Origin of the sequence: Pseudomonas sp. GLN_2, assembly GCF_043106005.1 — a bacterium.
Classification (GTDB): Bacteria; Pseudomonadota; Gammaproteobacteria; order Pseudomonadales; family Pseudomonadaceae; genus Aquipseudomonas; species Aquipseudomonas alloputida.
Genome location: NZ_JBICMC010000102.1, coordinates 1 through 55,690, shown reverse-complemented (window position 1 = coordinate 55,690; position 55,690 = coordinate 1). Strand labels below are relative to the sequence as shown.

Sequence of the window (55,690 nt, the reverse complement as noted above, 5' to 3'; positions counted from 1 at the left end):
CTCGGCCCAACGGCGGGCACGTTCCAGCAATTGATGGGGGTCGTGCGGCGAGTGTTGCACCGAGAGGATGAGTTGCCCCAAGGCATGTTCGCCGATGGTTTCCACGCCGCCCTGCAGCAGACGCACACGCCCGCCCAGGTCGTTGAACAGGGCAGACAGCTCTGGCTCGCCAAGCACCGTCAGTTTCAGCACTACGGCGCTGTTGCCGCCCGCCGGGTGGGCCTGGAGGCTGGCTTGCAGTGCGGCGGGTAGCTTGGCCTGCAAAGGGGCGAGCAGGGTGCGGGTAACCTCGTGACGAGGTGAACCAAACACCCGCCAGGCCTCGCCCTGCTCGACCACTGCGCCGCGTTCCAGCACCACAACCCGGTGGCAGATGTCGCGAATCACCGCCATTTCGTGGGTGATCAGCACGATGGTCAGCCCCAGGCGCTGGTTGATATCGCGCAGCAGCTCCAGGATCGAGGCGGTGGTTTCCGGGTCCAGCGCCGAGGTGGCCTCGTCGCACAGCAGGATCTCGGGGGTGTGCACCAGTGCCCGGGCAATGCCCACGCGCTGTTTCTGCCCGCCGGACAGTTGCGCCGGGTACACGTGATGTTTTTCCTGCAGGCCGACCAGTTCCAGCAACTCGCGCACCTTGCGCTGGCGTTCGGCTTTTGCCACGCCGGCGACTTTCAACGGCAACTCGACGTTCTGCCACACGGTCTTGGCCGACATCAGGTTGAAGTGCTGGAAGATCATGCCGATGCGCCGGCGCAGGGCCACAAGCTGGTCCTCATCGAAAGGCGCGATATCCACCTGGTCGATCAATACGCGGCCCTGGCTGGGTTGCTCCAGGCGGTTGATGGTGCGCAGCAGTGATGACTTACCGGCGCCGCTGCGGCCGATGATGCCGAAGATCTCGCCATGGCGGATGTTCAAGTCGATGCCTTGCAAGGCCGGTTGCGCCTGGCCCGGGTAGGTCTTGCCCAGGCCGATGAAGCGCACGTGGGCTTCATTGACCTCGGGGCGCAGGGCCTGTTCCCTGGCCAATGGCGGCAGTGCTTGGGGTGTAGGCGCCCTGAGCGCGCTGGCCTGGCTCATGTCAGCCTTCCCAGCCGGCTTGGTAGAGCTTGCCGTGAGCTTTGTTCAACGCAGCGCGCACCACTGGCGAATGCTGGTAGATGTCGACGAACTTGGCTAGGCGTGGGTCGTCCTTGCTTTGCGGGCGAATGACGAACTGGATCACGTATTCCTTGTTTTCCAGCCCATCGAACAGCAACGCCGAGGTGGCATCGAAGGTGTTGGCCAGGCGGATGTAGGCCGGGTAACCCTGCACCAGGTCGGCGTCGTCGTAGGCGCGTACCAGTTGCACCGCCTCGACCTGAAGGATCTTCAGCTTTTTCGGGTTGGCGAGGATGTCATCCTCGGTGGCCTTGTAGCCCACGCCGGGCTTCAGGGTGATCAACCCGGCCTTGGCCAGCAGCAGTAGGCCACGGCCGCTGTTGATCGGGTCGTTGGCGATGGCCACGCTGGCGCCTTCAGGCAGCTCGGCAAAGCTTTTGTACTTTTTCGAGTACAGGCCAACGTTGTTGATGATGCCCGGGGCGTAAGGCACAAGGTTGAAGCCTGCAGCAGCCTTGGCGTTTTCCAGGAACGGGATGTGCTGGAAGTAGTTCACGTCGATGTCGCCGCTGTTGAGGCTGACATTGGGCGCAATCCAGTCGCTGAACTCGATCAGCTTCACTTCCAGGCCTCGCTTGTGGGCTTCTTCCACCGCGGCTTCCAGCGGAATGGCAAAGGCCGAGGTGGTGCCGATCTTCAACGGCTCGGCAGCAAGGGCACCGGCGCACAGGCCGAGGGTGATGGCAATGGCCGCGACGGGCCGGAACAGTTTCTCAAGCATGGTGCAGGGCTCCAGTCGGGGTAGGGGTAAAGCGGTAAGCCGAGCCAGGGTGGTCGGCGGGTAAGTGCGGGTGGTCGGTATGGAACAGTTTTTCGCGCAGGGTGCCTTCGGTGTAGGCCGTCTTGTAGCGGCCACGCAGCTGAAGTTGCGGGATGACCAGCTCGACGAAGTCCTCGAAGCTTTCCGGGGTGACGGTGCGGGTCAGGTTGAAACCGTCCAGGCCGCTTTCATCGATCCACGCGATCAACTGCTCGGCCACCTGTTCAGGCGCGCCGACCAGGGTTACGTAGCGGCCGCCCAGGGCGTGTTGCTGCAACAGGCGCCGGCGGGTCCAGGCGTTGTCTTGCAACTGGCGTGTGGCTGACTGGATGGCGTTGCCCTGGCTGAAGGCAATGGGTTGGTCCAGTTCATAGGCGGCGAAGTCGATGCCAGTGGACGCGGCGAAGTGCGCGACGCCCGCTTCGGCGCTGGCGTGGCGCAGGTACTCGGCATGTTTGGCCTGGGCCAGTTGCTCGGTGGCCGCGACGATCACCGTGATGCCCATGAACACTTTGACTGCCTGCGGGTCGCGGCCGGCGGCCTGGGCGGCCGCGCGAACCTTGTCGACCTGGGCGCGGGTGGCTGCCTTGTCTTGGCCACTGATGAACACGCATTCGGCATGGTTGCCGGCGAAGGCCAAGCCACGCGCAGAGCTGCCAGCCTGGAACAGCACCGGGGTGCGCTGCGGTGAGGGCTCGCACAGGTGGTAGCCTTCGACCTTGTAGAACTCGCCCTGGTGCTGAACCTTGCGCACCTTGTCGGGCGTGGCATAGACGCGATGCTCGCGGTCGGCGACCACTGCGTCATCGGCCCAGCTGCCTTCCAGCAGCTTGTACAACACCTGCAGGTATTCATCGGCCTGGTCGTAGCGGCGATCATGCGCCGGTTGCTGCGCCAGGCCCATGGCCCGGGCAGCGCTGTCGAGGTAGCCGGTGACAATGTTCCAGCCCACCCGGCCATTGCTCAGGTGGTCGAGTGTGGAAAGTCGCCGGGCGAACAGGTACGGCGCCTCGTAGGTGAGGTTGGCGGTAAGGCCAAAACCCAGGTGACGAGTGACTGCAGCCATGGCGGAGACCAGCAGCAGCGGGTCGTTGACAGGCAGCTGGATCGACTCCTTGAGGGTGACGTCCAGTGACTGGCCGTAGATGTCGTAGGTGCCGACGATGTCGGCAATGAAAAGCCCGTCGAACAGGCCGCGCTCCAGCAGGCGTGCCAGGTTGGTCCAATAGTCCAGGGTCTTGTACTGGGTTGAAGTGTCCCGTGGGTGGGTCCACAGACCGTGGTTGATGTGCCCGATGCAGTTCATGTTGAAGGCATTGAGCAGAATCTGCTTGGCCATCAGATGGTCCCCCGGCGTGGCGGGTTGGCATCGTTGAGGTAGTAGTTGCCGATGGCGTGGTACTTCCAGCGCACCGGGTCGTGCAGGGTGTGCACGCGAGCGTTGCGCCAGTGGCGGTCGAGGTTGTGTTCGGCCAATGTTGCCTGGCTGCCGCCCAGTTCGAACAGGGTGGTACCGGCGGTGAGGGAAATTTCGGTGCTGATGGCGCGTGCTTCGGCCACGGCAATGGAGGCGGCGGCCACGTTGTCGGCAGTGCTGTCGTCGCGGGCGCGGTCGAGGTATTCGCCTGCGCGCTCCAGCAGGGCTTCGGCCGCATGCAAGCGGACCGCCAGATGGCCGAAGCTTTTCAGTGTCAGCGGGTCATCCGTGGCCTTGTCCAGGCCGGAGTCGACCCACGGACGGCTGCGGGTGCGCACGAAGTGCAGGGCGTCTTCATAGGCGGCGCGGGCAATACCGGTGTCGATGGCGGCATGGAGGATCTGCGCCAGCGGGCCGACCGGGGTAGGGCGCTCGAAGGCGCTTTGGAACGGCACCACGTCGGCTGCGCTGACGTACACGTTATCGAACACCACCGAACCGCTGCCGGTGGTGCGCTGGCCGAAGCCGCTCCAGTCGTCGATCACCTGCAGCCCCTGGCTGTCGGCCGGGACGAAGGCCAATTGTTGTATACCTTGTTCATCCACGACCGAGGTTGGAATGCGCTGGGCATAGATGGCGCCTGTGGAATAGAACTTGCGCCCGTTGATGCGGAAACCGTCGCCGTCACGGCTCAGGCGGGTGGTGCGCTCGTGGGCGGTCTTGGTGCCCAGCTCAGCCAGGGCATTGCCGAAACGGCGGCCGGCCAGCACCTCGGCGTACAGGCGCTGTTGCTGTTCGGGGCTGCCGTTTACCCGCAGCACTTCCAGACCGTAGAAATGATTCTGCGGAATCTGCCCGAGCGAACCGTCGGCCTGCGCGATACGGGCGATGACCTTGGCCAGGGTGACGTTGGATACGCCGGCACCGCCGAAGGCTTTGGGCACGCTGATGGCCCACAGGCCGGAGCGGGTGAACAGCTCGAGTTCGGCCAGCGGCAGGCGGCGCTCGCGGTCGCGCAAGGCGCTGTCGCGGCGCAGTTGCTGGGCGATGTCTTCGGCGACGGCCAGGGCTTGGGCGTCGCTGGTGATGATAGCGATTGTCATGGAGTTCTCCGGGGGCCGCTTTGTGGCCCTTCGCGGGCTTACCCGCTCCCACAGTGAAGTGATGCCCGTTCAGGCGGTGGCAATCCTGTGGGCGCGGGCAAGCCCGCGAAGAGCTGCGTAGCAGCCCCAAAGGCAGCAAATCAGATCCAGGAATGCCGTGCAGGCAGGGTGCCGTTAAGGTGGTAAGCGCCCACCGCGTGGTACTTCCAGCGCACCGGGTCGTGCAGGGTGTGCACCCGAGCATTTCGCCAGTGGCGGTCGAGGTTGAACTCGGCAAGGGTGGCGCGGCTGCCGGCCAGCTCGAACAGCTTTTCGCTGGCCTGCAGGGCAATTTCGGTAGTCAGCACCTTGGCCTCGGCCACCGCAATCGAGGCACGTGCCGCGCTGGCTGCGTCGATAGGCGCAGCGTTGACCTCGTCGAGTACCCGAGCAGCTTTGCGCAACAGCGCTTCGGCGGCGTGCAGTTCGAGTTTCAGGCGGCCGATGTCGGCAATTACATAAGGGTCGTCACTGGCACGGTCGACGTTGGCTTCAATCCACGGCCGGGACTTTTCGCGCACGAAGGTGATCGCATCATCGATAGCTGCTTCGGCGATGCCAGCATCGATCGCCGCCTGGATCAGCTGCGAAGCGGCGCCCTGAATGTTGGGGATATCGCGCTGGCGCCAGTTGTCGATTACCAGTTCCGCGTCCACCGGCACTTGGTCCAGCAGCACGGTACCGCTGGCGGTGGTGCGCTGGCCGAACCCGGACCAGTCATCGACAATGCGCAACCCCGGGCTGCCCCGGCGCACGAATGCCAGGCGCTGGCGGCCTTCGTCGTCGAGGGCTTTTACCGCCACCCAATGGGCGAACAAGGCACCGGTGGAGTAGAACTTCTCGCCACTTATGCGGAAGCTGTCGCCGGCGCGCGTGATTCGGGCGTTGAGGGTGAGGGTATCCCTGGTGCCACGTTCAGGCCCGGCATTGCCGATGCGCCAGCCGTCGAGCACGCTGCGGAAGATCAGCGCTTGCTGCGCCTCGCTGGCCGTCAGGCGCAGCAGTTGCAGCATGCCGAACTGGTTCTGCGGGATTTGCCCCAGGGCGGGGTCGGCGGCGCTGATCAGGCGGAACACTTCGGCGACGGTTGCGAACGATACGTCGGGGCCACCGTAGGCCTTGGGTACGCTGATGCTGCCCAGACCGCTGCGGGTAAACAGTTCGATTTCGGCCCAGGGCAGTTTGCGTTGCTGGTCGCGCCGGGCAGCTTGCTCACGGGCGACCTCGGCCAGCTCGCGGGCCGCTTGCAGGGCTTCGGCGTCGTTGCGCAGTACCTTGGCCGGCAGCAGCGGGGGCGAGCTGTCCAGATCGCTATGGAATTGGGTGTTGGCTTGGCTGGGCATCAGTGCCGCTCCTTGGCTGCACTCAATGCCCTGGCGTTACGCACTGGGGTGATTGTGATCCTGACCATTCCTGACCTCACAAAATAGTTATGTCGCTACAGCTGATCGCGACAGATGTGTGCTGGTCCGGTGGTCCGGTTTATATACCCTAATGATTTATAAAAATTTTATGAACTAACTTTTTGGAATATTTATAGAAGGGGGGATTTGTTACGGGCGTGCCGGCCTCTTCGCGGGTAAACCCGCTCCTACAGATGCCTCAAGATCTGTGCATTCACTGTAGGAGCGGGTTTACCCGCGAAAGGGCCGGAACAGGTTTACTCGGAGGCCGCAGTCCCGAGGAACTTGCGCAAGAACTGCCGGGTACGTTCTTCCTTCGGCGCCGCGAACAGGGCCTTGGCTTCGCCCTGCTCCACGATCACGCCCTTGTCGAAGAAGATCACCCGGTTCGCCACGTCCCGGGCAAAGCTCATCTCGTGGGTGACGATGATCATGGTGCGCTTTTCCTCGGCCAGGCCGCGGATGGTCGCCAACACTTCACCGACCAGCTCCGGGTCCAGCGCCGAGGTCGGTTCGTCGAACAGGATTACCTCCGGTTCCATGGCCAGGGCACGGGCGATGGCCACGCGTTGCTGCTGGCCGCCGGACAGGCGCCGTGGGTAGGCGTCTTCCTTGCCCGCCAGGCCGACTTTGGCCAGCAGGCGCCGGCCGAGCTCGATGGCCTGTTCGCGAGGCGTCTTCTTGACGATCACCGGCCCCTCGATCACGTTCTCCAGGGCAGTGCGATGGGGGAACAGGTTGAAGTTCTGGAACACGAACCCGGCCTGCTGGCGCAAACGGCGAATCGCACCCTGCTGCCCGCCCAAAGGGCGGTTGGCATCGATGCTGATGGCGCCGATCTGGATCTGCCCGGCATCGGGGGTTTCCAGCAGGTTAAGGCAGCGCAGGAAGGTGGTTTTGCCCGAGCCACTGGGGCCGATGATGGCCACCACTTCACCGGGCTGCACGGTCAGGTCGATACCGTTGAGCACGGTCTGGCCCTTGAACCGCTTGGTCAGGCCTTTGACTTCAATCATGCTCAATGCTCCTGGTCATGCTGGTTGACCCGCGCTTCCATGCGGTTCTGGAAGTGCGCAAGGATGCTGCACAGCACCCAGTAGATGACCGCGACCGCCACGTACATGGTGAACACTTCGAACGTGCGCGCAGTAATCAGCTGGGCTTGGCGGAACAGCTCGGGCACCTGGATGGTTGCCGCCAGGGCAGTGTCCTTTACCAGCGAGATGAAGCTGTTGCCCAGCGGTGGCAGCGCGGTGCGCAAGGCCTGTGGCAGGATCGCCCGGCGCATGGCTTGCACGCGGGTCATGCCGATGCTGGCGGCTGCTTCCCACTGGCCCCGGTCGATCGAGGAAATGGCTGCGCGCAGGATCTCGCAGATGTAGGCCGCCATGTTCAGCGACAGGCCGATCAGCGAAGCGGGGATTGGGTCGAGCTCGATGCCGATTTGCGGCATGCCGAAATAGATCACGAACAGCTGCACCAGCAGCGGCGTGCCGCGGAAGAACGACACGTAGACCCGCGCCAGCCAGTTCAGCGGCAGAATCTTCGACAGCCGCATCAGCGCCAGGGCAAAGCCCAGCACCAGACCGAAGAACATGCCGCCGACACTGAGCAGCACCGTATAACCCGCGCCCTTCAGCAGGAAGGGCGCGGAGTCGACAACGAGTTGCAGGCTTTCAGCGATCATTTGGTGACATCGGCACCGAAGTACTTCTCAGACAGCTTGGCCAGCGTGCCGTCAGCTTTTAGCTTGTCGATGGCCTTGTTGATGGCTGCCAACAGTTCCGGCTCACCTTTGCGCAGGGCCACGCCGCTTTCCAGGCGCGAGAAGGCATCGCCAGCAAGTTGGGTGTCCTTGGCTTTTTGCGCGTATTCCAGCGCCGCCAGGCGGTCGATCAGGATGGCGTCGATGCGGCCGTTGCGCAGGTCAGCGAACTTGCTTGGGTCGTCTTCATAGGTGCGCACATCGGCTTGCGGCACGTCCTTTTTCACCCACTGTTCGTAGTTGGTGCCAAGGCCTACGCCGACCTTTTTGCCGGCCAGATCTTGTGCGCCCTTGATGTTCAGCTGCTCGGCTTTTTTCTTCAGGACCAGTGCCTGGATGCCGGAGACAGTGTAGGGCTCGGAGAAGTCGTACTTTTTCTTGCGCTCTTCGGAAATGGTCACCTGATTGACCACTACATCCAGGCGTTTGGATTCCAGCGCGGCGAGGATGCCGTCCCACTTGGTCGGCTGGACCTTGGCCTTGACCCCCAACTCCTTGGCCAGCAGCTCGGACAGCTCCACTTCGAAGCCGGTCAGTTTGCCGTTTTCGTCCTGGAAGCTGAATGGTGGGTAAGTGCCCTCGAGGCCGACGTTGATGACGCCTTTTTCCTGGATGGTCTTCAATTGCTCGCCGGCGAAAGCCTGGCTGAGCAGGCCGGCACCCAACAGGAGGGCCAGGCTGGCGTTGAGTAGCGGTTTGGCGAATTTCGACATGTCAGAGCCCCGCGCTTGTTGTCTAGGTAGTGAGGTGGCGACTATAGGGTTGGCTGATTAGGCCGGGAAATACTAAAAAATAACTTTAATATTCCTTTTTTGATTTGCGCCAGGTGCTGGCTGCTTTTGAGGGTAGGCGACGATACCCACTCCGTCATCGCGGCTTATGCCTGACTTAGTGCAGGATGGAATAAAGCGTTGTTTTTTCCAAGCCTCGGATTTGCCGTAAAGTGGATTGCAGCAGGCAGGTTCGGCCTTTTCGCGGGCCTGGCAACAAAATCAGATGGCCTATACGGCAGGAGAACACCGTGAGCGAACAACCTTCATCCGCGCATTGGCAGTTGCAGAGCATTGTCACTGGCCTGCGCGGGGCCCGTGAGCAATGGCGCACCCGTAATGGCCGCAGTATTGGCGAGCAGGGCGGGCGCGAGCTGCCGTCGCGTGAAGCGATGCGACAGATTCTGGAGCAACTGTGCGGCGCGCTGTTCCCCATGCGCCTGGGGCCAGTCGACCTGCGCGAAGAAAGTGAAGACTTCTACGTCGGCCATACCCTGGATGCCGCGCTGACCGCCTTGCTGGCCCAGGCTCGTCTTGAACTTCGCTACGCGGCACGGCAAAGCAAGGCCGAGCTGGCGGGCGTCGACGCCCGTGCGCTGAGCCTGATCCAAGGCTTTGCAGCTGCGCTACCGGAACTGCGCGTTCTGCTCGACACCGATGTGCTGGCCGCCTACCACGGCGACCCGGCAGCGCGCAGCGTCGATGAAGTGCTGCTGTGCTACCCGGGCATCCTGGCGATCATCCACCACCGGCTGGCGCATCACCTGTATAAGGCAGGGCTGCCGCTGCTGGCGCGGATCAGTTCGGAGCTGGCGCATTCGGCCACCGGTATCGACATTCACCCGGGGGCGCAGATCGGCCCGAGCTTCTTCATCGATCATGGTACGGGTGTGGTCATTGGTGAAACCGCGATCATCGGCGAGCGCGTGCGCATCTACCAGGCGGTGACCCTGGGCGCCAAGCGTTTCCCCAGCGATGAGTCGGGTACGCTGCATAAAGGCCTGCCACGCCACCCGATCGTCGAGGACGATGTGGTGATCTATGCCGGCGCCACGGTGCTGGGGCGTATTACCATCGGTAAGGGTTCGACCATTGGCGGTAATGTGTGGCTAACTCGCAGTGTGCCGGCTGAAAGCAACATTACTCAGGCCAACCTGCAGCTGGATTGCCAGGACAAGAACTGATCCCGCAGTGCAGTTGCCTGTGCTGGCCTCTTCGCGGGCAAGCCCGCGCCTACACCGAACGTACCAAATGTAGGTGCGGGTCCACCCGCAAAGAGGCCGGAACAGGACGACACCAATCAGCGCCCCAATTCGCATTGAAATCCGATCCATGTTTAACTTGAACGCTTGTTCAATGAAAAACGCTGGTCCGCTGCCGGTGTTCAACAGGAGGATTCCTTTGCTGAACCCGTTCATTCCGAACCTCACGTCATTCGACGAGGTGCACGCCCTATGAGTGCACCAAACCCTTCCCTTGCCAATGGCAAGATCCGCATGAACCCCCCGGTGTTCTACTTTGCGGCGAGTTTCATCCTCATCTTTGGCCTGGTAGTCATCTCCAACCCGCAAGCCGCAGGTGACTGGTTGCTGGCGGCGCAGAACTGGGCGGCCAACACGGTCGGCTGGTACTACATGCTGGCGATGACGCTGTACCTGGTCTTCGTGGTGGTCACCGCCTTGTCTGGCTATGGCAAGATCAAACTCGGTGCCGACCACGACGAACCCGAGTTCAGCTACCTGTCGTGGGCAGGCATGCTGTTCGCCGCCGGCATCAGCATCACGCTGTTCTTCTTCTGTGTCTCCGAACCGCTGACCCACATGCTGCAACCGCCCCAAGGCGAAGCCGGCACGGTCGAGGCCGGGCGCCAGGCGATGCAGATCCTGTTCCTGCACTGGGGCCTGCATGGCTGGGGGGTGTTCGCCTTCGTCGGCATGGCATTGGCCTATTTCGCCTACCGGCATAACCTGCCGCTGGCCCTGCGTTCGGCGCTGTACCCGCTGATTGGCAAGCGCATCAACGGCCCGATCGGTTATGCGGTGGATGGCTTCGGCATCATCGCCACGGTGTTCGGCCTGGGCGCCGACATGGGCTTTGGGGTGCTGCATCTGAACGCCGGTCTGGACTACCTGTTCGGCATCAGCCACAGCCAGTGGGTGCAGGTGATCCTCATCACCCTGATGATGGGCGCGGCTGTGGCCGTAGCCGTGGCCGGGGTGGAGAAGGGGGTGCGGGTGATGAGCGACATCAACCTGTTCCTGGCCTGTGCGCTGCTGCTGTTCGTGCTGTTCGCCGGGCCTACCCAGCACCTGTTCAACACGCTCATCCAGAACCTGGGCGACTACCTGGGTGCGTTGCCGCGCAAGAGCTTCGACGTGTATGCCTATGGTGAAAACCGCGGCTGGCTGGGCGGCTGGACCGTGTTCTACTGGGCCTGGTGGATTGCCTGGGCGCCGTTCGTGGGCCTGTTCATCGCCCGCATCTCCCGTGGCCGTACCATCCGCGAGTTCGTCTTTGGCGTGCTGCTGATTCCGCTGGGCTTCACCCTGGCGTGGATGTCGATCTTCGGCAACAGCGCCTTGGACCAGGTGATCAACCACGGCATGACCGCACTGGGCCAGTCGGCGCTGGATAACCCGTCGATGAGCCTGTACCTGCTGCTGGAAACCTACCCCTGGAGCAAGGCAGTCATCGCCACCACGGTGTTCATCAGCTTCGTGTTCTTCGTCACCTCGGCCGACTCGGGCACCGTGGTGCTGTCGACCTTGTCGGCCAAGGGCGGTGACGCTGATGAAGATGGGCCGAACTGGCTGCGTATCTTTTGGGGGGCGATGACTGCACTGATCACCAGTGCGCTGTTGTTCGCTGGCAGCATTGATTCGCTGAAGTCGGCAGTGGTGCTGACGTCGCTGCCGTTCTCGCTCATTCTGCTGTGCATGATGTGGGGGCTGCACAAGGCGTTCTACCTGGAGTCGCAGCGGCAGATCGCGCAGATGCACTCGCTGGCCCCCTTCGCCCAGTCACGTCGCGGCCGTGGCGGCTGGCGCCAGCGCCTGAGCCAGGCGGTGCACTTCCCGTCACGTGATGAGGTGTACCGTTTCATGGATGATGTGGTGCGCCCGGCGATTGCCGATGTGCGTGAAGTGTTCGAGCAGAAAGGCCTGGTGCTGATTACCCAGGACGACCCTAGCCATGACAACGTCAGCCTGAAGATTGGCCATGGCGAGGAACAGCCGTTCATTTATCAAGTGCAGATGCGTGGCTATTTCACACCATCGTTCGCCTTGGGGGGGCTGGGTACGCAGGAGTTGAAGAACCGCCGCTATTACCGGGCGGAGGTGCACCTGAGCGAAGGCAGCCAGAACTATGACCTGGTGGGCTACAGCAAGGAGCAGATCATCAACGACATCCTCGACCAGTACGAGCGGCACATGCAGTACCTGCACCTGGTCCGCTGACCAAGCTCTCCTGTCCTGGCCTCTTCGCGGGCTTGCCCACAGGCACGGCACCGGTTTCGAACCCTGTGTCGTACCTGCGGGAGGGGGCAGGGCGGGCAACCGCTAGAAGGGTGCATCCCCAAGGATGGTTGCCCGGTGCATCACCCGCCGGTTCGGCCGGTAATCATCCACCGCAAAATGCTGGGTTACGCGGTTGTCCCAGAACGCCACGTCATGCTCCTGCCAACGCCAGCGAATGCTGAACTCCGGTCGCGTCGCATGGGCGAACAGCAGCCTCAGCAGCGCATCGCTTTCCAGTTCGCTCAGTTCATTGATGCGTGTAGTGAACCCTTCATTGACGAACAACGCCTTGCGCCCGCTCACTGGATGCGTGCGCACCACCGGGTGCGACAGCGGCGGGTTGTTGCGCCGGGTAGCCTCCCAGCGCGCCAGGTCTTGCGGCGTGGTGCCAAAGCGCTCCAGCGGGAACGACTTGGTGAAGTCGTGGGTCGCGGTCAGCCCGCCCAGCATTTCACGCAGCGGCGCCGACAAGGCCTCGAAGGCCGCAATGCCGCTGGCCCAAAGGGTATCGCCACCGTAAGCAGGCAATTGCTTGGCGCTGAGTACCGCGCCCAGTGCCGGGGTCGGCAAAAAGGTCACGTCGGTGTGCCACACGGCGTTGTCGCGCACATCGGTAACCGCCGTGTCGAGCACCAGCACCTGCGGGGTGTCCGGCACGTTGGGGTAAATCGGGTGGATGTGCAGGTCGCCGAAGCGTGCGGCAAAGCGCGCCTGCTGTTCCGGGTTGATCGGCTGGTCGCGGAGGAACAGCACCTGGTGCTGGAGCAGTGCCTGTTCGATGGCATCGCGCTCTTCTGCGCTGATATCGCGGCTGATGTCCACGCCGCTGATCTGGGCGCCGAGTGCTGGGCTTAGGGGAGTGATGGTCAGGCTCATGTCGGTCTCTTCAATCGGGCGCCAGTGTGCTGGCGTGGACAATGGAATTCAGTGAATCTGCCCATGCCAGGGCACCAGCTTGCGTTGCAGGGCACGCAGGCTCATTTCCAGAGCGAAGGCGATCAGGGCGATCAGCAGGATGCCCAGCACCACCACGTCGGTGACCAGAAACTGCGCCGCCGATTGCACCATGAAGCCCAGGCCGCTGGTGGCGGCGATCAGTTCGGCAGCCACCAGGGTCGACCAGCCGACCCCCAGGCCAATGCGGATGCCGGTAAGGATGTCAGGCAATGCACTGGGCAAAATGACGTGGCGGATCAGTTGGGCCTTGGTTGCGCCCAGCGACTGCGCCGCGCGCAGCTTGGCCGGATCTACCGTGCGCACACCGGTGGCTGTGGCAATGGCGATGGGGGCGAAGATTGCCAGGTAGATCAGCAGCACTTTCGACAACTCGCCGATACCGCACCAGATGACGATCAGCGGCAGGTAGGCCAGCGGCGGGATGGGCCGGTAGAACTCGATCAGCGGGTCGAAAATGCCGCGGGCCACGCGGTTGTAGCCGATAGCGATGCCGACGGGTATTGCGGTCAGGGTCGCAGCCACCAGCGCCAGGCCGATGCGGCCCAGGCTTGCGCCCAGGTGCTGCCACAGGCTGGCATCCATGTAGCCTTGGGTCAGCAAGGTCCATGCCTTGGCCAGGATGTCGCCGGGCGAGGGCAGGAACAGGGGCTCTACCCAACCGGCAGCCGTCACCAGCCACCAGACCAGTAGCAGGCTGGCCAGGGTCAGGGTGCTGATCCAGCGGGTGGACAGTGGGCGGCGTAGCGTGGCGGCTGGCCGGGTTTGGGCGTTGTGTTTGCCGGCGACCGGCAGGTCCAGGCTGCTCATGCGCGCTCCTGCAGGCTTTGGCGTTGGGAAAACACCCGCGCCAGCACATGCTCGCGGGTTTCGATGAAGGCTGGATCGGACTTGATGGCCCGGGCCGATTCGCCAGCGGCATAGCGCTGGCCGAAGTTCAGCTGCAGGCGTTCCACTACGCGTCCCGGGTTGGGCGCCAGCAGTACCAGTTCGCTGGCGAGGAACACCGCTTCTTCGATGTCGTGGGTAATCAGGAACACCGGCTTGGCGGTGCGTTGCCAAACTTGCAATAGCAGCTCTTGCATCTGCTCACGGGTGAAGGCATCGAGGGCACCGAACGGTTCATCCATCAGCAGTACCCGAGGGTCGGCCGCCAGCGCCCGGGCAAGGCCCACGCGCTGCTTCTGGCCACCGGACAATTGCCAGATACGCCGTTCGCCGAAGCCATCGAGGTCGACCAGGGTGAGCATCTCGCGGGCCTTGGCCTCACGCTGGGCGCGGGATACGCCGGCCAGTTCGAGGCCGAAGGCGACATTGCCCAGCACGTTCTGCCATGGCAGCAGGGCATCGTCCTGGAACACCACGCCGCGTTCTGCACCGGGGCCCTGCACCGGCACACCATCGAGGGTGATGTGACCGCCACTGGGGGCGACGAAGCCGGCGATCAGGTTGAGCAGTGAGGTCTTGCCGCTGCCGGAAGGCCCCAGGGCCACCAGCAGTTGGCGTGGTCCCAGGCTCAGGTTGATGTCGGCCAGCACCGGGGTGCTGGCGCCTGGGTACTGTGCGCTGATGCGCTCCAGCTCGAGCAAGGCCATGACGGGCTCCGGATCAGTTTGGAAGGAACTTGGCGCTGACGTACGGCGAGTAGTCCGGCAGCACTGCTTCGACTTTGCCTTGCTGCTTGAGGAAGTTGGCGGTGTCCGTCAGCGCCTGGGTGGTCGGCGCGCCCAGGGCGTTGGCCTGGTCAGCGGCCAGGGGGTAGACGTTGCCCTCCAGCAGCACCGGGATGTCGCCGGCCTTGGCACCGGACAGCTTCACCAGCTTGTCTACGTTGCCCTTGTCGGCCAGCCAGGCTTTCGGGTCCTTGCGGTAGTCGGCGTAGGCATCGAGGGTGACTTTGGCAAAGGCCTTGACCACATCAGGGTGTTTCTCGGCGAAGTCCTTGCGCACGATCCAGGCATCGAAGGTAGGCGCGCCTTTCTGGGCCAGTTCGCCGGAGGTGATCAGGACCTTGCCGTTTTCCTTGGCCACGCCCAGGGCCGGGTCCCACACGTAGGTCGCATCGATGTCGCCGCGCTTCCAGGCGGCAATGATGGCCGGCGGCGCCAGGTTGAGAATCTGTACCTTGGAAGGATCGATATTCCAGCTTTTCAGTGCGGCAAGCAGGCTGTAATGCCCGGTGGACACGAACGGGACGGCGACCTTCTTGCCGATCAGGTCTTGCGGCGACTTGATGCTGTCACGGGCCACCAACGCTTCACCCGCGCCAATCTGGGTAGCGATGAGGAAGGTTTCAACCGGCAGCTTGCGGGTGGCGGCAGCGGCCAGCGGGCTGGAGCCCAGGTAGCCGATCTGCACGTCGCCGCTGGCCACGGCAGTGATCACGTCTGCGCCGTTATCAAATTTGCGCCAGTCGATGCTGGCCTTGCTGGCTTTTTCGTAGTCGCCATCGACCTGTGCCACTTTGGCCGGGTCGACAGTGGTCTGGTAGGCCACTGTCAGGTCGGCTGCCTGGGCCAACCAGCTGGTGCTGGCGAGGGTCAGGGCGGCGAACAGGCGCAGCGGAGCGTGCGGGATCATGGTTGAACCTCTCGTCAGGCAAGTCGGGTTGGATGACGAGAAGGCTAAATGATCTAAGAAAATTAAAATAAATAACTTTTTTGCATTAGCTTAGGAGCCAAACGCTTTAAAGCCAGGCGTTTCGCAGGCGAACAAGGGGTGAGTGCGCCATGACCCAAATCAGAGAGGCGTGCGAGGCGTTTAGTCCCGATAGAACGATTTGGCATTAGGTTATGAGCAAACGTTTGCAAATAACCAAAAGTTATTAAATGGGTCGCAGCTACAACGAATGGCAGTAAAGGTTCCTAATATATTCCTTAAAAGTCTTACAAATTCATAAAACAGTCATTTTGGATTTATAGGATTGTCATTATCCTGTAGCGCAGGTGGCGTCTTAGACCAAAGTCGCGAAATGTTTAGAAACGATTGACTTAACGGTCACGCTTTGGGACTAAATCGCCCATCCCGGTGAGCGGGGCATCAGACCCCTCCGCCAGAGATACACAAAAATTAGAACGTAGAGGAGCAAAACATGTACAAGTCCAGCCTGGCTCTGGCCGTGGCACTGGGGGTTCTCGCCCAACAAGCAGGCGCTGCCGGTTTCGTTGAGGACAGCAAACTGTCGCTCAGCTCGCGCACCATGTACTTCAACAACGACAACCGTGAAGATCACGCAAGACCTGGTGCGGAGCGCCCGGACCAGCGTGAGTCGGGCCAGGGCTTCAAGCTCGACTACATCTCGGGCTTTACCCAAGGCACCGTAGGCTTTGGTGTTGATGCCCAAGCGCTGTGGGGTATTCACCTGGATGGCGGCGAGGGTTACCACAAGTCCGGCTTCTTCCCGGATGACGGCAAAGGTTCTGCAGCCCAGTGGGCTCGTTTCGGTGCCAATGCCAAGGCGCGCTTCTCCAAGACCGAAGCGCATTTCGGTAGCGCGCTCGCACCGAACCTGCCGATCCTGGTTTCCAACGATGGTCGTCTGCTGCCACAAACCTTCGAGGGTGGCACCATCCAGTCGAAGGAAATCGACAACCTGACCATCAACGCGGGTCAGCTGACCCACGCCATGGGCCGTGCTTCGAGCAACCGTACCGGTCTGTCTGTCGCCGGTTCCAATGCCGAGAGCAACAAGTTCCGCTACGGTGGCCTGGACTACAAGCTCACTCCAGACCTGACCCTGCAGTACTACTACTCGAACCTGGAAGACTTCTACAAGCAGCACTTCCTGGGCGCGACCCACGTGTTCAAGATCGCTGACGACCAGTCGTTCAAGACCGACCTGCGCTACTTCGACAGCAGCAGCGACGGCAAGAATGGCAACGACAGCGCTTACAACTTCAACAACAACGGTGGCTACGCCAAAAACACCGGCGAGATCGACAACAAGACCTGGTCCGCCATGTTCACCTATACCTTGGGTGGCCACGCGCTGATGCTCGGTCACCAGCAAGTGGGTGACGACGGTGGCTTCGTATGGTTGAACCAGGGCAGCCTGAGCAACGACAGCGGCACCTCGGAAGGTGCTGGCGGCTCCAGCTTCTACCTGTTCACCGACAGCATGATCAACCAGTTCGCCCGTGCTGGTGAAAACACCACCTTCGGTCAGTACTCCTATGACTTCGCGGCGCTGGGTGTGCCAGGCCTGAAGGCGTCGGTTGCTTACCTGCGTGGTGACGATATCCGCAACAAGTCGGGCAGCGGTACCTACAATGAATGGGAACGCGATGCGCGCATCGACTACACCCTCCAGGAAGGTGCCCTCAAAGGCTTGGGCTTCAGCCTGCGCCAAGGCGTGTACCGTGGTGCCGGCGAGAGCAGTGCCGACCAGGATCAGGCTCGCTTCATCGTGAACTACACTTACAGCTTCCTGTAAGTCGTAGCCACAAAGAAAGCCTCGCCTAGTGCGAGGCTTTTTTGTGCCTGCTAATTCGTATGCGTTATGGTTATAAATAAATCGTTATTTATTCTTTTTATTTTTAACTGAATGCAGGCACATTGAGCCCATACGGTACAGAACCCAGCCCAGGAGCCGCAGCCCATGAGCCTCAAACTCGGCGATATCGCCCCCGATTTCGAACAGGATTCCAGCGAAGGCAAGATCCGCTTCCACGAGTGGCTGGGCAACAGCTGGGGGGTGTTGTTCTCCCACCCGGCCGACTTCACCCCGGTGTGCACCACCGAGTTGGGCCTGACCGCCAAGCTGAAGGACGAATTTGCCAAGCGCGGGGTCAAGGCCATCGCCCTGTCGGTGGACCCGGTCGACTCGCATCACAAGTGGATCGATGACATCAACGAAACACAGAATACCGTGGTCAACTTCCCGATCATTGCTGACGCTGACCGCAAAGTGTCCGACCTTTACGACCTGATCCACCCGAACGCCAGCGACACCCTGACCGTGCGCTCGCTGTTCATCATCGACCCGAATAAAAAGGTGCGCCTGACCATTACCTACCCGGCCAGTACCGGGCGCAACTTCAACGAAATTCTGCGGGTGATCGACTCGCTGCAGCTGACCGACAACCACAAGGTCGCCACACCGGGTAACTGGCAGGACGGTGACGAAGTGGTGATCGTGCCTTCGCTCAAAGACGAGGAGGAGATCAAGCAGCGCTTCCCCAAAGGTTACCGGGCGGTCAAACCCTATCTGCGCCTGACCCCTCAACCCAATCGTTAATGGATTCCTCGTTGCATTGCTCTTAGCCAAGCAGGGATTTTCGGGCCGTTTCGACGGCCCTTTTTTATGCCTGTAAAAACTGTGGGAGCGGGCGCGCCCGCGAGGAGGGCTTTATGGGAAAAGACAATAATGGAATAAACAAATGAAAAAATATGATTTCTAGATATATGTGGCAGCTGTTAATGTCACCTCCAACAGAACACAAGGAAGCGCAGCAATGCTGGTCGTCTCAATCGGTGGTAGCCCAAGTCTCCGTTCACGCTCCGGCGTGCTGCTCGAGCGTTCGCGCCAGTGGCTGCAGGATCGCGGCGTTGAAGTGGTGACATTCCAAGTGCGTGACTTTCCCGCCGAAGACCTGCTGCATGCCCGCTTCGACAGCCCGCATGTGCAACACTTTCAACAGCTGGTGGCCCAGGCCGATGGCCTGATCGTCTCCACCCCGGTGTACAAGGCTTCGTTTTCCGGTGCCCTGAAAACCTTGCTTGACCTGCTGCCCGAGCGCGCCCTGGCCCACAAGATCGTGTTGCCCATCGCCACTGGCGGCAGCATCGCCCACATGCTGGCGGTGGATTACGCATTGAAGCCGGTGCTGTCGGCACTCAAGGCACAAGAGACCCTGCAAGGGATCTTTGCCGACGACAGCCAGGTGGCTTACGCAGAAGGCACAAAGCCCGCACAGTTGGTACAGGCGCTGGAAGAACGCCTGCACGACTCGCTGGAAACCTTCCACGTCGCCCTGGCCCGTCGGCCGCGCCCCGTGGCCCCTGGCGTACTGAACGAACGTCTGATCAGCGCTCGCTGGAGCATCTGAACGGCGTTACCCGCTTCACCACCTTACTCGCCCGTTAACGAGGCAAGCAGGTGCAACCCGAACCCCATTCGCACAGGAGAGCGCCATGCGCACAGTCTTCTTGCGTCGTGGTCTGGTCGCCCTGTTTGCGGCGGCTGTGTCCTTCGGCGCCATTACCCAAGCCCAGGCCGAGAGCCTGCGTATCGGTTACCAGAAATACGGCACCTTGGTGCTGCTCAAGGCCAAGGGCACGCTGGAGAAGCGCCTGGCCGAGCAGGGAGTACAGGTGCAATGGACCGAATTCCCCGGCGGCCCGCAGCTGCTTGAAGGGCTGAACGTCGGTTCCATCGATTTCGGCGTAACCGGCGAGACCCCGCCTGTGTTCGCTCAGGCCGCTGGCGCCGACCTGCTCTACGTGGCCTACGAGCCGCCAGCGCCGCACAGCGAAGCGATCCTGGTGCCCAAAGGCTCGCCGATCCAGTCGGTGAAGGACCTCAAGGGTAAAAAGGTCGTCCTCAACAAAGGCTCCAACGTGCACTACCTGCTGGTCCGCGCCCTGGAAGACGCCGGCCTCAAGTACAGCGACATCCAGCCTGTCTACCTGCCGCCGGCCGACGCCCGCGCCGCCTTCGAGCGCGGCAGCGTGGATGCCTGGGTGATCTGGGACCCTTACCAGGCCGCCGCCGAGCAGCAGCTGCAAGCGCGCGCCCTGCGTGACGGCAAGGGCCTGGTCGACAACCACCAGTTCTACCTCGCCACCCGCAACTATGCGACACAGCACCCTGCGGTGATCAACACCGTGATCGAGGAAGTGCGCGCCGTGGGTGAATGGTCCCAGGCCAACCCGCAAGAGGTGACCGACCAGGTTGCCCCGCTGCTCGGCCTGCCTGCCGACATCACCCTGACCTCTGTCAAACGCCAAGGCTACGGCGCTGCGCCGCTGACCCCGGACGTGGTGGCCGCGCAGCAGAAGATCGCCGACACGTTCCAGGCGCTGAAGCTTATTCCCAAGCCGCTGAGCATCAAGGACGTGATCTGGACACCCCCTGCCAAAGTCGCTAGCGCGCCTTGATTGACTGCCAGTGCCGGGGCGCCGCTCCGGCTAGAGCCACCCTTGAGGAGACGACTCCAATGAGCCTTAACATTTTCTGGTTCCTCCCAACCCACGGTGACGGCAAGTACCTGGGCACTTCCGAAGGCGCACGTGCGGTCGACCACGGTTACCTGCAGCAGATCGCGCAGGCCGCCGACCGCCTTGGTTTTGGTGGGGTACTGATCCCGACCGGGCGCTCCTGCGAGGACTCCTGGCTGGTGGCCGCGTCGCTGATCCCCGTGACCCAGCGCCTGAAGTTCCTTGTAGCCCTGCGTCCGGGCATCATTTCACCGACCGTGGCAGCACGCCAGGCGGCCACCCTCGATCGCTTGTCCAATGGCCGTGCGCTATTCAACCTGGTGACCGGTGGTGATCCGGACGAGCTGGCGGGTGACGGCCTGCACCTGAACCATCAGGAGCGTTACGAAGCCTCGGTCGAGTTCACCCGTATCTGGCGCAAGGTGCTGGAAGGCGAAAACGTCGATTACGACGGTAAGCACATCCAGGTAAAGGGCGCCAAGCTGCTCTACCCGCCGATTCAGCAACCACGCCCACCGCTGTATTTCGGCGGCTCGTCCGAGGCCGCCCAGGACCTGGCGGCCGAACAGGTCGAGCTGTACCTGACCTGGGGCGAGCCACCGGCAGCCGTTGCCGAGAAGATCGCACAGGTGCGCGAAAAAGCGGCTGCTCAAGGGCGCGAAGTACGCTTCGGTATCCGCCTGCACGTGATCGTGCGGGAAACCAACGAAGAGGCTTGGGCCGCCGCCGAGCGCCTGATCTCGCACCTGGACGATGACACCATCTCCCGCGCCCAGGCCTCACTGGCGCGATTCGACTCGGTGGGCCAGCAACGCATGGCCGCGCTGCACGGCGGCAACCGCGACAACCTGGAAGTCAGCCCCAACCTGTGGGCAGGTGTTGGCCTGGTACGGGGCGGCGCGGGTACCGCGCTGGTGGGCGACGGCCCTACCGTGGCAGCACGGGTCAAGGAATATGCCGACTTGGGTATCGATACCTTCATCTTCTCGGGTTATCCACACCTGGAAGAGTCTTACCGCGTGGCGGAGCTGCTGTTCCCGCACCTGGATGTGCAGCGCCCAGAGCAGCCGAAAACCGGTGGTTATGTAAGCCCGTTCGGCGAAATGGTGGCCAACGACATCCTGCCCAAATCTGTGTCGCAGAGCTGAGGGCCTGGCCATGAGTCGTGCAACTTCTTCCAACCTGACCCAGCGCCTGGCGCCGTGGGCGCTGCCGGTGCTGCTGTTGGCCATATGGCAACTGGCCGTCAGCGCTGGCTGGCTGTCGACGCGTATCCTGCCGGCACCTAGCGCAGTGGTAAGCGCGGGCGTCGAGCTGGTGCGCAGCGGCGAAATCTGGACCCACCTGGCCATCAGCGGCTGGCGTGCAGGCCTGGGCTTTGTCATCGGCGGCAGCATCGGCCTGGTACTGGGCTTCATCACCGGCTTATCGAATTGGGGGGAACGCCTGCTCGACAGCTCGGTACAGATGATCCGCAACGTGCCGCACCTCGCGCTCATACCGCTGGTGATTCTGTGGTTCGGTATCGACGAATCGGCAAAGATCTTTCTGGTCGCGCTGGGCACGTTGTTCCCGATCTACCTGAACACCTACCACGGCATTCGCAACGTTGACCCAGCGTTGGTGGAAATGGCGCGCAGTTACGGCTTGTCCGGCTTCGGCCTGTTCCGCCAGGTGATCCTGCCGGGGGCGCTGCCTTCGATCCTGGTGGGCGTGCGTTTCGCCTTGGGCTTCATGTGGCTGACGCTGATTGTTGCCGAAACCATTTCGGCCAACGCCGGCATTGGTTACCTGGCAATGAATGCTCGCGAATTTCTTCAGACCGACGTGGTAGTGCTGGCCATCGTCCTGTATGCCGTACTCGGCAAGCTTGCCGACCTTGCGGCCCGAGGCCTGGAGCGTGTGTGGCTGCGCTGGCACCCGGCCTATCAAGTTGCCAGGAAGGAGGGCGCATGACCGTGCTCAAGGAACAGCCACCACGCCTGCTGCGTGGCACCCCGCTGGCCTCCAAGGGCCTGCGCAAGACTTTTGGCCAACGCGAAGTTCTGAAGGGTATCGACCTGCACATTCCGGCCGGCCAGTTCGTGGCCATTGTCGGCCGCAGCGGCTGCGGCAAGAGCACTTTGCTGCGGCTGCTGGCCGGGCTGGACCAGCCCACCGCCGGGCAACTGCTGGCGGGTGCCGCGCCGCTGGAAGAGGCCCGTGAAGAAACCCGCCTGATGTTCCAGGACGCGCGGCTGCTGCCGTGGAAGAAGGTGATCGACAACGTTGGCCTTGGGCTGTCTGGTGACTGGCGACAGCGTGCGCTGGAGGCCTTGGATGCGGTTGGCCTGGCCGACCGCGCCAACGAATGGCCGGCGGCGCTCTCGGGAGGCCAGAAGCAGCGCGTGGCTTTGGCCCGAGCCTTGATTCACCAGCCCCGCCTGCTGCTGCTGGACGAGCCACTGGGGGCGCTGGATGCATTGACCCGCATCGAGATGCAGCAACTGATCGAACGCCTGTGGCGTCAGCACGGCTTCACTGTGCTGCTGGTGACCCACGACGTCAGCGAGGCGGTTGCCGTGGCTGACCGGGTGATCCTGATTGAGGACGGCGAGGTCGGGCTCGACCTCACTGTTGACCTAGCACGGCCCCGGGCGCGTGGTTCGCACCGTCTGGCCGCGCTGGAAAGCGAAGTGCTCAACCGTGTTCTGTCCACCCCGGGCACTGCGCCCGAGCCGGATCCTGTAGCCCCTCTGCCCACGCAACTGCGCTGGGCGCACTGAATCCCAAAAGCAAAAAGGAAGAAAACCATGACTATCAAAGCCATCAATGTTCGCAACCAGTTCAAAGGTACTGTGAAAGAAATCCTCGAAGGCCCGGTACTGTCGGAAATAGACGTGCAGACGGCTTCGGGTATCGTCACTTCGGTGATTACCACCCGTTCCGTGCGTGAGCTGGAGTTGCAGGTGGGCAGTGAAGTGATTGCCTTTGTGAAGTCGACTGAAGTGTCTATCGCCAAGCTGTGATGCGGCGGGTCGATATTGGGGCTGCTTTGCAGCCCTTCGCGGGCAAGCCCGCTCCCACAGATACTTCGCAAGCTCCAGGGTGCGCGCGGGCTCTGTGGGAGCGGGCTTGCCCGCGAAGGGCCGCCAAGCGGCCCCAGATTTCTCAGCGGGAACGCTTGGCCAGAAACGGCGGCAGGTACAACCCTAGATACGCCTCGAATACACGCTTGCCTTCCTCGGCCATGCGCGGGGTGATCGCCTCGTGCAACTGCACCGACCGCGCATACACCCGGTCGCTCAATTCCATGGCCAAGGCAAACACGTCCACATCCAGTGGCATCACCGGCAGGTGAAAATGCTGGTCGAACAACGTGTGCATCAAGTCGCCCAGTTCCATGTCGTGCTGCCGGTCGGCCTGCACCACCTCGCTCAGGCCATGCTGCGCCAGGATCAACTGCCGCGCCGCTGCATCCTCGTGATAGATATCAAGCATGCGTTGTTCGATCAGCCGTGACAGTTCGTGCCAGGTGCTGAACGCGCTGCTGTCGATCGGAGCGCTCAGGGCTTCGCGAAACGCCCGGTGCACATCTGCAGTAAGTGCCTCCAGCAAGGCCGGCACGCTGGCGAAGAAGTGATACACCGACGAAGGCGGAATCTGCGCCCGCTCGGCCACGCTGTAGATAGAAAGTGCTGCCACCCCTTGCTCGGCCAACAGCTCACGCGCAGCCGCCAGGATCGCTTCGATCCTGGCCTGGCTGCTGGCGCGCGGTTTGCGCGGGGTGGTGGTGCGGTTCATCAGCTGCTGATTGCCAGGATGCTGGCCTGGTAGGCGCCGACGAACAGGTCGAAATCACCGACTTCGTCTCGCTCCAGCTCGGACTGCCTGGCGAGCGACTCGCGGGCCAGCGTCTCGAATGCTTGCTGCTTTTCGTTGCTCAGCGGTTGCTCGCGGAAAGTCTCGGCGTGCACACGGCTCTGGCGCAGCGAGAACTGGACGAAACTCTCGTCATGCTCGGTCATGCGTGCCAGCACCTGGGCCGACGGGGTCAGCGAGGTGTCGTCGACCTTGGCCTGCTGCGCATCCAGGGCCTTGGCGTGCTCATCAGAGCCTTGCGCCTGGTCGAGCAGATTGGCCAATTGGCGGATACGCCCGATCAGCTCGCTGGCCCAGTCTTTCAGGCTGATCGGCTGGCCATTGCGGTGCAACTCCAGGCCCGGACGACGGCCTTCCTTGACCACGGTCAGGAAGTTGCTGGTGCACTGGCCGCACTCACCGTTGTCCAGTTGCGGGCTGTCTTCCAAGGCGCAGAACAGCAGGAATGCGTCGAGGAAGCGCGCCTCGGTCAGGTCGATACCGACCGGCAGGAACGGGTTGATGTCCAGGCAACGCACTTCCACATACTGCACGCCCCGCGAGGTCAGGGCCTGGATCGGCCGCTCGCCGGTGTAGGTGACGCGCTTGGGGCGGATGTTCGAGTAGTACTCGTTTTCGATCTGCAGAATGTTGGTGTTCAGCTGAACCCACTCGCCATCCACATGCGTGCCGATTTCAACGTAAGGCGGGTAGGGCGTGCCAACGGCCTTGCGCAGGCTGTCGGTGTAGCTGGCCAGGTTGTTGTAGCAGGGCGTCAGGCCGGCCTGGGCGTTGCTCTGGTAACCCAGGTCGCTCATGCGCAGGCTGGTGGCATAAGGCAGGAACAGGGTTTCGGCATCCAGCTCTTCGAGCTGGTGCGGGCGGCCACGCAGGAAGCCTTTGTCCAGGGCCGGCGAGGCGCCGAACAGGTACATCAGCAGCCAGCTGTAGCGGCGGAAGTTACGAATCAGCGCGATGTAGGCCGACGACTGGTAGTCGCGGTCATTTTCCGTACTGCCTTCGGCTTCGCGCAGCAGTGGCCAAAGCGCTTCGGGCAGCGAGAAGTTGTAATGAATACCGGCGATGCACTGCATGGTGCGGCCGTAACGCAGGGCCAGGCCCTTGCGGTAGACGTGTTTGAGCTTGCCGATATTCGAGCTGCCGTACTCGGCGATCGGGATGTCCTCCTCGGCCGGCAGCGTGCACGGCATCGACGGGCTCCACAGGTATTCGTCGCCCAGCTTGCTGTAGACGAAACGGTGGGTCTCTTCGAGGCTTTCGAGCACCTTGGCCGGATCGGCCAGGGCCGGGGTGATGAACTCCAGCAGCGACTCGGAATAGTCGGTGGTGATCTGCTCGTTGGTCAGCGCCGATCCCAGTGCTTCCGGGTGCGGGGTCTGGGCCAGGCGACCTTCATCGGTCACGCGCAGGCATTCGCGCTCAATACCGTGCAGGCACTGCTTGAGCAGGGGGAGATTGGCGCCGAGCAGGCTCAGGCGGCGGTTGAGGAGTTCGCTCAAGATGTATTCCTTCACGCGTCAGTCGCCCCAATATGGGGGTAGAGATAACGGTCTACAAGGGTAGGAAGAAAGGAACTGGCGTTGTCGCCTGGTTTACGCGGTTCCAGCAGTGCCAGCGCACTGCTGAAAATACCGCAGATACTGCTTGGTGAGCTAGAGAACCGCGAAGGTTCCTTGCGCTTTGGCCACCAGCTTGTCGCCCTGAACTACGTCGGCGTCGACCACCAGGGTGCGCCGCCCGGCGTGCAGCACGCGGGCGGTGCACAGCACTTCGCCGTCGCTGACGGCACGCATGTAGTTGATCTTGCACTCGATGGTGACGCTTTGCTGGTCAAAGCCATGGCTGGCCGAGCAGGCCAGGCCCATGGCGATATCCACCAGGCTGAAGATCGCCCCGCCGTGCAGCTTCTGGCCACGGTTGCGCAACTGGGGCTCCAGCGCCAGCGCTACCTCGGCAACACCTGTGTCCAGGTGTTGCAGGCGGCAGCCCAGCAGTTGGCTGAAGGCGCTTTCGACGTATTCGCGTGGTACGTCCATTACTTCTTCTTCAATTGCTTGGCGTTGGCGAACAGCGAGGCCATGGCGTTGTTGGCCGGCGCAGCCGTGGCGGTTTCACGCTGGCGCGGTGCCTGCTGCTGGCGGCTGCCACCATTGCCGCGGTTACCACCGCGGTTGCCTTCGACCTTCTCGCCCGGGGTGTCGCTCATGCGCATGGACAGGCCGACGCGTTTGCGCGGGATGTCCACTTCCATGACCTTGACCTTGACCACATCGCCGGCCTTGACCGCTTCACGTGGGTCTTTGACGAACTTCTCCGACAGCGCCGAGATATGCACCAGGCCATCCTGGTGCACGCCGATGTCGACGAAGGCACCGAAGTTGGTAACGTTGGTCACCACGCCTTCGAGGATCATGCCCGGTTCCAGGTCCTTGAGGTCTTCGACGCCGTCCTGGAAGGTGGCGGTCTTGAACTCCGGACGCGGGTCGCGGCCGGGCTTGTCCAGCTCTTGCAGGATGTCGGTGACAGTTGGCAGGCCGAAGGTTTCGTCGGTGAACTTTTTCGGGTCCAGGCGCTTGAGGAAGCTGCTGTCACCAATCAGCGAGCGGATGTCGCGGTCGGTATCGGCAGCAATGCGCTGCACCAGCGGGTAAGCCTCAGGGTGCACCGCAGAGGCGTCCAGCGGGTTGTCGCCGTTCATCACACGCAGGAAGCCGGCGGCCTGCTCGAAGGTTTTCTCACCCAGGCGGCTGACCTTTTTCAGCGCTGCACGGGTGGCAAACGGACCATTGGCATCGCGGTGGGCGACGATGTTCTGTGCCAGCGTGGCATTGAGGCCGGAGATGCGCGTCAGCAGCGCCACCGAAGCGGTGTTCACGTCCACGCCCACGGCGTTCACACAGTCCTCGACCACCGCGTCCAGGCCACGTGCCAGTTTCAGCTGGGACACGTCGTGCTGGTACTGGCCGACACCGATGGATTTCGGATCGATCTTCACCAGTTCGGCCAGTGGATCCTGCAGGCGGCGGGCGATCGACACGGCGCCGCGGATCGACACGTCCAGGTCCGGGAACTCGCGGGCGGCCAGTTCCGATGCCGAGTACACCGAAGCACCGGCTTCGGAGACCATGATCTTGGTGATTTTCAGGGCTGGATATTTCTTGACCAGCTCGGCCACCAGCTTGTCGCTTTCGCGGCTGGCGGTACCGTTGCCGATGGCGATCAGCTCCACCGAGTGTTTGGCGCACAGTGCGGCCATGATGGAAATGGTGCGGTCCCAGTCGTTCTTCGGCGCGTGCGGGTAGACCGTGGTGTGGTCCAGCAGTTTGCCGGTTGCGTCGACCACGGCGATCTTGCAGCCCGTGCGCAGGCCTGGGTCGAAGCCCAGGGTGGCGCGCGGACCGGCCGGGGCGGCCAGCAGCAGATCGTGCAGGTTGTGGGCGAACACGTTGATCGCCTCGCCTTCGGCATTGTCACGCAGCTCGCCGAACAGGTCGGTCTCCAGGTGGGTGTACAGCTTGACCTTCCAGGTCCAGCGCACCACTTCTCCCAGCCACTTGTCGGCGGGTCGGCTGCGGTTTTCGATGCCGACGTGGTTGCCGATCATCAGCTCGCACGGGTGCAGGGTGCCGGGCAGTTCTTCGCCGACCTTCAGCGAGACGCTCAACACGCCTTCGTTGCGCCCGCGGAAGATCGCCAGGGCACGGTGCGATGGCGCCGTGCGCAGCAGCTCGTCATGAGCGAAGTAGTCGCGGAACTTGGCGCCTTCCTCTTCCTTGCCAGCCACGACGCGGGCGCTGAGTACGGCTTCCTGCTTGAGGTAGCTGCGAAGCTTGTCGAGCAGGGCGGCGTCTTCGGCAAAACGCTCCATCAGGATGTATTTGGCGCCTTCCAGCGCGGCCTTCACGTCGGCCACGCCCTTTTCGATATTGACGAAGCGTGCGGCTTCGCTTTCCGGGGCCAGGGTCGGGTCGTTGAACAGGCCATCGGCCAGTTCGCCGAGGCCGGCTTCCAGGGCGATCTGGCCCTTGGTGCGGCGTTTCTGCTTGTAGGGCAGGTACAGGTCTTCGAGGCGGGTCTTGGTGTCGGCCAGCTTGATCTCGCGGGCCAGTTCCGGGGTCAGCTTGCCCTGTTCCTCGATGCTGGAAAGGATGCTGGCGCGGCGCTCGTCGAGTTCGCGCAGGTAGCGCAGGCGCTCTTCCAGGTGGCGCAACTGAGTGTCGTCAAGGCTACCAGTCACTTCCTTGCGGTAGCGGGCGATGAAGGGCACGGTCGAGCCTTCGTCCAACAGGCTCACGGCCGCCTCGACCTGCTGCGGGCGTACGCCCAGTTCCTCGGCGATACGGCTGTTGATGCTGTCCATGTAAACCACCTGACATTTGTGAATACGGGGGTCGCCTGTGGGCTTTTTGCCCGGCGGCGCTGGATGAAAGCCGCGCATTATACCCATCGCAAACGGCTTGCGGTGATGGCGCCCGGCCAGCCGGAACTGGCGCCGGGGGAAAAATCTGCTAACAATGCTCACGCAACGTGCAGCAATGGCTACGCCATAATGCGCGGCGATATCAGAGGAGTTATTCATGACCGGCACGCCAAACACCGCTGAAGGTGACAAGATTCTCATCGTCGACGACGATCCGGGGCTTAGCAGCCTGCTGGAACGTTTCTTCACCAGCAAGGGCTACCGTGCCCGTGCAGTGCCCAACACCGAGCAGATGGATCGCCTGCTGCAGCGCGAGGTGTTCAACCTGGTGGTGCTCGACCTGATGCTGCCAGGCGAGGATGGCCTGTCCGCCTGCAAGCGCCTGCGCCAGCAGAACAACCAGATCCCGATCATCATGCTGACCGCCAAGGGCGACGAGCTCAGCCGCATCAAGGGCCTGGAGCTGGGCGCCGACGACTACCTGGGCAAACCGTTCAACCCGGACGAACTGATGGCCCGGGTCAAGGCGGTGCTGCGTCGCCAGGCGCCGAGCGTGCCGGGAGCGCCGGGCAGCGAAGACGAGTCGGTCACCTTCGGCGACTATGAGCTGTCGCTGGCCACCCGCGAGCTCAAGCGCGGCAACGAAGTGCACATGCTCACCACCGGCGAGTTCGCCGTGCTCAAGGCCCTGGTCATGCACGCCCGGGAGCCGTTGACCCGCGACAAGCTGATGAACCTGGCGCGCGGCCGCGAATGGGATGCGCTGGAGCGCTCCATCGATGTGCAGATCTCACGCCTGCGTCGCATGATCGAGCCGGACCCGTCCAAGCCGCGTTACATCCAGACCGTCTGGGGCGTCGGCTACGTGTTCGTACCGGACGGAAACGCCGGAAAATGATGCCTGAACGTCGATGAAAACACCGCTCTGGTTTCCGCAAAGTTTCTTCGCCCGCACCCTGTGGCTGGTGTTGATCGTCGTTCTGTTCTCCAAGGCGCTGACCCTGGTCTACCTGCTGATGAACGAGGACGTGCTGGTCGACCGTCAGTACAGCCATGGTGTAGCGCTGACCTTGCGCGCCTATTGGGCCGCCGACGAAGAAAACCGCGACAAGATCGCCGAGGCGGCAGGTCTTATCCGGGTGACCGGCTCGGGTGTGCCCGAAGGCGAGCAGCATTGGCCCTACAGTGAAATCTACCAACGGCAGATGCAGGCCGAGCTGGGTGACGACACCGAAGTGCGGCTGCGCATTCATGCACCGCCCGCGTTGTGGGTCAATGCGCCGAGCCTGGGTCCGGGTTGGCTGAAAGTGCCGCTTTACCCGCACCCATTGCGTGGGCAGAAGATCTGGAACGTGCTGGGCTGGTTCCTGGCCATTGGCTTGTTGTCCACAGCATCGGCGTGGATTTTTGTGCGTCAGCTCAACCAGCCGCTCAAACGCCTGGTGTTCGCCGCCCGCCAGCTTGGCCAGGGGCGCAGTGTGCGCCTGCCGATCAGCGATACCCCCAGCGAGATGACCGAGGTGTACAAGGCGTTCAACCAGATGGCCGAGGATGTCGAGCAGGCCGGGCGCGAGCGTGAGTTGATGCTGGCCGGGGTTTCCCACGACTTGCGCACGCCACTGACGCGTCTGCGTCTGTCGCTGTCATTGCTGAACAGCGACAACGAGCTGAGCGATGACATGGTTCGCGATATCGAGGACATGGACGCGATTCTCGATCAGTTCCTGGCCTTCATCCGCGATGGCCGTGACGAGCCGGTAGAAGAGGTCGACCTTGCTGATTTGGTGCGTGAGGTGGTGGCTCCGTACAACCAGCCGGTAGAGCGTGTGCGCCTGTGTCTGGAGCCGATTCCACCGTTCCCGCTGCGCCGGGTTTCGCTCAAGCGCATGCTGGGCAACCTGATCGGCAACGCCCTGCACCATGCTGGCAAGGGGGTCGAGGTGGCTGCCTATGTGTCAGGTGATGAGAGTGCGCCGTATGTGGTGCTCAGTGTGCTGGACCGGGGCACCGGTATTGACGAGTCGGAGCTGGAAACCATTTTCAACCCGTTCATTCGCGGTGACCGGGCGCGGGGCGGCAAGGGCACCGGGTTGGGGTTGGCGATCGTGAAGCGGATTGCTGCGCAACATGGCGGGAACGTGGAGTTGCGTAACCGGTCTGGCGGCGGGATCGAGGCGCGGGTCAGGTTGCCGCTGGGGCTGCTGCTGCCGCGTAATGCTGTGTGAGGCTCACTGGCCTCTTCGCGGTTAAAGCCGCTCCTACAGGGATTGTAGAGTACCTGTGGCAGCGGCTTAGCCGCGAAGAGGCGGGCACAGGCTTGAATCAGCCTTTGCCCTTGGTCCGGGTCTGATTGGGGCCGCCATTCTTCTCCAGGTGCTCGATGATCATCCCGGCGACGTTCTTGCCGGTGGTGACTTCAATGCCCTCCAGCCCTGGCGACGAGTTTACCTCCATCACCAACGGCCCGTGGTTGGAACGCAGGATATCCACACCCGCCACGCTCAACCCCATTACCTTGGCCGCCCGAATGGCGGTGATGCGCTCTTCTGGGGTGATTTTTATCAGGCTGGCGACGCCACCCCGGTGCAGGTTGGAGCGGAACTCGCCCGGTTTGGCCTGACGCTTCATCGAGGCAATTACTTTGTCGCCTACCACGAAGCATCGGATATCTGCGCCACCGGCCTCCTTGATGTACTCCTGCACCATGATGTTTTGCTTGAGGCCCATGAACGCTTCGATCACCGACTCGGCCGCCTGGGGGGTTTCGCACAGCACCACGCCAATGCCCTGGGTGCCTTCCAGTACCTTGATCACCAGCGGGGCACCGTTGACCATCTGGATCAAGTCGGGGATGTCATCCGGCGAGTGGGCGAAACCGGTGATCGGCAAGCCGATGCCGCGCCGCGACAACAGCTGCAACGAGCGCAGCTTGTCGCGCGAGCGGGCAATGGCTACCGACTCGTTGAGCGGGTAGACGCCCATCATTTCGAACTGGCGCAGCACTGCGCAGCCATAGAACGTAACCGAAGCACCTATGCGCGGGATCACGGCATCGAAGCCTTCCAGCGGCTTGCCGCGGTAGTGGATCTGCGGCTTGTGGCTGGCAATGTTCATGTAGGCCCGCAGGGTATCGATCACCACCATTTCGTGGCCACGCTGGGTACCGGCTTCGACCAGGCGGCGGGTGGAATACAGACGCGGATTGCGCGACAGCACAGCGATCTTCATGCAGCACCTGTGACAGGGGAAAGGGTGGCCGGGAAGGCCGGTTTGTCTTGTACGTATTTCAGGCCTGGGTTCACTACCAGCTGGCCGTGTATCAGGGCCTTGGAGCCAAGCAACAGGCGGTAGCGCATGTTCTTGCGGCAGGCCAGGGTGAACTCCACCTCCCACACACCATCACCCAGCGCCAGTGACGTGCGGATGACGTAGCGGGTCTGGGCGTGGCCGTTGGAGCTCTTGATGGTCTTCATCGTCACCAACGGTGCCTCGCAGCGGCGGTGGCGCAACTGCACCACCGAGCCCAGGTGCGCAGTGAAGCGAACCCAGGGCTGGCCGTCGCGCTCGAAGGGTTCCACTTCGGTGGCATGCAGGCTCGACGTGCTGGCACCGGTGTCGATCTTGGCGCGCAGCCCGGCCACGCCGAGGTCAGGCAGGGCGACCCACTCGCGCAGGCCGATCACAGTCAAATGGTCAAATGTCTTCACGAAGCGCACCCTGCGAATAAGGTGGTGAACTTTAAGCACGGCGGGGACTTTTTGCATCCGTATGTGAAGGTAGTACAGTTCGATGAAAGACAGAATCCGAGGTAACGGGATGGCACAAAAAGCCGAAGACGACGACAAGGTTCGCCTGGACAAATGGTTGTGGGCGGCGCGCTTCTACAAGACGCGAGCGCTGGCCAAGGCGGCGATCGAGAGTGGCAAGGTGCATTGCCGGGGCGAGCGTTGCAAGCCGGGCAAAGAGCCGCGAGTGGGCGACGCGTTCGTGCTGCGTACCGGCTTCGATGAGCGCACGGTGGTGGTGAAGGCGCTGTCGGTGGTGCGTCGTGGTGCCCCAGAGGCGCAAGCGTTGTACGAGGAAACCGAAGAAAGTGTGCGTCGCCGTGAACAGGCGGCTGAGATGCGTAAGGCCGGGGCCATGGGCGTGACCACCGATGGCCGGCCGACCAAGAAGCAGCGGCGGCAGATTCACCAGCTGCATGGAAGTTACGATTGAATGGGGCTGCTGCGCAGCCCCAGGAATCTAGCGCAACACCGCCATTCGTCCGACCAACGGTAACGTGGACAGCAGCCTGAACAACGGCGCTGTCCAGCGCATCAACGCCTCGCTGCCTTTGGCCGCCAGGGGCGTGTAGTAGCTCCAGCCCAACGCCAGTACGGCCATCAGCAAGCCGCCGATGTAGTCGTCCTGCCCCCAGTGGGCACCGGCCACCAGGCGCGGCAGCATGAACAGCGCTGCGAGCCCCCAGACCACCAGGTATTGCACAAGGCGGCGGCTGAACACGCTCATGAACAGCGCCCAGATCAGCAGCACCGAGGCGTGATCACCCGGGAAACTTTTGCTGGAACGGTCCTTGAGTTCCCAGGCCGCCTCCAGGTTCGGGTAATAGTCACTCAGGTGCACGACGTCGTCGAAGATCATCGATGGGCTCTTGTGTTGCCACCCGGCTGCATCCACCCACTTGGAAAACAGCGCGCGAATCACCACTAAGAGGAGTAGCGTGACCAGAAAGCCGAAAAATGCCTGGCGAACCTGAGCGGCCTTGAACACCCAGCCACCACGAATGAGCACAGCGAGCAGGATCAGGCCGACGACGATATCGAACGGGCGTAGGCTGCCGATGGTCCAGATGTAGCGCCAGGTGGTGCTATCGGCCAGCGGCGCGTTCAGGCTGCGGAACAGCCACTCGTCGAAAGTCAGGCACAGGATCTGGCCAAAAGGCCATAACCAGAAACACAGTAGAGCGATGGGAAGCAGCGTACAGGCTGCCAATGGCCCCCAGGACCACCTTGCTTGGAACAGTGGTCGATTGTCCATAAAATACCTCTATTGCAAACAGGAATCGGAGCGCCTTGTGAGCGCTCTGTCACGGGTTCTCGCCGATTATCGACAACCCTTGTAACCATTTTGTCATCATTTTTTAGATAGCCGAAACCTATGAGCGATTTGCCTGATACAGATTTCACCCAACGTTTCATCTTCGACGAGCGCGATGTGCGCGGCGAGTGGGTGTCTCTCGATGACAGCTACGCCGCAGTGTTGGCGCGTCATGAGTACCCCCAGCCGGTCAAGGTGCTGCTCGGTGAGTTGATGGCCGCCACCGCCTTGCTGGTGGGTGCGATGAAGTTCGATGGCTTGCTGATTCTGCAGGCGCGTTCGGCTGGGCCGATTCCGCTGCTGATGGTGGAGTGCTCCAGCGAACGCGAGATCCGCGGCATGGCCCGCTACGAAGCGGACCAGATTTCGGCTGATGCCACCCTGTCGCAGCTGATGCCCGACGGCCACCTGACCCTGACCATCGACCCGGTCAAGGGCCAGCGCTACCAGGGGACCGTCGACCTCGATGGCGCCAACCTGTCGGAATGCTTCACCAACTACTTCGTCCAGTCGCAGCAGCTCAATACCCGTTTCTGGCTCAATGCCGCAGGCGGCAAGGCCCGAGGGCTGTTGCTGCAGCAACTGCCGCGTGATCGCCAGCCGGATGATGAAGAGCGCGAAGACAGCTGGCAGCACGTGGTGGCCCTGGCCAAGACGCTCAAGCCTGAAGAGTGGACAGAGGGCAACGAAACCCTGCTGCACCGCCTGTACCACGAAGACGCCGTGCGCCTGTTCGATATCCAGCCACTGCGCTTCAATTGCAGCTGTTCGCGGGAACGCTCCGGCAATGCGCTGGTCAGTCTGGGCGAGCACGACGCCAAGGCGCTGGTGGACGAATGTGGCGGGACGGTAGAGATCGATTGCCAGTTCTGCAACGAGCGCTACTTCTTCGATGCCAGCGATGTGGCGCAACTGTTTGCGGGTGGCGGTACTGACGTGGCCTCAGAAACTCGTCACTGAAACGTTAAATCACAGGATAATCTCCTGTCGAATTGCGCAAAAGCGCAGTTCTGACAGGAGGGGCCTACTTTTTTTGGGCGTTTCTGGCATAATCCGGCCACTTTTTTCGCTGTAGTAGTTTTTTCAAGACAACTACAAAACGTTTGGAGCACTCGGCCTCGGGCCGGATGGGGTATCTCATGACGCAAGCCAACAACACCGTGTACACCGACCTGAGCGTCGATGAGCTGGTAAAAGAAGCGCTGCAACGCGGTGAAGGCGTACTAGCCGATACTGGCGCACTGGTCGTGGAGACTGGTCACCGTACTGGCCGCTCGCCGGCTGACCGTTTCATCGTCGAAGAACCTTCCACCCAGGACGCCATTTCCTGGGGCCCGATCAACCGCAAGTTCCCGGCTGACAAGTTCGATGCCCTGTGGGCTCGCGTCGAGGCGTTCAACAACGCCCAGGATCACTTCGTTTCCTATGTTCACGTAGGGGCCGCAGCCGAGCACTACCTGCCGGTGAAGATGACCACCCAGACTGCCTGGCAGAACCTGTTCGGTCGTTGCCTGTTCATCAACCCGGAGCAGTTCAACCCGGCTGGCCGCGACCAGTGGCAGATCCTCAACGTCGCCAACTTCGTGTGCGAGCCTGAGCGTGACGGCACCAACTCCGACGGTTGCGTGATCATCAACTTCGCCCAGAAGAAAGTGCTGATCGCTGGCATGCGCTACGCCGGCGAAATGAAGAAAGCCATGTTCTCGGTGCAGAACTTCCTGCTGCCGGCTGCCGACGTACTGCCAATGCACTGCGCAGCCAACATCGGCGAAGAAGGCGATGTGACCTTGTTCTTCGGCCTGTCCGGCACTGGCAAGACCACCCTTTCGGCTGACGAAAGCCGTTACCTGATCGGTGACGACGAGCACGGTTGGGGCGAAGGCGTTGTCTTCAACATGGAAGGCGGCTGCTACGCCAAGTGCATCGACCTGTCCGAAAAGAACGAGCCGGTCATCTGGAAAGCCATCAAGCACGGCGCAGTACTGGAAAACGTCGTTCTCGACGCCAACAAGCACGCCGACTACACCGACGTCAGCCTGACTCAGAACAGCCGTGCGGCCTACCCGCTGGAGCACGTTGCCAAGCGTTCGGAAGCGAACCTGGGCGGCGAGCCTAACGCAGTGATCTTCCTCACCTGCGACCTGACAGGTGTTCTGCCTCCGGTTTCGATCCTGAACAACGAGCAGGCGGCCTACCACTTCCTGTCCGGCTACACCGCGCTGGTCGGTTCCACTGAAATGGGCTCGGGCGGCGGCATCAAGTCGACCTTCTCCACCTGCTTCGGCGCACCGTTCTTCCCGCGTCCGGCTGGCGAGTACGCTGAGCTGCTGATCAAGCGTATCAACGGTTTCAACTCCAAGGTCTACCTGGTCAACACCGGCTGGACCGGTGGTGGCTACGGCGTTGGCAAGCGCTTCAGCATCCCCACCACCCGTGCCGTGATCGCAGCAATCCAGAGCGGCGCACTGGTCGGTGCCGAAACCGAGCACCTGGACATCATCAACCTGGACGTGCCGAAGGCCGTTCCGGGCGTTGAAACCGAACTGCTCAACCCGCGCACCAACTGGGCTGACAAAGCGGCCTACGACGAGGCTGCCAAAGGTCTGGCCAAGCTGTTCATCGAAAACTTCAAGAAGTTCGAAGTTTCCGACGCCATCAAAGCCGCTGGCCCGCAGCTGTAAGCCGAGCTCAGCCGCAACGAGAAAGCCGCCCCCAGGGGCGGCTTTTTTGCGGAAGCGGGATTACCCGCGAAAAGGCTGGACCTGCTGGCCAATTTCCACCCGCGATTCACCGTCGCAGCCGCCATCGTATTCGCGGGTAAACCCGCTCCTACACACTGACCGGTGGGGGGCGCAGGCCGTTGTAGGAGCGGGCTTGCCCGCGAAGGGGCCCGCATAGGCAGCGAAAGTCTGGTTTTTCTGTTTCACTGTCAGCATCCATTGCGAAGACAAGAGCCAGCCAGATGACCGAAGCCCCTCAGCGCACTGCCTTCTTCCACTTCCACCCCATCCTCACCCGCCCCCAGGACAACGACCTGAACGGCCACATCGCCGGTGCAACGGTGCACGGTTTTTTCGAAACCGCGATCCAGGCGTTTCTCGTCGAGCAGGCTGAACTGGACCTGCGGCACGGTGAACTGGCCGCCTTCGTGGTCAGTTCGGCTGCGGATTTCTACGCGCTACCGGGCTTCCCGGATTTGTTGGAGGTGGGGTTGGGAGTGACGCGTCTGGCGGGCAGCACGGTAGAGTACCGGCTGGCGCTGTATCGCCCAGGCGAACCGGAGGCGTGCGCAGCAGGCACGGTAGTGCAGGTGTTCATCGAGCGCGACAGTGGCCGGCCTGTGGCGTTGCCAGAGGCGCTGCAGGTTATCCTGTCCGGCCTCATGCTGGAGCGGCAGGCATAAAAAAGCCCCGCTGGCAGGGGCGGGGCTTTTGTTGCCGGGGGCAGGGCCCTCAGGCGTTAGTCGCGCCAGTGGCGCTTGTGCTTGCGGTGGCCATAGTGGTGACCACGGTCCCAGTGACGACGGTCGTCGTCGTAGCCGCGACGATAGCGGCGGCCATCGCGGTAATCGTCTTCGTCGGCCTCTTTGCCCAGGTAGTTACCCAGCGCACCACCGGCACCACCGCCGGCTGCCGCGCCAATGTAGCTACCCGTGGTGCCGCCCACGGAGCGACCGACCACGTTACCACCTGCAGCGCCCAGCGCGCCGCCGATAGCGGCCTCACCACGCTGGCGTTTGTCTGCGCCCAGGGCGCCACCTGCCGCACCGCCCAGACCGGCACCAATGGCGCCGCCGGTGCTGCCACCGATGGAGTTGCCCACGACAGAGCCCAGTACCCCACCCAATGCGCCGCCAATGCCGGCCTCGGTGGTGCCGCCTGCCATGGCAACGCCGCTGAGCAAGCTGAAAGACAACAACAGAATCGAGGAGTACTTCTTCATCAAGAGAGCCTCATAGGGATGACGAGGCGAATTTGAGGCTAAGAGACGTGGCTGGCAACGGAAATCCGACGAGTAACACGAGTTGTACACAATTCTCTAACTTGCTGTATTTACTGTGAAACTTTATCGTTGTTAGGCTGTCTGAGACCTTTATGACAAAGCCCTGAACCGCCACGGAACAGGGCTTTTTTCATTTTTACAGGATACGCCCGTCCTCGCGCGCACGCTCCAGCTTGATGGCAATGAACTTCGATGTTGGCGTATGGCTACCCACACCAATGCTCTCCAGTGGCACCAGCGGGTTCACCTCCGGGTAATACGCCGCCGCCTGCCCGGCAGGTATGTCGAAGGCCAGCAGGGTAAAGCCTTGCACCCGGCGCACATGTTCATCCCCCCACAGCGAAACAATGTCGACCTTCTGCCCCGGCTGGAAGCCCAGGCGGATGATGTCGGCTTCGTTGGCGAACAGCACCTCGCGTTGGCCGCGCACACCGCGGTAGCGGTCGTCCAGGCCGTAGATCGTGGTGTTGTACTGATCGTGCGAGCGCATCGATTGCATGATCAAGTCTGGCAACTGGCCGCTGGCCCGTACGCGTTCGTCAAGCAGCGTGTCGGGCAGCAGGTTGGCCTTGAAGTTGGCGCGGCCGGTGCTGGTCGCCCATTCGCGGCTGGCCGCGCTGTTGCCCAGATAGAAGCCACCCGGATTACGTAGGCGCTGGTTAAAGCCGCTGAAACCGGCAATGGTATCGCCGATCAGGTCGCGAATGCGGTCGTAGTCGGCCACCAGCCAGTGCCAGTCCACCGGTTGCTTGCCCAGCGTGGCGGCGGCGATGCCAGCGATCACTGCAGGCTCCGAGCGCATTTGCGTCGACAGCGGCTTGAGCTGGCCGTTGGAGGCGTGGACCATGCTGAACGAGTCTTCCACCGTGACTGCCTGCGGCCCTTCGGCCTGCAGGTCGATGTCGGTGCGGCCCAGGCACGGCAGGATCAGTGCCTGCTTGCCATGGACCAGGTGGCTACGGTTGAGCTTGGTGCTGATGTGCACGGTCAGCACGCAGTTGCGCAGCGCCTGGGCGGTACGCTCAGTGTCGGGTGTGGCTTGGGCGAAGTTGCCGCCCAAGCCGATGAAAACCTTGGCCCGGCCATCGAGCATCGCGTGTATGGCTTCGACGGTGTTATGGCCATTGCGCCGCGGCACAGGGAAGCCAAAGCGCTTTTCGATGGCATCCAGCAGCGCCTCTGGCGGGCGCTCGTTGATGCCCATGGTGCGGTCACCCTGCACGTTGCTGTGGCCACGTACCGGGCACAGGCCGGCGCCGGGCGCGCCGATGTTGCCACGCAGCATCTGCAGGTTGACGATTTCCTGAATGGTAGGCACCGAGTGGCGGTGTTGGGTGATCCCCATCGCCCAGCACATGATCACCCGCTTGCCCCGGCAGTACATGCGCGCGGCCAGTTCGATATCGGCCAGGGGCAGGCCGGACTGTGCCTGGATGTGCGACCACGGCGTGGCGTCCACCACGGCCAGGTACTCATCGACGCCATGGCCATGTTCGGCGATGAAGGCGTGGTCGAACACGGCCGGTTCGCCGTTGGCCTGGGCTTCGCGTTCCCATTGCAGGGCGAACTTGGCCATGCCACGCAGCATCGCCATGTCGCCACCCAGGGCCGGGCGGAAGAAGGCGGTGTTGGTCGGACGGTCACTGTTGGTCAGCATTTCCAGCGGGTTCTGGGGGTGCTGGAAGCGCTCCAGACCACGCTCCTTGAGCGGGTTGATGCACACCACCTGGGCGCCACGTTTTACCGCATCGCGCAGTGGGTCGAGCATGCGCGGGTGATTGGTGCCGGGGTTCTGGCCCCAGACAAAAATAGAGTCGGCGTGCTCGAAGTCGTCGAAGGTGACGGTACCCTTGCCGACCCCGACGCTTTGCCCCAATGCCACGCCGCTGGCCTCATGGCACATGTTCGAGCAGTCAGGGAAGTTGTTGGTGCCGTAGGCGCGCACGAACAGCTGGTACAGGTACGCCGCTTCGTTGCTGGCACGTCCCGAGGTATAGAATTCGGCCTGGTCAGGGTTGGTCAGCTTGTTCAGTTCGCGGGCGATCAGGGCGAAGGCGGCATCCCAGCTGATCGGCAGATAACGGTCGCTGGGTGCGTCGTAGACCATCGGTTCGGTCAGACGCCCTTGGTACTCCAGCCAGTAGTCGCTTTGCTGCAGCAGCGAGGTGACGCTGTAACGGGCGAAGAAGGCAGCATCGACACGGCGCTTGGTAGCTTCCCAGTTCACCGCCTTGGCGCCGTTCTCGCAGAACTTGACCATGCCGCTTTCCGGCGAATCCCCCCAGGCGCAGCCGGGGCAGTCGAAACCGCCGTTCTGGTTGGTCTTGAGCAGGGCGCGAATGTTCTTCAGCGCGTTATCGCTGCCGACCCAGGCCTTGGCCACGCTACGCAGTGCGCCCCAACCGCCGGCGGGGCCGTGGTAGGGCTTGTAGCGAGGAGGGGAGGCTGGGGCGTTGTCCGGAAGATGTTGGTACGAGGTCACGTCTGTTACGACTCCGCCGCTGGGCTGTAGACCCGCGGTGCGCTGTGCTTGGGCAAATGGATAAGGTTGAGGTTGTGCTTGCGTGCCCATTGCAGGGCAAGGCCGGTGGGCGCTGACAGGCTGACCAGGGTCTGGATGCCGGCACGCAGTACTTTCTGGATCAACTCCAGGCTGCAGCGGCTGGTGACGATGGCCAAGCCACCCTGGCTGTCGATGTGTTGCCGCAGCAGGGCACCAATCAGTTTGTCGAGGGCGTTGTGCCGGCCGATGTCTTCGCGGCCGAGCAGCAGTTCGCCTTTGCGGTCCATGAACAGTGCTGCATGTACGGCGCCGCAATGCTGGCCCAGTGGCTGGAAGGCGTCGATGCGCTCGCGCAGGCCGACCAGCCACTGGGCCGGGGGCAGGGGCGCACCCGGCAACACGGCCAGATCCGGCAGCGCCTGCTCCAGGGCCTCGACCCCACACAGCCCGCAACCACTGGTGCCGGCCAGTTGGCGGCGCTGGTTTTTCAGGTTCCAGAACGCCCGGCTGGAGATTTCCAGGTCGGCGTACATTGCCGAGCCGCTGCCGGAGAGCTTGAGGTCGTAGATTTCTGCGGTGCCTTCGACAATGCCGCTGCCGACGCTGAAACCGACCGCGAAGTCTTCCAGATCGGTAGGGCTGACCAGCATCACCGCCTGGTTGAGGCCGTTATAGACAATGGCCAGGGCCACTTCCTCGGCCAGCGGGGTGCTGTCGCGTTTGGCGTCGCTGAGCTGGACGTAATCGTAGGTGTTGCTGGCGGCGGGCATGGACAAGGGCGATGAGGCCGCGCAGACCGGAGGCTTGCTGTTCATCGGGGCGCTGAATACCGGCGGCTTTCTGATAGCACAAGCCTAGGCGTGCGGGCCGGCGGCGTCTAATCGCTAGGGTCTATGCCTTGATAGACCGCGTCGATTGGTCGCGCAGGGCGGGAGTGGTAAAGCTGGCCTAGACTCCTGTGTCCAAGGTTTCGTCAACAAGGAGAGCGCAATGAGCCTGTTCAGTTTCGTGAAGGAAGCCGGCGAGAAGTTGATCGACCTGCTGACCCCTGGCAACGCCAATGCCGAAGAGCAGCTTAAGAAACACGTGGAAGCTGTTGGCCTGGGCAACCCCAACATCACCGCCACTGTAGAAGGAGACAAGATCATCCTCAAGGGTGAAGTGGCCAGCCAGGAAGAGAAGGAGAAGATCATCCTGGCGGCGGGCAACATCAGCGGCGTGGCCAGTGTCGAGGACCAGATCACCGTGACCGGGCCGGTAGTCCAGGCGGCAAGGTTCGTCACAGTGAAATCGGGCGACACACTTTCAGCCATTGCCATGGTCGTGTATGGCAATGCCAACCAGTACAACAAGATTTTCGAGGCCAACAAGCCGATGCTCAAGCACCCGGACAAGATCTATCCAGGGCAGGTGCTGCGTATTCCTGACTGATCGCGAAAGTCTGTACAGGCCTCTTCGCGCGCGCGCCCGCTCCCACAGGTTGAGCGCCCTCTCACGGCTGGCGCAGTACCTGTAGGAGCGGGTTCACCCGCGAAGAGGGCCTCATAGGCCTACCAGTAACTCCCGGTAATCCTCGACCGCCGCAAACTCTTCCGTATCCCGCGGCCCTGCTTTGCTATCTGGCTGGCGCACCGCCAGCAAGTGCCCCACACCAAACCGCCGTGCACTGCGCAGAATCGCCAGCGTGTCATCAATGAACAGGCTGCGTTCTGGTTCGAAGCCGATATCCGCCTGCAGGGCATCCCAGAACTGCGGGCTTTCCTTCGGGTAGCCATAGTCGTGCGAGCTGATCAGCCGCTCGAAGTACGGTGCCAGCTCCACCCGTTCCAGCTTCAGCGACAGCGAGTCACGGTGGGCATTGGTGATCATCACGACACGCTTGCCGGCCTGGCGAATCGCCGCCAGGAAGGTATCGGCATCCGGGCGCAGGGCAATCAGGTCGGCAATTTCCCGCTTCAGCTCGCGAATGGGCAGGCGTAGCTCGCGGCTCCAGAAGTCCAGGCAGTACCAGTTCAATGTGCCGGCATTGCGTTCGAACAGTGGTTGCAGCTCCATTTCCGCCAAGGCCCGGCTTACACCGTGCAGCTCGGCATAGCGCTGGGGCAGGTGGTCCAGCCAGAAGCGGTTGTCGTAATGCAGGTCGAGCAGGGTGCCATCCATGTCCAGCAGGACAGTGTCGATGGCAGACCAGGGAAGAACAGGCATGGGAAACTCTCGATCAGTCGGCAAGCCACGGTATAGTAACCCGTTCACGCCAAGGAGCCGCCCCATGCGCCAGAAACCCACCGTACTCAGCCGCGAAATTGTCGCCAGTAGCCGCCTGTTCCGCGTCGAAGCCGTACAGCTGCGCTTCAGCAATGGCGCCGAGCGCACCTATGAGCGCCTGGTGGGCCGGGGTAACGGCTACGGCGCGGTGATGATCGTGGCCATGCTCGATGCCGAGCACGCCGTGCTGGTGGAGGAGTACTGCGGTGGCACGGATGAATACGAGCTGTCGTTGCCCAAGGGCCTGATCGAGCCGGGCGAAGACGTGCTGGCGGCAGCCGACCGGGAGCTCAAGGAAGAAGCCGGTTTTGGCGCACGCCAGCTGGAGCACCTGACGGAACTGTCGCTGTCGCCGGGCTACATGAGCCAGAAGATTCAGGTGGTGCTGGCCAGCGACCTGTACGAAGAGCGCCTGGAAGGCGACGAGCCCGAGCCGATGCGGGTCGACAAGGTCAACCTGCGTGAGTTGTCGGCCTTGGCCATGCATCCGCAGTTCACCGAGGGCCGCGCCCTGGCGGCGCTGTACCTGGCCCGTGACCTGCTGATTCAGCGGGGGCTGCTGGAGCTATGAACGACCTGCAACTGATGCATGAAGTGGTCAAACTGGCGCTGACGGCAGGCGAGGCGATCCTGCCATTCTGGCGCGCCGATGTCGCGGTAACCAACAAGGCCGACGATTCGCCGGTTACCGCCGCCGACCTGGCCGCGCACCGGGTAATTGCCGATGGTCTGCTGGCGCTGGCGCCGCAGATTCCGGTGCTGTCCGAAGAGGACTGCAATATTGCGCTGGCCGAGCGGCAAAGCTGGAGCCGCTGGTGGCTGGTCGATCCGCTGGATGGCACCAAGGAATTCATTGCCGGCAGTGAAGAGTTCACGGTCAACATCGCCCTGATTGAGAACGGCGACGTGGTGTTTGGCGTGGTGTCGATGCCCACCAATGGGCGTTGCTACTTCGGTGGGCGCGGCATGGGGGCCTGGCGTGCAGATGCCGGTGAGGCAGCCCAGCTGATCCAAGTACGCAACGCACCCGCGCAGGGCGAGCGTTTTACCGTGGTGGCCAGCCGTCGGCATTCCAGCCCGGAGCAGGAAGCGCTGTTGGCCGGCCTTGGGGCTGCGGTGGGCGAGCTGGAGCTGGCCAATATCGGCAGCTCGTTGAAGTTCTGCCTGTTGGCCGAGGGCAGCGCCGATTGTTATCCGCGCCTGGCGCCGACTTCGCAGTGGGACACTGCTGCGGCGCAGGGTGTGGTGGAGGGGGCCGGTGGCGAAGTGATCGGGCTGGATGGCTTGCCGTTCCGGTATCCGCCACGCGAGTCGCTGCTCAATCCGCATTTCCTGGCATTGCCTGCCAATGCTGCATGGCGCCAGGCCTTCCTGAACCTCATCTAACTGCCTGGCACGATCCTGTGGGAGCGGCCTTGTGTCGCGAAAGGGCCGCAAAGCGGCCCCGGCAATTCTGGCGGCGAAGCTGAAATCCTGGGGCCGCTTTGCGGTCCTTTCGCGACGCAAGGCCGCTCCCACAAAGGCCGCGTTAGTCGTACTAGCGGTGCAGAACGTATTGGCCGCTGAACCTCACCGCCGGCTCGTCACTGCCGTCATTGCTCACCGTGGTCTCCAACGTCAACCGTGCCCGCCCACGGCGCTGGTACAGGGTCAGGAACCGCTCCCAGGTTTTATCGTCCGGCGCGGCACAACGCGCCACTGCCGTGCCGGTTACTGGCAACGGGTAGCTGATCTGCCCTTCCTGGATGACGATATGCCCGTCATCGATCCCCAGTTCGCGCAGGCGCAGGTGCAGCCAGCCCCAACCCACCAGCACTGCTACGCAGTACAGGCTGCCGCCGAACATGGTGCTTTTGTGGTTGACATTGGCCGCCAGCGGCAGCTGCAGGCGCAGGGTGTGCTGCTGCCAATCGATCACTTCCAGGCCCATTTCGCGGGTCAGGGGGATGTCGCTGTGCAGTACGGACTGCAGGTATTGGCTATCGGTGCTCATTAACGGTTGTCCTCTTGATCGTCATGCCCGCCGCTGCCGCCGTCGAAGTTCAAGCCATGCTTGCGCAGCTTGTCGTGCAAGGTTTTGCGGGGGATACCCAGTGCTTCGGCCAGGCTCCGCATGGAGCCGTGTGGCTGGGCCAGTTCGGCGGCGATCAGCGAGCGTTCGAATTGCTCGACCTGCTCGCTGAGGTTGCCGCTGAGCATGGGCGCTGCCGGCGCTGCTGCCGAGGGTGCCTGGCCATCCAGTGCCAGTTCCAGGCCAAGGGCGAAACGCTCGGCAGCGTTCTGTAGCTCGCGGACGTTACCTGGCCAGTCATGACGCAGCAGCAGGGCGCGTTGCGCGGGTTGCAGCGCATGCGGCGACAGGCCATGACGTTGGCTGGCAGCATCGGCGAAATGCTGGAACAACACCAATATGTCGTCGCCGCGTTCACGCAGTGGCGGAATACGCAGCGGCGCCACGTTCAGGCGGTAATACAAGTCCGCGCGGAAACGCCCTTGGTCGGCAGCCTGACGCAGGTCTTCCTTGGTGGCGGCTATGATGCGGATGTCCAGCGGGATCAACTGGTTGCCGCCCAGGCGTTCGACCACCCGCTCCTGCAGCATGCGCAGCAACTTCACCTGTACATCCAGGCTCATGCTCTCGATTTCGTCGAGGAACAGTGTGCCGCCGTTGGCAAATTCGAACTTGCCGATACGGCGCTTCTGCGCGCCGGTGAACGCACCGGGCTCGTGGCCGAACAGTTCGCTTTCGACCACCGACTCGGCCAGCGCGCCGGCGTTGATCGCCACGAACGGCCCTTCGCTGCGGCTGGACAGATCGTGCAGCGCGCGGGCCACCACCTCTTTGCCAGCGCCCGTCTCACCCAGAATCAACACGTCGGCGCGGGTGCCGGCCAAGGCGCCGATCTGCTCGCGCAGGCGCAGCATGGCCGGTGAATGGCCGACCAGGCGGGTTGCCAGTTGCTGGCGGTCGCTCAGTGCCAGGCGCAGGCTACGGTTGTCCAGCACCAGTCGGCGCAAGGCCAGGGCGCGGCGTACGCTGTCGAGCAGGGCGTCTGTGGCAAAGGGTTTTTCCAGGAAGTCATAAGCCCCGGCACGCATCGCCTGCACCGCCAGCGGCACATCGCCATGGCCGGTTATCAGCAGCACCGGCAGTTCGCTGTCGCGGCCGTGCAGTTGTTCCAGCAACTGCAGGCCATCGATGCCCGGCATGCGGATGTCGCTGACCACCACGCCGGGCCAGTCGGCCTCGATACGTTCGGCCAGGCCTTGGGCCTCGGCCAGGGCGACTACCTTGAGCCCGGCCAGGTCCAGGGTCTGGCTCAAGGCTTGGCGCAGGTGGGGGTCATCGTCGACCAGGATGACCTGGGCTCGGCTGTCGATCAGTGTCTCGGTGGTCATGCCGAGGGGTCCTCCGAATTGGGCAAAGTAGCGCCAGATGCGGCCACACGCAGCTGGAGGGTCAGCATTGCACCACCTTCCGGGTGGTTGGCCAGCAGCAGTTCACCGCCCAGGGCGCGCATCAGGCTTTCACAGATGGCCAGCCCCAGGCCCAAGCCCTGGGTACGGGTCTTGGTGGTGAAGAACGGCTCCTTGGCGTGCTCCAGGGCCTGGCGGCTGAAGCCGGGGCCGTTGTCACGGATGTACAGGTAGACGCAGTCATCACGCTGCTCGGCACTTAGCCACAGGCGGCGCGGGTTGGCTTTCTCGGTCAGGGCGTCGAGGGCATTGGCCAGCAGGTTGCCTAGCACCTGGCGCAGGCGGGTTTCGCCGGCCTGTACCCACAAGGTGGCTTCCGGCAGGTCGCGGATCAGCTCTACGGCCATCGCCCGGCGGCGCTTGGCCAGCAGCGCCAGGGCATCGTCCAGGGCCGGCTGCAGTGCAACGCTCTCCGGGGCATGGCGGTCACGACGGGCGAAGGCACGCAGGTGGGCAATGATCGAAGCCATGCGCCCGGTCAGCTCGCCGATCAGCTTGAGGTTGCCGCGGGCGTCTTCGGTACGTTGGTGGTCGAGCAGGATCTCGGCGTTTTCTGCGTAGCTGCGGATGGCGGCCAGGGGCTGGTTCAACTCATGGCTGATACTGGCCGACATGGTGCCGAGCACCGACAGCTTGCCGGCCTGCACCAGTTCGTCCTGCGCACGCACTGCCTCTTGCTGAGCGTTTTCGCGCTCCAGCACGGCATTTTTCAGGCGGGTATTCAGGCCTTCAAGGTCGGCGGTACGTTCGGCCACGCGCTTTTCCAGTTCCTGGCGGCCACGGGCTTCGAAGTCGATGCGGTCGATGTAATGGCGCCGCCGTTGCATCACCAGGCCTGCCAGCAACATCAGTACCAGCAGCGTGCCGGCACCGATGGCCATTACCGTCTGCACCGAGCGATCAACCAGCGTGCGCGGGGCAAGGATGCTGACTTGCCAGCCAGTTTCCTTGATGTCGCGGGTCTGGGTGATCCAGGCCTGCGGGTTGAGAACCAGCGGCTGTGGGGCCTGGGTCGGATAGGGCTGGATGGCGATGATGGCCTGGCGCTCGGCGTCGGTCAGCGTGCGGGTAGCACGGAAGCGCCAGTCGGGCCGCGACGTCAGGATGACCACGCCATTGTGATCGGTCAGCAACAGCTGCTCGGGCGTACGGCCCCACAGGGTTTCGGTGTGATCGAGATCGACTTTGACCACCAGCACGCCGACGATCCGCTCGCGGTCCCGCACGGCCGCGGCAAAGAAGTAGCCGCGCTTGGCCGAGGTGGTGCCCTGGCCGAAGAAGCGGCCCAGGTGGCCAGCCATGGCTTCGTTGAAGTAGGGGCGGAAGGCGAAGTTTCGGCCGACGAAGCTGTCGTGCTTGTCCCAATTCGAGGCGGCCAAGGTGTTGCCGCTGACGTCCATCAGGTACATCACCTCGGCACCGGTCTGCTGCACGATGTCCTTGAGCAGGCGGTTGGCGTTGGTCACCGCTTCCAGGCGGAAAGGGTCGGCCAGCACGCCACGCAGCGCCGGCAAGTCGCCGAGAATTTGCGGCAAGGTCTCGTAGCGGTGCAGGGTGCCGAGCAGGTTGGCCACATACAGGTCGAGGGTCTGGCGGTTCTGCGAGGCCAGTTCTTCCTGGTAATAGCGTTCGGCCAAGTGATGCAGGGGCCACAGTAATGGGGCCAAGATCAGCGCCAGCAGGGCCAGGCTGCGCCAGCGGGGACGGCGTGGGGGCGTGGGCTTTGCAATCATCAGGTAAATGCGCCAGAAAAGTCTGACGCAATTATGCGCTAGTTAAGGCAGCAGTTCCGCCTCTGCCAATGGCAGGCCTACCTTGTCCTTGTCCGACAACAGCGGTGGTTGCTGCAGCCCCCAGTCGATGGCCAGTTGCGGGTCGTCCCAGCGGATGCAGCGGTCGGCGCCCGGGTTGTAGTAGTCGGTGGTCTTGTAGAGGAACTCGGCCGATTCACTCATCACCGCAAACCCGTGGGCGAAGCCAGGCGGAATCCACAGCTGGCGATGGTTGTCGGCCGACAGGTGCACCGCGACCCATTTGCCGAATGTTGGCGAGCTTTTGCGCACGTCCACGGCGATATCGCGGATCTCCCCGTGCACCACGCGCACCAGCTTGCCCTGGGTGTTTGCCACCTGGTAGTGCAGCCCACGCAGCACGCCCTTGATGGAGCGCGAGTGGTTGTCCTGAACGAACTCCACGTTCACGCCGGTTTGCTGTGAGAACTCACGGGCGTTGAATGCCTCGAAGAAAAAACCACGGCTGTCAGCGAACACCTTCGGCTCGATGATCAGTACTTCAGGGATTGCTGTAGGGATGATGTTCATAGCGGCTCGCTGGCCCGTCGTTCAAGTATTGACCCTAGTCGGCCTTGCCGGAAATTTCCGCGCGTAGCTGTAACAGGATGCATAAGGTGTGGCTATGGTAGACAGCAGGCCGCTCCTTTCACCAGACCAGCGCTGACTGTTATCGATTGTTATCGATTTAAATTCGCCGAATGGCGCGGAATTCTTCGATTATCAGGCTTCAAATATCGATATATATCGGTTATAAATTGGCGAACGCCCCAGCTCCCCCGGCTCAGGGCCATCACAGAGGTCACCCATGAAAACCCTCAACTCCACGCCCCGTGCCGATGGTTTCCACATGCCCGCCGAGTGGGCCCCGCAGACTCAGGTGTGGATGGTCTGGCCGGAGCGCCCGGACAACTGGCGCCTGGGCGGCAAGCCGGCGCAGGCTGCCCACGTAACCCTGGCCAAAGCCATTGCCCGTTTCGAACCTGTGACCGTCGCGGCCTCCGCCGGCCAGTACGAAAACGCCCGGCGCCAACTCGACCAGCCGAACATTCGTGTGGTTGAAATCAGCAACGACGATGCCTGGGTGCGTGATACCGGCCCGACCTTTGTCATCGACGGCCATGGCGAAGTGCGCGGTGTCGATTGGGGCTTCAATGCCTGGGGCGGCTTCGACGGCGGCCTGTACGCACCCTGGAACCGCGACGAGGAACTGGCCGCCAAGGTGCTGGAAATGGAGCGCTGCCAGCGCTACCAGACCGAAGGTTTTGTGCTTGAAGGTGGTTCGATCCACGTAGACGGTGAAGGCACCGTGATCACCACTGAGGAATGCCTGCTCAACCGCAACCGCAACCCGCACCTGAGCCGCGAGCAGATCGAAGCGGTGCTGCGCGATCACTTGGCGGTCGACACCGTGGTATGGCTGCCTGATGGCTTGTACAACGACGAAACCGACGGCCACGTCGACAACTTCTGCTGTTACGTGCGCCCGGGCGAAGTGTTACTGGCCTGGACCGATGATTCCAACGACCCCAACTATGCGCGCTGCCACGCGGCCATGGATGTGCTGAAGAACACCCGCGACGCCAAGGGCCGCGAGTTCATCGTGCACAAGATGCCGATCCCGGGCCCGCTGTATGCCACCGCCGAAGAGTGTGCCGGTGTCGACCAGGTCGCCGGCAGCCAGGAGCGTGACCCGTCGGTGCGCCTGGCGGGTTCGTACGTGAACTTCCTGATTGTTAACGGTGGCATCATTGCCCCAAGCTTCGACGACCCGGCAGATGCCGAAGCCAGAGCGATCCTGGCAAGGATCTTCCCCGACCATGAGGTGGTGATGATCCCGGGCCGCGAGCTGCTCTTGGGGGGCGGCAACATCCACTGCCTGACCCAACAGCAGCCGGCGCCGGTCAAGCGCTGAGCGCGTGATGAATAAAGAGGCCCGTCATATGACGGGCCTCTTTTTTGCGCGGGCGACGCCCGGAGGCCGAGCTGGCATACGTTTTGTATTGTTTTTCAAGCAGATAGCGAGATGGCACGGCCAGGCCGCGCCTCTGATCTGTAACAATACCTACGTAAATTAGCCGCTCACGGGCCAGGGAGTACGTGTGGACATGAACGCAGCAAGTGAGTCGGCTTTGCGCCCATCGGCAGTTGATCGCCAATCGCTCAGGCTTTTGGCGAAGCGGTTGAAACACCATGGAAGCATCAGGGTCAGGACGACCGACCCACGACGTCTGCTTGCCGGGCGATACCCCCAAGGGTTGATCAGCGAAGCAGAGATGCAGGCGCTGATGGCGGTGTGGCACTGATTGATTGCAACCTGTACCTGCCTCTTCGCGGGCATGCTCGCGAAGAGGCGGGTACAGGCAACAAAAATCAGAAGCTGTAGCTACCCGTCACCAGAAGGCTACGCGGATCGCCCACCTGGATCTGCGCCGCACTGGTCGCCGAGCTGTAGTAGGTCTTGTCAGCAATGTTGCTCAATGCCGCCCGCACATCCCAGTCACGGGTCCGATACCCCGCCAGTGCATCCCAACGGCCATACCCCGGTAATACCGTGGTGTTTTGGTTGTCCGCATAACGCTCGCCCACCAGTGTCAGCCCAGTTTCGGCGTACCAGCCCAATTCTGGCTTCCAGGTCACGAACAGGCTGCCATTGCGCTTGGCCACGTCATTGATGCGGTTGCCTTCCTGGCCGTTATTGTCCTTGACGATGGTCGCATCCTGCAGGCCAATGCCGCCGCGTACATACCAGTTGCCGACGATGTTGCCGGTGGCCGTCAGCTCGATGCCGCGTGAACGCTGCATGCCGCTGAGCAAGATGATGTTCGGGTCGTTCGGGTCGCGGGTGCGGCGGTTGTAAAGCTCCAGCTCGTAGATGGCCAGGCTGGTGGTCAGGCGCTGGTCGAGCCAGTCACTTTTCACCCCGATTTCCTTCTGCCGGGTCTGCTCCGGACGGGTGTCGTTAGTGTTGCCCGACGCCCCCGGGGTGATGCCGATCAAGCCTCCGCCCACCGGCGAGAAGGTCTTGCTCCACGAGGCGTAGAACGAATGGTCGCGCCATGGCGTGTAGACCACGCCCAGGCGTGGGCTGGTGCTGTTGCTGTCCTGCGATTCGCGCAAGCCATCTTTGTTGGTGGTTTCCACTTCGAACTGGTCAAAGCGCACGCCTGCGAGAACCTGCCACTGATCGTTCAGGCGAATCTGGTCCTGCAGATAAACCCCGCGGCTGTCGACCACGGTGTGGTTGTTGCTCGATAGCGCCAATGTACCAGTGTGCGGCTGGCTGGGTTTGCCCAGGCCTGGCAGGTTCTGGCTGCCGGCGCTGTATAGCAGCGGGTCGCGCCGCTGGTTGCCGAACTCCAGGCCCAGCAGCAGCTTGTGTTCAAGGCCCAAGGTGTCGAAGTCGCCCTCGGCCTCCAGGTTGTTGAACAGGTTGCGGGTGTTCAGGTCCTGCTGCCAGCGTTGGCGGGTCAAGGTATTGGTGCCGGCGTTGTAGCCCGTGACATAGGTGTTGTCGAACTCGCTGTCGAGTTTGAACAGGCCCAGGGTGTGGCGCAGCTGCCAGGTTTCGTTCAACTGGTAGTTCAGGCGCGAGCGCAGCGACTGGGCGCGGTCGTCAATGTAGTCGCGATGGTCGCCATAGGTGGCGCTGCGGCTGACGTTTGCCGGGCGGCCGTTGACACTCGGGATGCCGCGGTCTGGTGTGCGGTTGTAGCGGCTGTATTCATACTGCACCAGCCAGTTCAGGTCGGGGGTGATCTGCCAGCTGATCGACGGGGCGAACAGTTGGCGGCTGCCGTCGATACCCTCGCGAAAGCTGTTGTTGTCCTGGTTGCCCATGTTCAGGCGCAGGCTGACCGTGTCGCTGGGGTCGGCGCTGAGGTCGGCATACAGGCTGCGCAGGTCTTCGCTGCCGGCCTGCGCTTCGATGGTCGAGCGGCGACCCGGCTCTGGTGCCTTGCTGACCCTGTTGACGATGCCGCCCTGGCTGCCACGGCCATACAGTACCGCTGCAGGCCCCTTCAGCACTTCGACCCGCTCGATGTTGTGCAGGTCGCGGATGTACTGGCTGTCGTCGCGGATACCGTCCAGATAAAAGTCGTTGCTGGCCTCGAAGCCGCGGATGCGTACGCTGTCAAAACGGGTGTCGGCGCCGCTGCTGACGTTGGGGATACCCTCCAGCGCCTTGCCCAGCGTGTTGCTGCCGTAATCCAGCACATTGGCGGTTTTCACCGTATCGATGGCCTGCGGCACATAACGCACGGGCGTCGAGGTGCGGGTTGCGGTGCTCACCTCCTTGACCCGCGGGTTGTCCTTCTCGCGTTCGCTGTCGGCGGTTACCGACGACTCCGGCAATGTGGTGGTGGCGGCACTGGCCAGGCTGGCGCTGAACAGCAGCGACAGGCCGAGCGTCAGGGGTGAAAGGCGGCAGGGTACAAGCATGGGCACATCCGGGAGAGCAGTTGAAAATAAAGTGCGGATGGTAATGCTTGTTATTTGCTATTGCTCGAGTATTCGTAAAGGGTTGTCTTTACATATGTGTCTGTTTGTAAACACCTTTACGGCCACGCTTTGCCTGCTTTCAGGAAATTGTCCGCTCGATCAAAAGGCAATTTCCTGCACAAGATAAATTACCCGCTGATAGCGCAAACCTGCATGGAAATGCACCAGACAGGCCGGTAATTTCGGTTATATCAACCTGCATTTCACGACTTTTTGACATTTGTAATCGCACACGGCTAGGATTCGGCCAACGCCTGCTGGCCATGGTATTGGCCAAGCTGCTGCCAAGGGCCGCCGTGAACTTACCGGTCGGCCCGCCCGGCTGGATCCGCATAGCGTCGAACCTACGAAGGGGCTTTGGTTCCTGGCGTCATATTGCAGCGCGTTTTTGATTAAGAAATAAGGAAAACAACATGTTGAAAACCAGGATCAGCCTGGTCGCCCTGGCGATGATCGCCGCGACCCAGGCTCAGGCCAATGACCAGGCTGACAGCAAGGGCTTCATCGAGGACAGTCACGCCAACGTCCTTCTGCGCAACGCCTACATCAACCGCGATAAAAAGCATGGCACCGACGACCAGATCGAATGGGGCCAGGCGTTCATCGCCAACTTCTCCTCCGGTTTCACCCAAGGCACCGTTGGCGTCGGTGTTGACGCATTCGGCCTGTACGCCGTGCGCCTGGATGGTGGCAAAGGCCACAACGGTGGCGGCGGCGTCGACTTCTTCAAGCCGCACGAAACCACCAATGCCGAGGGCAACGCCAGCTCGCCGCACAACCTGGCGCGTGGTGGTGCTGCTGTGAAATTCCGCATTTCCAACACCGTGCTGAAGTACGGTGACCAGATGCCAGCACTGCCAGTGCTGCAGTACGACGATGCACGTCTGCTGCCAGAAAGCTTCACCGGCACCCTGATCACCTCCAAAGAGATCCAGGGCCTGGAACTGAACGCCGGCCGCTTCACCCAGGAAGCGCGCAAGAGCGCCGAGCGCCGTGATGGTGGTGGCCTGAAGTCGATCAACGTCTTAGGTGGCAGCTACAAGTTCACCGACAACTTCACCGCTTCGCTGTACACCGCCGACAACGAAGATGTGATGAAAAAGCACTACCTGGGCTTGAACTACGTCTTCCCGATCGCCAGCGACCAGTCCCTGACCCTGGACTTCAACGGCTACAAGTCGGACATCAACAACAAGTACGTAAAAGCCGCAGGCCTGAACGGCGACTCCAACACCATTTGGAGCCTTGCAGCCACCTACGCGTACGGTGCGCACTCGTTCACCCTCGCTCACCAGCGCAGCACCGGCAGCACTGGCTACAACTACGGCTTCTACCAGAACGCCGGCGGCGTGGGTGACGGTGGTTCCACCATCTACCTGGCCAACTCGTACTGGTCCGACTTCAACGCCGAAGACGAACGCTCCTGGCAGCTGGGCTACGGCCTGGACTTCGGTGCCTATGGCATTCCGGGCCTGACCTACAAGCTGGCCTACGTGGTGGGTGACAACATCAACACCCGTAACGTCGCCAACCCGCAAGGCTTCGGCGAAGGTAAAGAGCGTGAGATCTTCAACCAGATCCGTTACGTGGTGCAGGACGGCCCGGCCAAGGACCTGTCGATCAAGCTGCGTAGCTCGTTCTTGCGTACCAACAACGCCGTGCAGCAGAACGGTTACAACGATGACGGCAACGAAGTCCGCGTATTCGTCGAGTACCCGATCAGCATCTTCTGATCTGCAGTTGCTTGCATGAATGCTGGGGCCGCGCTGCGGCCCTTCGCGGGCTTGCCCGCTCCCACAGCTACAGCGTTGCCTTCGCTGGCGCTGCAATTGTGGGAGCGGGCACGCCCGCGAAGGGCTGCAGTGCAGCGCCAGTCATGTTTGTCATGCAGGTTCAGTCTCTTCGTGGCGCAGTCTTGATGCCACAGTTCGTGTTGCAGTGTCCCCCGTCTCCGGCGCAAAACTGTCGCTACGCGCCATCCGCCACATCCGCGCATAAAACTCGCTTTCGATCGAGCCACTGAGTAATTCGCCCGGCTTGAGGAATGTGTGCAAGTCCGAAAACAACCCGATTTCACTGGGGCTGATGCGCCGTGCCAGGTGTTTGGGCTTGAGCTCCGAAGGGTGCTCCAGGCCTGCGGCAGCCAACATCTCGGCCAGCGCGTGCAGTGTGTTGCGGTGGAAGCTGACCACCCGCTCGGCCTTGTCTGGCACCACCAGGGCGCGCTGGCGCAGAGGGTCTTGGGTGGCCACGCCGGTCGGGCACTTGTTGGTGTGGCAGCTCTGCGACTGAATGCAGCCAATGGCAAACATGAAACCGCGTGCCGAATTGACCCAGTCAGCGCCGATGGCCAGTACGCTGGCAATGTCGAAGGCGCTGACGATCTTGCCCGCCGCGCCAATGCGGATGCTGGAGCGCAGGTTCAGGCCGACCAACGTGTTGTGCACGAACATCAGGCCTTCGCGCATCGGCACGCCCATGTTGTCGCTGAACTCGCGAGGTGCCGCGCCGGTGCCGCCTTCCTTGCCGTCGACAACGATGAAGTCAGGGGTGATGCCGGTGGCGAGCATGGCCTTGGCAATGCCCATGAATTCCCAAGGGTGGCCCAGGCAGAACTTGAAGCCAACGGGCTTGCCGCCCGAAAGCTCGCGCAGGCCGGCTACGAACTGCAGCAGCTCGACCGGCGTGCGGAAGGCGCTGTGCGCCGCCGGCGAGATGCAGTCCTCGCCTACACGTACGCCACGGGTCTCGGCAATCTCGGGGCTGACCTTGTGCCCCGGTAAAATGCCGCCGTGGCCAGGCTTGGCGCCCTGGCTGAGCTTGATCTCGATCATCTTCACCTGTGCCGAGCGGGCCTGTTCGGCGAAGCGCTGTGGATCGAAACGACCGTCCTCGGTGCGGCAGCCGAAGTAGCCGCTGCCAATTTCCCAGATCAGGTCGCCGCCGTGTTCACGGTGGTATGGGCTGATACTGCCCTCGCCAGTGTCATGGGCAAACCGGCCCATGCGCGCGCCGCGGTTGAGCGCGGCGATGGCGTTGGCGCTGAGGGCGCCGAAACTCATCGCCGAGATGTTGAAGATCGAGGCCGAGTAGGGCATTCGGCATTGCGGCCCGCCGATGGCAATGCGGAACGAGGCAGGGTCTGGCGTGGCCACCGGTAGCATGGAATGGCTGATGAATTCGAAACCAGGTTTGTAGGCGTCATTGAGTGTGCCGAACGCTTTCTCGGCGCTTTCGTTCTTGGCGCGGGCGTAGACCAGCGAGCGTTGCGAGCGGGAGAACGGCAGCTTGTCGTCGTCACCTTCGATCAGGTACTGGCGGATTTCCGGGCGGATGGTTTCGATCAGGTAACGGATATTGCCCAGGATCGGGTAGTTGCGTCGCACCGCATGGTGGCTTTGACGCAGGTCATTCAGGCCGACCAGGCTGAGCAGCGCGGTGATCAGCGTTACCGGCCACAGCCAGGCATGTTTGGCCAGCAGGGGCAGGCTGGCGAAGGTGAAGACAAGGCAGAGTAGGAGGCAGGCGTAGCGGCTGGGAAGAGAGTGTTTCATGGGTCCATCGCAGGCAGGATGACCGGGCCTAGGATAGGCAAACGCAGGGGACGGAAAACCTGGGTAATCGGTAAAAGACTGTTACCTGATTGCGAATTCCCAGGTCTGCGCAGCCCTATTTTGTGGGAGCGGCCTTGTGTCGCGATGGGCTGCGCAGCAGCCCCAGA

51 protein-coding genes (1 of these 51 cut by a window edge) are annotated in these 55,690 nt (G+C 62.4%); 22 read left to right on the top strand and 29 right to left on the bottom strand.

The window, feature by feature from the left end; translation table 11 throughout:
* The 8 genes from ACF8Q6_RS24810 to tcyJ all read right to left on the bottom strand — a co-directional run.
* Window positions 1-1,080, bottom strand: partial view of a methionine ABC transporter ATP-binding protein gene (locus ACF8Q6_RS24810; RefSeq protein ID WP_392490627.1) — the 5' portion only. 30 nt of this gene lie to the left of the window's left edge; the window shows 1,080 of its 1,110 coding nt (coding positions 1-1,080); the start codon lies at window positions 1,078-1,080; the stop codon falls past the left edge of the window.
* A 1-nt stretch (window position 1,081) separates the two neighbouring features.
* Window positions 1,082-1,882 (bottom strand): MetQ/NlpA family ABC transporter substrate-binding protein, encoded by an 801-nt coding sequence (locus ACF8Q6_RS24805; protein WP_161774172.1) that lies wholly within the window; start codon window positions 1,880-1,882, stop codon window positions 1,082-1,084.
* Window positions 1,875-3,260, bottom strand: coding sequence for an LLM class flavin-dependent oxidoreductase (locus tag ACF8Q6_RS24800; protein ID WP_392490626.1), 1,386 nt, complete (start codon window positions 3,258-3,260; stop codon window positions 1,875-1,877). The genes ACF8Q6_RS24805 and ACF8Q6_RS24800 overlap by 8 nt, the downstream gene beginning before the upstream one ends.
* Window positions 3,260-4,441, bottom strand: coding sequence for an SfnB family sulfur acquisition oxidoreductase (locus tag ACF8Q6_RS24795; protein WP_011953204.1), 1,182 nt, complete (start codon window positions 4,439-4,441; stop codon window positions 3,260-3,262). Before ACF8Q6_RS24795 ends, ACF8Q6_RS24800 begins: the two co-directional genes overlap by 1 nt.
* Window positions 4,442-4,581: 140 nt before the next feature.
* Entirely contained in the window at window positions 4,582-5,823 is a 1,242-nt protein-coding gene (locus ACF8Q6_RS24790; RefSeq protein WP_392490625.1) for an SfnB family sulfur acquisition oxidoreductase, read from the bottom strand.
* A 317-nt stretch (window positions 5,824-6,140) separates the two neighbouring features.
* Complete coding sequence (gene tcyN / locus ACF8Q6_RS24785) at window positions 6,141-6,899, bottom strand: L-cystine ABC transporter ATP-binding protein TcyN (protein WP_003255850.1); 759 nt, start codon at window positions 6,897-6,899, stop codon at window positions 6,141-6,143.
* Between the two features lie 2 nt (window positions 6,900-6,901).
* A complete protein-coding gene (gene tcyL, locus ACF8Q6_RS24780) occupies window positions 6,902-7,570 on the bottom strand; it encodes a cystine ABC transporter permease (protein WP_003255849.1) in 669 nt (222 codons plus the stop codon).
* Window positions 7,567-8,361 (bottom strand): cystine ABC transporter substrate-binding protein, encoded by a 795-nt coding sequence (tcyJ, locus tag ACF8Q6_RS24775; protein WP_392494018.1) that lies wholly within the window; start codon window positions 8,359-8,361, stop codon window positions 7,567-7,569. Before tcyJ ends, tcyL begins: the two co-directional genes overlap by 4 nt.
* Window positions 8,362-8,669: 308 nt before the next feature.
* Between tcyJ and epsC the strand changes: the two genes are divergently transcribed.
* Both epsC and betT read left to right on the top strand, forming a co-directional pair.
* On the top strand, window positions 8,670-9,602 hold the full coding sequence (epsC, locus tag ACF8Q6_RS24770; RefSeq protein WP_003255846.1) for a serine O-acetyltransferase EpsC: 933 nt from the start codon (window positions 8,670-8,672) through the stop codon (window positions 9,600-9,602).
* A 312-nt stretch (window positions 9,603-9,914) separates the two neighbouring features.
* The gene (betT, locus tag ACF8Q6_RS24765; protein ID WP_010951610.1) at window positions 9,915-11,876 is read left to right on the top strand and encodes a choline transporter BetT; all 1,962 of its coding nucleotides are present in this window, start codon (window positions 9,915-9,917) and stop codon (window positions 11,874-11,876) included.
* A gap of 102 nt (window positions 11,877-11,978) precedes the next feature.
* On the opposite strand, the gene tauD is transcribed toward betT, so the two are convergent.
* Genes tauD through tauA form a run of 4 tightly spaced genes read right to left on the bottom strand, consistent with a single transcriptional unit; the run spans window position 11,979 to window position 15,470 of the window.
* Entirely contained in the window at window positions 11,979-12,812 is an 834-nt protein-coding gene (gene tauD / locus ACF8Q6_RS24760; protein ID WP_392494017.1) for a taurine dioxygenase, read from the bottom strand.
* A gap of 48 nt (window positions 12,813-12,860) precedes the next feature.
* The gene (gene tauC / locus ACF8Q6_RS24755) at window positions 12,861-13,700 is read right to left on the bottom strand and encodes a taurine ABC transporter permease TauC (RefSeq protein ID WP_392494016.1); all 840 of its coding nucleotides are present in this window, start codon (window positions 13,698-13,700) and stop codon (window positions 12,861-12,863) included.
* On the bottom strand, window positions 13,697-14,485 hold the full coding sequence (gene tauB / locus ACF8Q6_RS24750; protein WP_392494015.1) for a taurine ABC transporter ATP-binding subunit: 789 nt from the start codon (window positions 14,483-14,485) through the stop codon (window positions 13,697-13,699). The genes tauC and tauB overlap by 4 nt, the downstream gene beginning before the upstream one ends.
* Before the next feature lie 13 nt (window positions 14,486-14,498).
* Window positions 14,499-15,470 (bottom strand): taurine ABC transporter substrate-binding protein, encoded by a 972-nt coding sequence (tauA, locus tag ACF8Q6_RS24745; RefSeq protein ID WP_392494014.1) that lies wholly within the window; start codon window positions 15,468-15,470, stop codon window positions 14,499-14,501.
* 511 nt (window positions 15,471-15,981) lie between these two features.
* Here tauA and ACF8Q6_RS24740 point away from each other — a divergent pair.
* From ACF8Q6_RS24740 to ACF8Q6_RS24705, 8 genes are all read left to right on the top strand, one after another.
* Window positions 15,982-17,322 carry an OprD family porin gene (locus tag ACF8Q6_RS24740; RefSeq protein WP_011953209.1) on the top strand — a complete coding sequence of 447 codons (1,341 nt, stop codon included), beginning with the start codon at window positions 15,982-15,984 and terminating at the stop codon, window positions 17,320-17,322.
* Between the two features lie 165 nt (window positions 17,323-17,487).
* On the top strand, window positions 17,488-18,126 hold the full coding sequence (locus ACF8Q6_RS24735; RefSeq protein ID WP_003255836.1) for a peroxiredoxin: 639 nt from the start codon (window positions 17,488-17,490) through the stop codon (window positions 18,124-18,126).
* Window positions 18,127-18,343: 217 nt separating this feature from the next.
* The gene (ssuE, locus tag ACF8Q6_RS24730; protein WP_003255835.1) at window positions 18,344-18,937 is read left to right on the top strand and encodes an NADPH-dependent FMN reductase; all 594 of its coding nucleotides are present in this window, start codon (window positions 18,344-18,346) and stop codon (window positions 18,935-18,937) included.
* An 85-nt stretch (window positions 18,938-19,022) separates the two neighbouring features.
* Window positions 19,023-19,988 carry a sulfonate ABC transporter substrate-binding protein gene (locus tag ACF8Q6_RS24725; protein WP_392494013.1) on the top strand — a complete coding sequence of 322 codons (966 nt, stop codon included), beginning with the start codon at window positions 19,023-19,025 and terminating at the stop codon, window positions 19,986-19,988.
* A 59-nt stretch (window positions 19,989-20,047) separates the two neighbouring features.
* The gene (gene ssuD / locus ACF8Q6_RS24720; RefSeq protein WP_004576374.1) at window positions 20,048-21,196 is read left to right on the top strand and encodes an FMNH2-dependent alkanesulfonate monooxygenase; all 1,149 of its coding nucleotides are present in this window, start codon (window positions 20,048-20,050) and stop codon (window positions 21,194-21,196) included.
* 10 nt (window positions 21,197-21,206) lie between these two features.
* Window positions 21,207-22,004 (top strand): aliphatic sulfonate ABC transporter permease SsuC, encoded by a 798-nt coding sequence (gene ssuC, locus ACF8Q6_RS24715; RefSeq protein WP_003255831.1) that lies wholly within the window; start codon window positions 21,207-21,209, stop codon window positions 22,002-22,004.
* A complete protein-coding gene (gene ssuB / locus ACF8Q6_RS24710) occupies window positions 22,001-22,813 on the top strand; it encodes an aliphatic sulfonates ABC transporter ATP-binding protein (RefSeq protein ID WP_003255830.1) in 813 nt (270 codons plus the stop codon). The genes ssuC and ssuB overlap by 4 nt, the downstream gene beginning before the upstream one ends.
* Window positions 22,814-22,840: 27 nt before the next feature.
* On the top strand, window positions 22,841-23,056 hold the full coding sequence (locus ACF8Q6_RS24705; protein ID WP_003255829.1) for a molybdopterin-binding protein: 216 nt from the start codon (window positions 22,841-22,843) through the stop codon (window positions 23,054-23,056).
* Between the two features lie 142 nt (window positions 23,057-23,198).
* Here the strand turns inward: ACF8Q6_RS24705 and ACF8Q6_RS24700 are convergent, their stop codons facing one another.
* The 4 genes from ACF8Q6_RS24700 to ACF8Q6_RS24685 form a co-directional block, all read right to left on the bottom strand.
* Window positions 23,199-23,831, bottom strand: a complete 633-nt coding sequence (locus tag ACF8Q6_RS24700; protein ID WP_011953211.1) for a TetR/AcrR family transcriptional regulator — start codon at window positions 23,829-23,831, stop codon at window positions 23,199-23,201.
* The gene (gshA, locus tag ACF8Q6_RS24695; RefSeq protein WP_392494012.1) at window positions 23,831-25,408 is read right to left on the bottom strand and encodes a glutamate--cysteine ligase; all 1,578 of its coding nucleotides are present in this window, start codon (window positions 25,406-25,408) and stop codon (window positions 23,831-23,833) included. The genes ACF8Q6_RS24700 and gshA overlap by 1 nt, the downstream gene beginning before the upstream one ends.
* A 153-nt stretch (window positions 25,409-25,561) precedes the next feature.
* Window positions 25,562-25,945 (bottom strand): PaaI family thioesterase, encoded by a 384-nt coding sequence (locus ACF8Q6_RS24690; protein ID WP_003255824.1) that lies wholly within the window; start codon window positions 25,943-25,945, stop codon window positions 25,562-25,564.
* Window positions 25,945-28,269, bottom strand: coding sequence for a Tex family protein (locus ACF8Q6_RS24685; RefSeq protein WP_319902565.1), 2,325 nt, complete (start codon window positions 28,267-28,269; stop codon window positions 25,945-25,947). Before ACF8Q6_RS24685 ends, ACF8Q6_RS24690 begins: the two co-directional genes overlap by 1 nt.
* A gap of 217 nt (window positions 28,270-28,486) precedes the next feature.
* Here ACF8Q6_RS24685 and ompR point away from each other — a divergent pair, with 217 nt between their 5' ends.
* Complete coding sequence (gene ompR / locus ACF8Q6_RS24680; protein ID WP_003255821.1) at window positions 28,487-29,227, top strand: two-component system response regulator OmpR; 741 nt, start codon at window positions 28,487-28,489, stop codon at window positions 29,225-29,227.
* 13 nt (window positions 29,228-29,240) lie between these two features.
* Window positions 29,241-30,554 (top strand): ATP-binding protein, encoded by a 1,314-nt coding sequence (locus ACF8Q6_RS24675; RefSeq protein WP_014589336.1) that lies wholly within the window; start codon window positions 29,241-29,243, stop codon window positions 30,552-30,554.
* Between the two features lie 97 nt (window positions 30,555-30,651).
* Here ACF8Q6_RS24675 and rimK read toward each other — a convergent pair whose 3' ends face one another.
* Both rimK and ACF8Q6_RS24665 read right to left on the bottom strand, forming a co-directional pair.
* A complete protein-coding gene (gene rimK / locus ACF8Q6_RS24670; RefSeq protein ID WP_003255817.1) occupies window positions 30,652-31,557 on the bottom strand; it encodes a 30S ribosomal protein S6--L-glutamate ligase in 906 nt (301 codons plus the stop codon).
* Window positions 31,554-32,036 carry an ATP-dependent zinc protease gene (locus ACF8Q6_RS24665; RefSeq protein WP_004576370.1) on the bottom strand — a complete coding sequence of 161 codons (483 nt, stop codon included), beginning with the start codon at window positions 32,034-32,036 and terminating at the stop codon, window positions 31,554-31,556. Before ACF8Q6_RS24665 ends, rimK begins: the two co-directional genes overlap by 4 nt.
* Window positions 32,037-32,145: 109 nt before the next feature.
* On the opposite strand from ACF8Q6_RS24665, the gene ACF8Q6_RS24660 reads away from it, so the two are divergent.
* Window positions 32,146-32,547, top strand: coding sequence for an RNA-binding S4 domain-containing protein (locus ACF8Q6_RS24660; protein ID WP_014755033.1), 402 nt, complete (start codon window positions 32,146-32,148; stop codon window positions 32,545-32,547).
* Between the two features lie 27 nt (window positions 32,548-32,574).
* Here ACF8Q6_RS24660 and ACF8Q6_RS24655 read toward each other — a convergent pair whose 3' ends face one another.
* The gene (locus ACF8Q6_RS24655) at window positions 32,575-33,369 is read right to left on the bottom strand and encodes a phosphatase PAP2 family protein (protein ID WP_392494011.1); all 795 of its coding nucleotides are present in this window, start codon (window positions 33,367-33,369) and stop codon (window positions 32,575-32,577) included.
* 120 nt (window positions 33,370-33,489) lie between these two features.
* On the opposite strand from ACF8Q6_RS24655, the gene hslO reads away from it, so the two are divergent.
* From hslO to ACF8Q6_RS24640, 3 genes are all read left to right on the top strand, one after another.
* Window positions 33,490-34,389: an Hsp33 family molecular chaperone HslO gene (gene hslO, locus ACF8Q6_RS24650; protein WP_011953214.1), complete on the top strand. Its 900-nt coding sequence runs from the start codon at window positions 33,490-33,492 to the stop codon at window positions 34,387-34,389.
* A gap of 179 nt (window positions 34,390-34,568) precedes the next feature.
* Window positions 34,569-36,110, top strand: coding sequence for a phosphoenolpyruvate carboxykinase (locus ACF8Q6_RS24645; protein WP_003255806.1), 1,542 nt, complete (start codon window positions 34,569-34,571; stop codon window positions 36,108-36,110).
* A gap of 281 nt (window positions 36,111-36,391) precedes the next feature.
* On the top strand, window positions 36,392-36,832 hold the full coding sequence (locus ACF8Q6_RS24640; RefSeq protein ID WP_392493998.1) for an acyl-CoA thioesterase: 441 nt from the start codon (window positions 36,392-36,394) through the stop codon (window positions 36,830-36,832).
* 56 nt (window positions 36,833-36,888) lie between these two features.
* Here the strand turns inward: ACF8Q6_RS24640 and ACF8Q6_RS24635 are convergent, their stop codons facing one another.
* The 3 genes from ACF8Q6_RS24635 to fdhD all read right to left on the bottom strand — a co-directional run bounded on the left by ACF8Q6_RS24635 (window position 36,889) and on the right by fdhD (window position 40,749).
* Window positions 36,889-37,371, bottom strand: coding sequence for a glycine zipper domain-containing protein (locus ACF8Q6_RS24635; RefSeq protein ID WP_003255803.1), 483 nt, complete (start codon window positions 37,369-37,371; stop codon window positions 36,889-36,891).
* A gap of 196 nt (window positions 37,372-37,567) precedes the next feature.
* Entirely contained in the window at window positions 37,568-39,913 is a 2,346-nt protein-coding gene (locus tag ACF8Q6_RS24630) for an FdhF/YdeP family oxidoreductase (RefSeq protein WP_392493997.1), read from the bottom strand.
* A gap of 5 nt (window positions 39,914-39,918) precedes the next feature.
* On the bottom strand, window positions 39,919-40,749 hold the full coding sequence (gene fdhD, locus ACF8Q6_RS24625) for a formate dehydrogenase accessory sulfurtransferase FdhD (RefSeq protein ID WP_088513475.1): 831 nt from the start codon (window positions 40,747-40,749) through the stop codon (window positions 39,919-39,921).
* Between the two features lie 175 nt (window positions 40,750-40,924).
* Here fdhD and lysM point away from each other — a divergent pair, with 175 nt between their 5' ends.
* Window positions 40,925-41,365, top strand: coding sequence for a peptidoglycan-binding protein LysM (gene lysM, locus ACF8Q6_RS24620; RefSeq protein ID WP_010951629.1), 441 nt, complete (start codon window positions 40,925-40,927; stop codon window positions 41,363-41,365).
* A 111-nt stretch (window positions 41,366-41,476) separates the two neighbouring features.
* On the opposite strand, the gene yrfG is transcribed toward lysM, so the two are convergent.
* Window positions 41,477-42,139: a GMP/IMP nucleotidase gene (gene yrfG / locus ACF8Q6_RS24615; RefSeq protein WP_392493996.1), complete on the bottom strand. Its 663-nt coding sequence runs from the start codon at window positions 42,137-42,139 to the stop codon at window positions 41,477-41,479.
* Between the two features lie 64 nt (window positions 42,140-42,203).
* Here yrfG and nudE point away from each other — a divergent pair, with 64 nt between their 5' ends.
* Both nudE and cysQ read left to right on the top strand, forming a co-directional pair.
* Complete coding sequence (gene nudE, locus ACF8Q6_RS24610; RefSeq protein WP_003255794.1) at window positions 42,204-42,770, top strand: ADP compounds hydrolase NudE; 567 nt, start codon at window positions 42,204-42,206, stop codon at window positions 42,768-42,770.
* Window positions 42,767-43,585: a 3'(2'),5'-bisphosphate nucleotidase CysQ gene (cysQ, locus tag ACF8Q6_RS24605; RefSeq protein WP_392493995.1), complete on the top strand. Its 819-nt coding sequence runs from the start codon at window positions 42,767-42,769 to the stop codon at window positions 43,583-43,585. Before nudE ends, cysQ begins: the two co-directional genes overlap by 4 nt.
* Before the next feature lie 151 nt (window positions 43,586-43,736).
* Here cysQ and ACF8Q6_RS24600 read toward each other — a convergent pair whose 3' ends face one another.
* From ACF8Q6_RS24600 to rfbC, 4 genes are read right to left on the bottom strand one after another with little or no spacing between them, the layout of a single operon-like run.
* Entirely contained in the window at window positions 43,737-44,192 is a 456-nt protein-coding gene (locus ACF8Q6_RS24600; protein WP_392492776.1) for a YiiD C-terminal domain-containing protein, read from the bottom strand.
* The gene (locus ACF8Q6_RS24595; protein WP_014589347.1) at window positions 44,192-45,598 is read right to left on the bottom strand and encodes a sigma-54 dependent transcriptional regulator; all 1,407 of its coding nucleotides are present in this window, start codon (window positions 45,596-45,598) and stop codon (window positions 44,192-44,194) included. The genes ACF8Q6_RS24600 and ACF8Q6_RS24595 overlap by 1 nt, the downstream gene beginning before the upstream one ends.
* On the bottom strand, window positions 45,595-47,409 hold the full coding sequence (locus ACF8Q6_RS24590; protein ID WP_004575931.1) for an ATP-binding protein: 1,815 nt from the start codon (window positions 47,407-47,409) through the stop codon (window positions 45,595-45,597). The genes ACF8Q6_RS24595 and ACF8Q6_RS24590 overlap by 4 nt, the downstream gene beginning before the upstream one ends.
* 42 nt (window positions 47,410-47,451) lie before the next feature.
* A complete protein-coding gene (gene rfbC, locus ACF8Q6_RS24585) occupies window positions 47,452-47,997 on the bottom strand; it encodes a dTDP-4-dehydrorhamnose 3,5-epimerase (protein WP_003255787.1) in 546 nt (181 codons plus the stop codon).
* Window positions 47,998-48,274: 277 nt separating this feature from the next.
* Here rfbC and aguA point away from each other — a divergent pair, with 277 nt between their 5' ends.
* Together aguA and ACF8Q6_RS24575 are read left to right on the top strand one after the other, a co-directional pair.
* Complete coding sequence (gene aguA / locus ACF8Q6_RS24580) at window positions 48,275-49,381, top strand: agmatine deiminase (protein WP_047603203.1); 1,107 nt, start codon at window positions 48,275-48,277, stop codon at window positions 49,379-49,381.
* Between the two features lie 193 nt (window positions 49,382-49,574).
* A complete protein-coding gene (locus ACF8Q6_RS24575) occupies window positions 49,575-49,772 on the top strand; it encodes a hypothetical protein (RefSeq protein ID WP_011953221.1) in 198 nt (65 codons plus the stop codon).
* A gap of 67 nt (window positions 49,773-49,839) precedes the next feature.
* Here the strand turns inward: ACF8Q6_RS24575 and ACF8Q6_RS24570 are convergent, their stop codons facing one another.
* A complete protein-coding gene (locus ACF8Q6_RS24570; RefSeq protein WP_392492779.1) occupies window positions 49,840-51,909 on the bottom strand; it encodes a TonB-dependent receptor in 2,070 nt (689 codons plus the stop codon).
* Between the two features lie 473 nt (window positions 51,910-52,382).
* On the opposite strand from ACF8Q6_RS24570, the gene ACF8Q6_RS24565 reads away from it, so the two are divergent.
* The gene (locus ACF8Q6_RS24565) at window positions 52,383-53,702 is read left to right on the top strand and encodes an OprD family porin (RefSeq protein WP_003255784.1); all 1,320 of its coding nucleotides are present in this window, start codon (window positions 52,383-52,385) and stop codon (window positions 53,700-53,702) included.
* Window positions 53,703-53,852: 150 nt separating this feature from the next.
* Here the strand turns inward: ACF8Q6_RS24565 and ACF8Q6_RS24560 are convergent, their stop codons facing one another.
* Window positions 53,853-55,523 carry an FMN-binding glutamate synthase family protein gene (locus ACF8Q6_RS24560; protein WP_392492547.1) on the bottom strand — a complete coding sequence of 557 codons (1,671 nt, stop codon included), beginning with the start codon at window positions 55,521-55,523 and terminating at the stop codon, window positions 53,853-53,855.
* Window positions 55,524-55,690: the final 167 nt, after the last annotated feature.

Excerpts from the sequence above, each read along its gene's own strand:
- ACF8Q6_RS24805 (WP_161774172.1), bottom strand. The coding sequence starts at position 1,882 with ATGCTTGAGAAACTGTTCCGGCCCGTCGCGGCCATTGCCATCACCCTC.
- ACF8Q6_RS24800 (WP_392490626.1), bottom strand. The coding sequence starts at position 3,260 with ATGGCCAAGCAGATTCTGCTCAATGCCTTCAACATGAACTGCATCGGG.
- ACF8Q6_RS24795 (WP_011953204.1), bottom strand. The coding sequence starts at position 4,441 with ATGACAATCGCTATCATCACCAGCGACGCCCAAGCCCTGGCCGTCGCC.
- ACF8Q6_RS24790 (WP_392490625.1), bottom strand. The coding sequence starts at position 5,823 with ATGCCCAGCCAAGCCAACACCCAATTCCATAGCGATCTGGACAGCTCG.
- tcyN (WP_003255850.1), bottom strand. The coding sequence starts at position 6,899 with ATGATTGAAGTCAAAGGCCTGACCAAGCGGTTCAAGGGCCAGACCGTG.
- tcyL (WP_003255849.1), bottom strand. The coding sequence starts at position 7,570 with ATGATCGCTGAAAGCCTGCAACTCGTTGTCGACTCCGCGCCCTTCCTG.
- tcyJ (WP_392494018.1), bottom strand. The coding sequence starts at position 8,361 with ATGTCGAAATTCGCCAAACCGCTACTCAACGCCAGCCTGGCCCTCCTG.
- betT (WP_010951610.1), top strand. The coding sequence starts at position 9,915 with ATGAACCCCCCGGTGTTCTACTTTGCGGCGAGTTTCATCCTCATCTTT.
- tauD (WP_392494017.1), bottom strand. The coding sequence starts at position 12,812 with ATGAGCCTGACCATCACTCCCCTAAGCCCAGCACTCGGCGCCCAGATC.
- tauC (WP_392494016.1), bottom strand. The coding sequence starts at position 13,700 with ATGAGCAGCCTGGACCTGCCGGTCGCCGGCAAACACAACGCCCAAACC.
- tauB (WP_392494015.1), bottom strand. The coding sequence starts at position 14,485 with ATGGCCTTGCTCGAGCTGGAGCGCATCAGCGCACAGTACCCAGGCGCC.
- tauA (WP_392494014.1), bottom strand. The coding sequence starts at position 15,470 with ATGATCCCGCACGCTCCGCTGCGCCTGTTCGCCGCCCTGACCCTCGCC.
- ACF8Q6_RS24740 (WP_011953209.1), top strand. The coding sequence starts at position 15,982 with ATGTACAAGTCCAGCCTGGCTCTGGCCGTGGCACTGGGGGTTCTCGCC.
- ACF8Q6_RS24735 (WP_003255836.1), top strand. The coding sequence starts at position 17,488 with ATGAGCCTCAAACTCGGCGATATCGCCCCCGATTTCGAACAGGATTCC.
- ssuE (WP_003255835.1), top strand. The coding sequence starts at position 18,344 with ATGCTGGTCGTCTCAATCGGTGGTAGCCCAAGTCTCCGTTCACGCTCC.
- ACF8Q6_RS24725 (WP_392494013.1), top strand. The coding sequence starts at position 19,023 with ATGCGCACAGTCTTCTTGCGTCGTGGTCTGGTCGCCCTGTTTGCGGCG.
- ssuD (WP_004576374.1), top strand. The coding sequence starts at position 20,048 with ATGAGCCTTAACATTTTCTGGTTCCTCCCAACCCACGGTGACGGCAAG.
- ssuC (WP_003255831.1), top strand. The coding sequence starts at position 21,207 with ATGAGTCGTGCAACTTCTTCCAACCTGACCCAGCGCCTGGCGCCGTGG.
- ssuB (WP_003255830.1), top strand. The coding sequence starts at position 22,001 with ATGACCGTGCTCAAGGAACAGCCACCACGCCTGCTGCGTGGCACCCCG.
- ACF8Q6_RS24705 (WP_003255829.1), top strand. The coding sequence starts at position 22,841 with ATGACTATCAAAGCCATCAATGTTCGCAACCAGTTCAAAGGTACTGTG.
- ACF8Q6_RS24700 (WP_011953211.1), bottom strand. The coding sequence starts at position 23,831 with ATGAACCGCACCACCACCCCGCGCAAACCGCGCGCCAGCAGCCAGGCC.
- ACF8Q6_RS24690 (WP_003255824.1), bottom strand. The coding sequence starts at position 25,945 with ATGGACGTACCACGCGAATACGTCGAAAGCGCCTTCAGCCAACTGCTG.
- ACF8Q6_RS24685 (WP_319902565.1), bottom strand. The coding sequence starts at position 28,269 with ATGGACAGCATCAACAGCCGTATCGCCGAGGAACTGGGCGTACGCCCG.
- ompR (WP_003255821.1), top strand. The coding sequence starts at position 28,487 with ATGACCGGCACGCCAAACACCGCTGAAGGTGACAAGATTCTCATCGTC.
- ACF8Q6_RS24675 (WP_014589336.1), top strand. The coding sequence starts at position 29,241 with ATGAAAACACCGCTCTGGTTTCCGCAAAGTTTCTTCGCCCGCACCCTG.
- rimK (WP_003255817.1), bottom strand. The coding sequence starts at position 31,557 with ATGAAGATCGCTGTGCTGTCGCGCAATCCGCGTCTGTATTCCACCCGC.
- ACF8Q6_RS24660 (WP_014755033.1), top strand. The coding sequence starts at position 32,146 with ATGGCACAAAAAGCCGAAGACGACGACAAGGTTCGCCTGGACAAATGG.
- ACF8Q6_RS24655 (WP_392494011.1), bottom strand. The coding sequence starts at position 33,369 with ATGGACAATCGACCACTGTTCCAAGCAAGGTGGTCCTGGGGGCCATTG.
- hslO (WP_011953214.1), top strand. The coding sequence starts at position 33,490 with ATGAGCGATTTGCCTGATACAGATTTCACCCAACGTTTCATCTTCGAC.
- ACF8Q6_RS24645 (WP_003255806.1), top strand. The coding sequence starts at position 34,569 with ATGACGCAAGCCAACAACACCGTGTACACCGACCTGAGCGTCGATGAG.
- ACF8Q6_RS24640 (WP_392493998.1), top strand. The coding sequence starts at position 36,392 with ATGACCGAAGCCCCTCAGCGCACTGCCTTCTTCCACTTCCACCCCATC.
- ACF8Q6_RS24635 (WP_003255803.1), bottom strand. The coding sequence starts at position 37,371 with ATGAAGAAGTACTCCTCGATTCTGTTGTTGTCTTTCAGCTTGCTCAGC.
- fdhD (WP_088513475.1), bottom strand. The coding sequence starts at position 40,749 with ATGAACAGCAAGCCTCCGGTCTGCGCGGCCTCATCGCCCTTGTCCATG.
- lysM (WP_010951629.1), top strand. The coding sequence starts at position 40,925 with ATGAGCCTGTTCAGTTTCGTGAAGGAAGCCGGCGAGAAGTTGATCGAC.
- yrfG (WP_392493996.1), bottom strand. The coding sequence starts at position 42,139 with ATGCCTGTTCTTCCCTGGTCTGCCATCGACACTGTCCTGCTGGACATG.
- nudE (WP_003255794.1), top strand. The coding sequence starts at position 42,204 with ATGCGCCAGAAACCCACCGTACTCAGCCGCGAAATTGTCGCCAGTAGC.
- cysQ (WP_392493995.1), top strand. The coding sequence starts at position 42,767 with ATGAACGACCTGCAACTGATGCATGAAGTGGTCAAACTGGCGCTGACG.
- ACF8Q6_RS24600 (WP_392492776.1), bottom strand. The coding sequence starts at position 44,192 with ATGAGCACCGATAGCCAATACCTGCAGTCCGTACTGCACAGCGACATC.
- ACF8Q6_RS24595 (WP_014589347.1), bottom strand. The coding sequence starts at position 45,598 with ATGACCACCGAGACACTGATCGACAGCCGAGCCCAGGTCATCCTGGTC.
- ACF8Q6_RS24590 (WP_004575931.1), bottom strand. The coding sequence starts at position 47,409 with ATGATTGCAAAGCCCACGCCCCCACGCCGTCCCCGCTGGCGCAGCCTG.
- rfbC (WP_003255787.1), bottom strand. The coding sequence starts at position 47,997 with ATGAACATCATCCCTACAGCAATCCCTGAAGTACTGATCATCGAGCCG.
- aguA (WP_047603203.1), top strand. The coding sequence starts at position 48,275 with ATGAAAACCCTCAACTCCACGCCCCGTGCCGATGGTTTCCACATGCCC.
- ACF8Q6_RS24575 (WP_011953221.1), top strand. The coding sequence starts at position 49,575 with ATGAACGCAGCAAGTGAGTCGGCTTTGCGCCCATCGGCAGTTGATCGC.
- ACF8Q6_RS24570 (WP_392492779.1), bottom strand. The coding sequence starts at position 51,909 with ATGCTTGTACCCTGCCGCCTTTCACCCCTGACGCTCGGCCTGTCGCTG.
- ACF8Q6_RS24565 (WP_003255784.1), top strand. The coding sequence starts at position 52,383 with ATGTTGAAAACCAGGATCAGCCTGGTCGCCCTGGCGATGATCGCCGCG.
- ACF8Q6_RS24560 (WP_392492547.1), bottom strand. The coding sequence starts at position 55,523 with ATGAAACACTCTCTTCCCAGCCGCTACGCCTGCCTCCTACTCTGCCTT.